Annotated in this window: 49 protein-coding genes and 1 tRNA gene (1 of these 50 running past the window's edge); 24 read left to right on the forward strand and 26 right to left on the reverse strand. The window is 51.0% G+C overall.

What is annotated here, in order from left to right:
- The 3 genes from SH302x_RS25585 to SH302x_RS25595 form a co-directional block, all read right to left on the reverse strand.
- Window positions 1–552: the 5' portion of an alpha-amylase family glycosyl hydrolase gene (locus SH302x_RS25585; protein WP_479365835.1), read on the reverse strand. 1,317 nt of this gene lie to the left of the window's left edge; the window shows 552 of its 1,869 coding nt (coding positions 1–552); the start codon lies at window positions 550–552; its stop codon lies off the left edge, out of view.
- 313 nt (window positions 553–865) lie between these two features.
- Window positions 866–1,234 (reverse strand): Hpt domain-containing protein, encoded by a 369-nt coding sequence (locus SH302x_RS25590; protein WP_479365836.1) that lies wholly within the window; start codon window positions 1,232–1,234, stop codon window positions 866–868.
- Between the two features lie 118 nt (window positions 1,235–1,352).
- Window positions 1,353–3,740 carry a hybrid sensor histidine kinase/response regulator gene (locus SH302x_RS25595; protein ID WP_479365837.1) on the reverse strand — a complete coding sequence of 796 codons (2,388 nt, stop codon included), beginning with the start codon at window positions 3,738–3,740 and terminating at the stop codon, window positions 1,353–1,355.
- Between the two features lie 286 nt (window positions 3,741–4,026).
- Between SH302x_RS25595 and SH302x_RS25600 the strand changes: the two genes are divergently transcribed.
- Window positions 4,027–5,646, forward strand: coding sequence for a sigma 54-interacting transcriptional regulator (locus SH302x_RS25600; protein WP_479365838.1), 1,620 nt, complete (start codon window positions 4,027–4,029; stop codon window positions 5,644–5,646).
- Window positions 5,647–5,700: 54 nt separating this feature from the next.
- Here SH302x_RS25600 and SH302x_RS25605 read toward each other — a convergent pair whose 3' ends face one another.
- From SH302x_RS25605 to SH302x_RS25615, 3 genes are all read right to left on the reverse strand, one after another.
- Complete coding sequence (locus SH302x_RS25605; protein WP_479365839.1) at window positions 5,701–6,297, reverse strand: ANTAR domain-containing response regulator; 597 nt, start codon at window positions 6,295–6,297, stop codon at window positions 5,701–5,703.
- Window positions 6,298–6,342: 45 nt separating this feature from the next.
- Window positions 6,343–8,226: an AI-2E family transporter gene (locus SH302x_RS25610; RefSeq protein ID WP_479365840.1), complete on the reverse strand. Its 1,884-nt coding sequence runs from the start codon at window positions 8,224–8,226 to the stop codon at window positions 6,343–6,345.
- A 160-nt stretch (window positions 8,227–8,386) separates the two neighbouring features.
- Window positions 8,387–8,560: a DUF1328 domain-containing protein gene (locus SH302x_RS25615; RefSeq protein WP_479365841.1), complete on the reverse strand. Its 174-nt coding sequence runs from the start codon at window positions 8,558–8,560 to the stop codon at window positions 8,387–8,389.
- A gap of 225 nt (window positions 8,561–8,785) precedes the next feature.
- On the opposite strand from SH302x_RS25615, the gene SH302x_RS25620 reads away from it, so the two are divergent.
- On the forward strand, window positions 8,786–9,262 hold the full coding sequence (locus tag SH302x_RS25620) for a PA2169 family four-helix-bundle protein (protein WP_479365842.1): 477 nt from the start codon (window positions 8,786–8,788) through the stop codon (window positions 9,260–9,262).
- Between the two features lie 91 nt (window positions 9,263–9,353).
- On the opposite strand, the gene SH302x_RS25625 is transcribed toward SH302x_RS25620, so the two are convergent.
- Both SH302x_RS25625 and SH302x_RS25630 read right to left on the reverse strand, forming a co-directional pair.
- Window positions 9,354–10,829 (reverse strand): alpha-amylase, encoded by a 1,476-nt coding sequence (locus SH302x_RS25625; RefSeq protein ID WP_479365843.1) that lies wholly within the window; start codon window positions 10,827–10,829, stop codon window positions 9,354–9,356.
- A 35-nt stretch (window positions 10,830–10,864) separates the two neighbouring features.
- Window positions 10,865–11,413 (reverse strand): TIGR03067 domain-containing protein, encoded by a 549-nt coding sequence (locus tag SH302x_RS25630; protein WP_479365844.1) that lies wholly within the window; start codon window positions 11,411–11,413, stop codon window positions 10,865–10,867.
- A gap of 266 nt (window positions 11,414–11,679) precedes the next feature.
- Between SH302x_RS25630 and SH302x_RS25635 the strand changes: the two genes are divergently transcribed.
- Window positions 11,680–12,177, forward strand: a complete 498-nt coding sequence (locus SH302x_RS25635) for a YciE/YciF ferroxidase family protein (protein ID WP_479365845.1) — start codon at window positions 11,680–11,682, stop codon at window positions 12,175–12,177.
- 90 nt (window positions 12,178–12,267) lie between these two features.
- On the opposite strand, the gene SH302x_RS25640 is transcribed toward SH302x_RS25635, so the two are convergent.
- The 4 genes from SH302x_RS25640 to SH302x_RS25655 form a co-directional block, all read right to left on the reverse strand.
- The gene (locus tag SH302x_RS25640; RefSeq protein ID WP_479365846.1) at window positions 12,268–12,822 is read right to left on the reverse strand and encodes a class I SAM-dependent methyltransferase; all 555 of its coding nucleotides are present in this window, start codon (window positions 12,820–12,822) and stop codon (window positions 12,268–12,270) included.
- Window positions 12,823–13,042: 220 nt separating this feature from the next.
- Window positions 13,043–13,876 (reverse strand): alpha/beta fold hydrolase, encoded by an 834-nt coding sequence (locus SH302x_RS25645; RefSeq protein ID WP_479365847.1) that lies wholly within the window; start codon window positions 13,874–13,876, stop codon window positions 13,043–13,045.
- Between the two features lie 242 nt (window positions 13,877–14,118).
- Complete coding sequence (locus SH302x_RS25650; RefSeq protein ID WP_479365849.1) at window positions 14,119–14,448, reverse strand: hypothetical protein; 330 nt, start codon at window positions 14,446–14,448, stop codon at window positions 14,119–14,121.
- A gap of 276 nt (window positions 14,449–14,724) precedes the next feature.
- Window positions 14,725–15,636 carry a YihY/virulence factor BrkB family protein gene (locus tag SH302x_RS25655; RefSeq protein ID WP_479365850.1) on the reverse strand — a complete coding sequence of 304 codons (912 nt, stop codon included), beginning with the start codon at window positions 15,634–15,636 and terminating at the stop codon, window positions 14,725–14,727.
- Between the two features lie 128 nt (window positions 15,637–15,764).
- On the opposite strand from SH302x_RS25655, the gene SH302x_RS25660 reads away from it, so the two are divergent.
- Both SH302x_RS25660 and SH302x_RS25665 read left to right on the forward strand, forming a co-directional pair.
- On the forward strand, window positions 15,765–19,838 hold the full coding sequence (locus SH302x_RS25660) for a CheR family methyltransferase (protein WP_479365852.1): 4,074 nt from the start codon (window positions 15,765–15,767) through the stop codon (window positions 19,836–19,838).
- A gap of 3 nt (window positions 19,839–19,841) precedes the next feature.
- Window positions 19,842–20,393 (forward strand): hypothetical protein, encoded by a 552-nt coding sequence (locus SH302x_RS25665; RefSeq protein ID WP_479365853.1) that lies wholly within the window; start codon window positions 19,842–19,844, stop codon window positions 20,391–20,393.
- Here SH302x_RS25665 and SH302x_RS25670 read toward each other — a convergent pair.
- Window positions 20,386–20,601: a carbon storage regulator gene (locus SH302x_RS25670; RefSeq protein WP_479365855.1), complete on the reverse strand. Its 216-nt coding sequence runs from the start codon at window positions 20,599–20,601 to the stop codon at window positions 20,386–20,388. The two genes, SH302x_RS25665 and SH302x_RS25670, sit on opposite strands and share 8 nt — an antisense overlap.
- Window positions 20,602–20,918: 317 nt before the next feature.
- Between SH302x_RS25670 and SH302x_RS25675 the strand changes: the two genes are divergently transcribed.
- From SH302x_RS25675 to SH302x_RS25685, 3 genes are read left to right on the forward strand one after another with little or no spacing between them, the layout of a single operon-like run.
- Window positions 20,919–24,230, forward strand: a complete 3,312-nt coding sequence (locus SH302x_RS25675) for a mechanosensitive ion channel domain-containing protein (RefSeq protein ID WP_479365857.1) — start codon at window positions 20,919–20,921, stop codon at window positions 24,228–24,230.
- Between the two features lie 40 nt (window positions 24,231–24,270).
- A complete protein-coding gene (locus SH302x_RS25680) occupies window positions 24,271–25,518 on the forward strand; it encodes an efflux RND transporter periplasmic adaptor subunit (protein ID WP_479365859.1) in 1,248 nt (415 codons plus the stop codon).
- Window positions 25,515–28,658, forward strand: coding sequence for an efflux RND transporter permease subunit (locus SH302x_RS25685; RefSeq protein WP_479365861.1), 3,144 nt, complete (start codon window positions 25,515–25,517; stop codon window positions 28,656–28,658). The genes SH302x_RS25680 and SH302x_RS25685 overlap by 4 nt, the downstream gene beginning before the upstream one ends.
- Here the strand turns inward: SH302x_RS25685 and SH302x_RS25690 are convergent.
- Entirely contained in the window at window positions 28,646–29,452 is an 807-nt protein-coding gene (locus tag SH302x_RS25690; protein ID WP_479365862.1) for a PRC-barrel domain-containing protein, read from the reverse strand. The two genes, SH302x_RS25685 and SH302x_RS25690, sit on opposite strands and share 13 nt — an antisense overlap.
- A 458-nt stretch (window positions 29,453–29,910) precedes the next feature.
- Between SH302x_RS25690 and SH302x_RS25695 the strand changes: the two genes are divergently transcribed.
- Together SH302x_RS25695 and SH302x_RS25700 are read left to right on the forward strand one after the other, a co-directional pair.
- Window positions 29,911–30,405, forward strand: a complete 495-nt coding sequence (locus SH302x_RS25695) for a hypothetical protein (RefSeq protein WP_479365864.1) — start codon at window positions 29,911–29,913, stop codon at window positions 30,403–30,405.
- Window positions 30,406–30,438: 33 nt separating this feature from the next.
- The gene (locus SH302x_RS25700) at window positions 30,439–30,921 is read left to right on the forward strand and encodes a pyridoxamine 5'-phosphate oxidase family protein (RefSeq protein ID WP_479365866.1); all 483 of its coding nucleotides are present in this window, start codon (window positions 30,439–30,441) and stop codon (window positions 30,919–30,921) included.
- A gap of 26 nt (window positions 30,922–30,947) precedes the next feature.
- On the opposite strand, the gene SH302x_RS25705 is transcribed toward SH302x_RS25700, so the two are convergent.
- Entirely contained in the window at window positions 30,948–31,643 is a 696-nt protein-coding gene (locus tag SH302x_RS25705) for a LuxR C-terminal-related transcriptional regulator (protein WP_479365868.1), read from the reverse strand.
- 349 nt (window positions 31,644–31,992) lie between these two features.
- A complete protein-coding gene (locus tag SH302x_RS25710; protein ID WP_479365869.1) occupies window positions 31,993–32,358 on the reverse strand; it encodes a response regulator in 366 nt (121 codons plus the stop codon).
- Window positions 32,359–32,817: 459 nt separating this feature from the next.
- On the opposite strand from SH302x_RS25710, the gene SH302x_RS25715 reads away from it, so the two are divergent.
- Entirely contained in the window at window positions 32,818–35,115 is a 2,298-nt protein-coding gene (locus SH302x_RS25715) for an ATP-binding protein (RefSeq protein WP_479365871.1), read from the forward strand.
- A gap of 65 nt (window positions 35,116–35,180) precedes the next feature.
- Here the strand turns inward: SH302x_RS25715 and SH302x_RS25720 are convergent, their stop codons facing one another.
- On the reverse strand, window positions 35,181–35,582 hold the full coding sequence (locus SH302x_RS25720; RefSeq protein WP_479365873.1) for a response regulator: 402 nt from the start codon (window positions 35,580–35,582) through the stop codon (window positions 35,181–35,183).
- A 554-nt stretch (window positions 35,583–36,136) separates the two neighbouring features.
- On the opposite strand from SH302x_RS25720, the gene SH302x_RS25725 reads away from it, so the two are divergent.
- A complete protein-coding gene (locus SH302x_RS25725) occupies window positions 36,137–37,132 on the forward strand; it encodes a PDZ domain-containing protein (RefSeq protein ID WP_479365875.1) in 996 nt (331 codons plus the stop codon).
- A gap of 133 nt (window positions 37,133–37,265) precedes the next feature.
- On the opposite strand, the gene SH302x_RS25730 is transcribed toward SH302x_RS25725, so the two are convergent.
- Together SH302x_RS25730 and SH302x_RS25735 are read right to left on the reverse strand one after the other, a co-directional pair.
- Complete coding sequence (locus SH302x_RS25730; protein WP_479365877.1) at window positions 37,266–37,460, reverse strand: hypothetical protein; 195 nt, start codon at window positions 37,458–37,460, stop codon at window positions 37,266–37,268.
- Window positions 37,461–37,526: 66 nt separating this feature from the next.
- A complete protein-coding gene (locus SH302x_RS25735; RefSeq protein WP_479365879.1) occupies window positions 37,527–38,477 on the reverse strand; it encodes a diacylglycerol/lipid kinase family protein in 951 nt (316 codons plus the stop codon).
- Window positions 38,478–38,754: 277 nt separating this feature from the next.
- Between SH302x_RS25735 and SH302x_RS25740 the strand changes: the two genes are divergently transcribed.
- The 6 genes from SH302x_RS25740 (at window position 38,755) to SH302x_RS25765 (ending at window position 40,937) form a co-directional block, all read left to right on the forward strand.
- Entirely contained in the window at window positions 38,755–39,189 is a 435-nt protein-coding gene (locus tag SH302x_RS25740) for a CsbD family protein (RefSeq protein WP_479365880.1), read from the forward strand.
- 4 nt (window positions 39,190–39,193) lie between these two features.
- The gene (locus tag SH302x_RS25745) at window positions 39,194–39,580 is read left to right on the forward strand and encodes a hypothetical protein (protein ID WP_479365882.1); all 387 of its coding nucleotides are present in this window, start codon (window positions 39,194–39,196) and stop codon (window positions 39,578–39,580) included.
- On the forward strand, window positions 39,580–39,819 hold the full coding sequence (locus SH302x_RS25750; protein ID WP_479365884.1) for a hypothetical protein: 240 nt from the start codon (window positions 39,580–39,582) through the stop codon (window positions 39,817–39,819). Before SH302x_RS25745 ends, SH302x_RS25750 begins: the two co-directional genes overlap by 1 nt.
- Entirely contained in the window at window positions 39,816–40,298 is a 483-nt protein-coding gene (locus tag SH302x_RS25755; RefSeq protein WP_479365886.1) for a phage holin family protein, read from the forward strand. The genes SH302x_RS25750 and SH302x_RS25755 overlap by 4 nt, the downstream gene beginning before the upstream one ends.
- Before the next feature lie 17 nt (window positions 40,299–40,315).
- The gene (locus SH302x_RS25760) at window positions 40,316–40,543 is read left to right on the forward strand and encodes a hypothetical protein (RefSeq protein WP_479365887.1); all 228 of its coding nucleotides are present in this window, start codon (window positions 40,316–40,318) and stop codon (window positions 40,541–40,543) included.
- A gap of 175 nt (window positions 40,544–40,718) precedes the next feature.
- Window positions 40,719–40,937, forward strand: coding sequence for a hypothetical protein (locus SH302x_RS25765; RefSeq protein ID WP_479365889.1), 219 nt, complete (start codon window positions 40,719–40,721; stop codon window positions 40,935–40,937).
- Between the two features lie 178 nt (window positions 40,938–41,115).
- On the opposite strand, the gene SH302x_RS25770 is transcribed toward SH302x_RS25765, so the two are convergent.
- From SH302x_RS25770 to csrA, 5 genes are all read right to left on the reverse strand, one after another.
- Window positions 41,116–42,327, reverse strand: coding sequence for a carboxypeptidase-like regulatory domain-containing protein (locus SH302x_RS25770; protein ID WP_479365891.1), 1,212 nt, complete (start codon window positions 42,325–42,327; stop codon window positions 41,116–41,118).
- Between the two features lie 150 nt (window positions 42,328–42,477).
- On the reverse strand, window positions 42,478–43,434 hold the full coding sequence (locus SH302x_RS25775) for a polysaccharide biosynthesis/export family protein (protein ID WP_479365893.1): 957 nt from the start codon (window positions 43,432–43,434) through the stop codon (window positions 42,478–42,480).
- 207 nt (window positions 43,435–43,641) lie between these two features.
- Entirely contained in the window at window positions 43,642–47,142 is a 3,501-nt protein-coding gene (locus SH302x_RS25780; RefSeq protein ID WP_479365895.1) for an AsmA family protein, read from the reverse strand.
- 225 nt (window positions 47,143–47,367) lie between these two features.
- Window positions 47,368–47,440 (reverse strand) — tRNA-Glu (locus SH302x_RS25785).
- An 81-nt stretch (window positions 47,441–47,521) separates the two neighbouring features.
- Window positions 47,522–47,728 carry a carbon storage regulator CsrA gene (csrA, locus tag SH302x_RS25790; RefSeq protein WP_479365897.1) on the reverse strand — a complete coding sequence of 69 codons (207 nt, stop codon included), beginning with the start codon at window positions 47,726–47,728 and terminating at the stop codon, window positions 47,522–47,524.
- A 441-nt stretch (window positions 47,729–48,169) separates the two neighbouring features.
- Between csrA and SH302x_RS25795 the strand changes: the two genes are divergently transcribed.
- On the forward strand, window positions 48,170–50,209 hold the full coding sequence (locus SH302x_RS25795) for an esterase/lipase family protein (protein WP_479365899.1): 2,040 nt from the start codon (window positions 48,170–48,172) through the stop codon (window positions 50,207–50,209).
- On the opposite strand, the gene SH302x_RS25800 is transcribed toward SH302x_RS25795, so the two are convergent.
- Window positions 50,206–50,655: a tRNA (cytidine(34)-2'-O)-methyltransferase gene (locus tag SH302x_RS25800; protein WP_479365901.1), complete on the reverse strand. Its 450-nt coding sequence runs from the start codon at window positions 50,653–50,655 to the stop codon at window positions 50,206–50,208. The genes SH302x_RS25795 and SH302x_RS25800 overlap by 4 nt on opposite strands.
- A 215-nt stretch (window positions 50,656–50,870) precedes the next feature.
- Here SH302x_RS25800 and SH302x_RS25805 point away from each other — a divergent pair, with 215 nt between their 5' ends.
- The gene (locus SH302x_RS25805; RefSeq protein ID WP_479365902.1) at window positions 50,871–51,698 is read left to right on the forward strand and encodes a hypothetical protein; all 828 of its coding nucleotides are present in this window, start codon (window positions 50,871–50,873) and stop codon (window positions 51,696–51,698) included.
- A gap of 27 nt (window positions 51,699–51,725) precedes the next feature.
- Window positions 51,726–52,880 carry a phosphotransferase gene (locus SH302x_RS25810; protein WP_479365904.1) on the forward strand — a complete coding sequence of 385 codons (1,155 nt, stop codon included), beginning with the start codon at window positions 51,726–51,728 and terminating at the stop codon, window positions 52,878–52,880.
- Between the two features lie 34 nt (window positions 52,881–52,914).
- On the opposite strand, the gene SH302x_RS25815 is transcribed toward SH302x_RS25810, so the two are convergent.
- Window positions 52,915–53,469, reverse strand: a complete 555-nt coding sequence (locus SH302x_RS25815; RefSeq protein ID WP_479365905.1) for a hypothetical protein — start codon at window positions 53,467–53,469, stop codon at window positions 52,915–52,917.
- Window positions 53,470–54,493: 1,024 nt separating this feature from the next.
- On the opposite strand from SH302x_RS25815, the gene SH302x_RS25820 reads away from it, so the two are divergent.
- The 3 genes from SH302x_RS25820 to SH302x_RS25830 all read left to right on the forward strand — a co-directional run bounded on the left by SH302x_RS25820 (window position 54,494) and on the right by SH302x_RS25830 (window position 57,347).
- Window positions 54,494–56,062 carry a sigma-70 family RNA polymerase sigma factor gene (locus tag SH302x_RS25820; protein ID WP_479365907.1) on the forward strand — a complete coding sequence of 523 codons (1,569 nt, stop codon included), beginning with the start codon at window positions 54,494–54,496 and terminating at the stop codon, window positions 56,060–56,062.
- A 777-nt stretch (window positions 56,063–56,839) separates the two neighbouring features.
- Window positions 56,840–57,040 (forward strand): hypothetical protein, encoded by a 201-nt coding sequence (locus SH302x_RS25825; protein ID WP_479365908.1) that lies wholly within the window; start codon window positions 56,840–56,842, stop codon window positions 57,038–57,040.
- Window positions 57,018–57,347 (forward strand): type II toxin-antitoxin system PemK/MazF family toxin, encoded by a 330-nt coding sequence (locus SH302x_RS25830; protein WP_479365909.1) that lies wholly within the window; start codon window positions 57,018–57,020, stop codon window positions 57,345–57,347. Before SH302x_RS25825 ends, SH302x_RS25830 begins: the two co-directional genes overlap by 23 nt.
- Window positions 57,348–57,671: the final 324 nt, after the last annotated feature.

The following is a 57,671-nucleotide window of genomic DNA, read 5'->3' on the forward strand; positions in this document are numbered from 1 at the left end:
TGGCCCTCCGTAAGCCTGTTCGACGGCAAACAGATGCGCTGGGTTATAGCCCCACGAAAAGTCCCCCGCAAACTCCGCGCACGGCATGAGCTCCACTACATTCACGCCTAAGCTTTGCAAATGGTCCAAGCGATCGATCGCATCGGCGAAGGTACCGGGCTTTCCTTCTTCTTTGGTAGAAAATGTCCCAATATGCAGCTCGTAAATTACGAGCTCGTTACGTGGAGGCAAATGATATTGGTCTTCGCCCCAGTCAAAACTGAGATCGGTCAGGATGCCATTACCCACAGAATTGGTCACTTCTTTGGCATACGGATCAATCCGCGAAAGCTCCTGAGTATTTCTATGAATGATAAAGCGATACCCGTCACCGTACTTTGCTTTTTCGACGTTTCCATACCAGTTGCCATGCTCGTCTCGATCCAACATGTTCTGACTAGAATCCCAGCCATTAAAGTCGCCTACCACGGATACTCGATCAGCGTGTGGAGCCCAGACACGAAAATCAAATCCATTATGAACAGCCCAAGCACCGAACTGGTAATTCTGCATACGATACCTCTTGCGAACAGGATGAAAGGAGTGATCTATAATCAAGCACCGACACACGGAGAAATCCGCCGCGTGGCCGAGAACCACTCGAAGATTCGTGTTTAAAGCTGCAAACACGGCGAAATCGGTGGCTGGACCACTAAAAGCAGGAGATGTGCCAACTGCTGGCAATGCGTAACAACCACAAGGAATTGCCACGCGCCATGCACTAGAAGATTAAGCTATTGGGAAATCGCGTGATTGTGCAACAAAGAATTACTAAGCGAACACAACGGGTCGTGGAATCGCCTCAGTCCAGCTAAAGAGGAGCTTCCTAGATACGGAAACCTGTCGCGAGCGTTTGCAATCGGTGAACAGTCTCCTGTTCAATACCACGCATTTCCGCCACAAGCCCAGCGAGTTCCGAGGCAGATTTCATTGCTTTGGCCCCAAGCTCCAGTTCTTGAGCGAACTTGCGCATAGGCTCCGCAGAAAAGGTTGCGCAGAGGCCTTTCAAAGTATGGGCGTGCAGTTGCAACTGTTCCCAATTTTCGGCTGCCAGACAATCGCTGATCTCCGCGATCTCTACCGGCACATCTTCGACGAACATGCTGGCCAGAACCTGCAGTAGATCGCGATCACCGCCTAGGTTGGCCAGAGCCATTTCAAAGTCGAAGGTTAACTGTTGGTCAATCGTACTCATCGCTCCACTAGCCTACCATGTACTTGCAAGGAATGAACGGGCATCCATGATCGCTCAGCCATCCACGGGGGCAAGAAAATAAGTGTCCTGCCACGATGGAACCTATGCTGCACTACCCCTAGCTTCCTGTCGAGTACTTTCCGAGAATCTCGAGAAGTTTATTCAGCTCAACAGGCTTCGACACGTAATCATTGCAACCAGACGCGAGGCATTTCTCACGGTCACCCGCTAAGGCGCCCGCAGTCAAAGCCACAATGGGTGTCTGGATTCCTAGCAAACGCAACTGCCGTGCCGCCTCGAATCCATTCATCACGGGCATCTGCATATCCATTAAAATTACATCAAAATCTGCCAAAGACTCGGCAAGCTCGATTGCTTGAGCGCCGTTTTCGACCACCGTAATGTGCTGCGAGCAGCCTTCTAGCATTTTTTTGAGCATGAATTGAATGCTGCGCGTGTCCTCAACGATCAATATTCGACTAAACGATGGATGCACACGGTGGGTATCAGCAGGCTCCGCTCCCCCACCCCCGAGCACGTCGCGGCCTGCCGCATCGCTTAAAACCGCTAGCGGACCAGCCTCAATCTCCAGCGTAAAGCAACTCCCAACGCCGCGTTCACTTGAAACCCAAATCCGTCCGTTTAACAAGTGTGCAAGACGCTGAGCTATGGTCAGCCCCAGCCCGGTACCATTAATGTGGTGCTGCTTGGTCTCTCTTGCTTGCGAAAATGCATCGAAGATACTCTCCAAGTGCTCTGCGGAAATACCTAACCCAGTATCCGCCACTGCAACCGAAACGAAAACTCGCTCCTCGTGAGTCCGATAGCTACATTGAACGCGAACCTGCCCCACGTTGGTAAACTTGACCGCATTGCTCACTAAATTCAGAATGATTTGATGAATGCGAATGGGATCGGAATCGAAGATGAATTGAAAGTCAGGTTGATTCTGAAATAACAACTCGACATTTTTCTCTGAGGCCATGGGCCGCATCAATGCAACCACATCGCTGGCAATCTTCGGGAGTGAACATTTTTCACAAGCGATATCCAGTTTCCCGGCTTCGATTTTGGAGAAATCCAGTACATCATTTAATACGCCCAGAAGCAGCCTGCTTTGACCTCGTATCACCTGCAGCAATTCGCGCTGATCATCCGTGTTTAGCATAGCGAGCATGGAATCAGCACAACCAAGGATTGCCGTCAACGGAGTGCGGATTTCATGGCTCATGCTAGCCAAGAACAGACTCTTGGCTTCGCTTGCGGCCTCTGCTGTACGCTTGGCTTCTTGCAATTGCTGCTCATGGCGAACTCGTTCTGAAATATCATTAAAGATGACTACCATTTGGCCCACATTACCTTCGTCATCGGCGACCGCGGAAAGCGTCATCTCGACCCAGATCTGCGATTCATCGTCGCAGTCAAGCCTGACGGTCAAAGCGCTTTCGGTGCGCTGGCGAAGGGCGCTGCGAACTCCATCCATTGCGACCTGGTCGGCAAGTTCGCCCAATAACGACTCGAACGAAGCAGTCGAATTTTTGGCCACGCAGTCACCGGTCAATCTATCAAAGGCTTGATTGGTCCATATGATTCGCTCTGTAGGTTGGGTAACGTCTAGAATAGCGACTCCGTTGGTTGTCGAAGCCAAGGCTCGCTCGGCAGTAGCCATGCGTTCCTGGATTTTTCGATGTGAAGTCACGTCATAGTTTACGCCAGCCATGACGTGCGGTCGACCGCTTGCATACTGGACCACTTTGCCTCGTCCCGCGATCCATCGCAGTTGATTGTTCGAGTCACGCATTCTGAATTCTTCATTGTAGATACCGTCCTGGTCGATGGCTTTTCTAAGCGCCGCGACAAGTCGTGTTCGATCGGGCTCCTCGACTCGAGCGAGGAAATCCGCAGATGATGCGTCAGCCTTGATCCCCAACAGGTCCGACAGTTCCGAGCTAAGCTCAAGTTCGTCGGTGATCAGATTCCACGTCCATGGCATTAGACCGGCAGCTTCGTTAGCTATATGCAATCGCTCCGACTGAACCGCCAAACTCGCTTGGATCTCGGCTTTGGCTTGGTTGGCTTTTTCGATATCTTTCTCTCGCTGTAACAGCAGATGCTCGAGAAAGGAATGGGACCTGAGATTGATCGCTGACGGCAAAACCTTAATCGCTGTGATCACGGTCAAAGTCGACGCAATGGCAGTGGCCAGCTTTGCCAGCGCACCCAACTTGTAGATCGGCCAATAGAAGATCACTGCATCGATAAGATGCGTTGTACCACATGCTAAAATAAAAGTTGCAAAGAGCCAGAACAGCTTACTGAACGGCAAGTCACTTTTCTTCCTAACGATGTATACCAAGATGGCTGGGATGGCGGTGTATGCCGCATAAATCGTTAAGTCTGAGTAGATATGCAGCCAGCCCCATACAGGCTCGGCTTTCCACATCGGCCCGCAGTTCCATCGCGGTGGAAAGCCGGAGGTGCTCCATATTTCCGATAGCCAGTTCATAAGGGCACTGTCTTCCGATTAATGAGTCGCATATTGACCTCAACGCGAGTAAGCATATCCGGTCCCTTTCATGGGTTTAACTTCTTGAAACGGAATGTTCTGTTATAATCACGCCTTCAGCGAATCAGTAAACGCACTGACTTAGAACTGTTCGTAGCCGTACAGAATAAGTTAGTCTAGATTGCATTTTGCCAATAGTCGCACGGCCGGCAGCGCTATGCGTCACTCCTCGTTTCTGTTGCATCTAACGCGAAGCAACCTATCAGCTACCACGATAATCCAAGCTATGACGAAGATCCTTGTTATTGATGATGACCGCACAGTACGAACCATGGTGCAGCGAGGTATCGAGCTGGCCGGGATCGAAGTGATTGAGGCGGCCACAGGCATGGAAGGGATTCAATGTATGGAACGATACCAACCGGATGTCGCGCTGGTAGACATCTTTCTGCCGGAAATCAATGGCTTGGAACTCTTCCGCAAACTTCGAGCCATTGACCGGAAGTTACCAATTATCTTTATCACGGCAGATACTAGCAGCGAGACGACGATCCAAGCAATGCAGCTAGGAGCGTTTGACTATATCTCCAAACCATTGAACCTTCCGCAACTTCGCAGCTTGGTATTGAGTGCTGCTGAAGCTCGGCGTTTGATGGACCTTCCCGTCGCCTTGCCATTGGATGGCAAAGATGATTTAGGCGAGAAATTCATCGGCCGCAGTCCTGCCATGGTCGAAGTATTCAAGGCTATCGGCCGCGTGGCGGCCAAGAATGTCACCGTGCTCATCCGTGGCGAAAGCGGTTGCGGAAAGGAACTAGTGGCTCGCGCTATTGTTCAGCACAGCGCTCGCCGCGAGCAACCGTTTGTCGCTGTGAACTGTGCGGCTATCCCTGACCAGTTGTTGGAGAGCGAACTGTTTGGGCACGAGAAAGGTGCTTTCACAGGGGCAGAACGACGACGCATCGGCAAGTTCGAGCAGTGCGACGGAGGGACCATTTTTCTGGACGAAGTCGGCGATATGACGCCGCTGATTCAAGGCAAGGTCTTGCGTCTATTGCAAGAGCAGCGATTTCAACGTGTGGGCGGTAACGAAGAGATGCACACCAACGTCCGCATCGTCGCAGCTACCAATCGCAATTTAGAAGAGATGGTGGCCAACGGAGAGTTTCGCGAAGATCTTTTCTATCGGCTTAATGGATTCACCATTAACTTGCCTCCGCTGCGCGAGCGACGCGAAGACATTCGACCTCTCCTTGAGTACTTCCTGCGAAGAGCCAGGAGTGAAATGGAAAAGTTCGACATTCAAGGAATTGCTCCGTCAGTCTTAGGAACGTTATGCTCGTACGATTGGCCAGGCAATGTTCGCCAACTGCAGTCGGTGGTGCGCCAAGCGATCCTTAACACCGTCGGCACCGTAGTCGGTCCTGAAAGCCTCCCCAACTTCATCACGGCGGCCGAGCTCGTTGATGTCGACAGCTCCATCACGAACGATCCTGCGATCCCCACTCAAGAGCTTGAGCTACCTGCCTTTGACCCCAATCGTTACGCGTCACAACCCCAGCCCTTGATGGCCGAGAGCGGACTTGGGGCAAATGAACTGTCACCTACTGCAGGTTCGTCGGACGTCGGTGCCGTGGCGCTAGAACAAGAGCCACAACCCACTACCGGTATTGCCCATCTCGCTGAGTATATCGAGCGACGTTTGCACGACTCCACCAATCTTTACTCGGAAGTCGTCGACCAGTTGGAGTGTTATCTAATCACACGCGTGCTAGAAGCGACTGGCGGCAACCAATCGCGAGCGGCAGAGATTCTAGGCATCACGCGAGGGAAGATTCGCGACCGCGTTAGCTCGTTCAATATCCAAGTGGACCGCAGTTCAAAGAATGGTTCCGACGATTCTTGATTGCATCGACAACTCATTTCGTGCTGGCTTGAATCTACTCACAAGCGTCTCGATTTATCTACCGTAGACAGCTTCCAGGTTCAAGACTTTTTCAGCAGCCACAACCATCTTGATTCGATCATCCATGGCCATTTTCCGTAGCCGCTGATAGGCAACTTCCTCATCCACATCGTTGCGACGCATGATCACGGCTTTCGCGCGCTCGATAAGTTTTCTCGTCTGCAGAGCTTCTTTCAACTCAACAACCTCATCTTCGAGTTCCTTGAACTGTTCGAACCTTCGTAGCACCAAATATATCGTTGGCCTAATCTCCGATTCGCGGATCGGCTCGATCAGATAAGCCATCACATGGTCCTCGAGCGCTTCTTCCACAGATGCAAGCGTTGCTTCTGTTGTGACGATTATTGCGGGCAATGTCCGATGCTCCGCAACCTGCAGCAGACAATCTACCGCGTCACGAGTCCCTAAACGCATACCACAAATGATAAGCTGAATGGATGCATCGTTGGCAACTGCAGCCACCAAATCGTCTCCGTCTTCTCCCTCAGCTTGTACACGATAGCCTAGGCTAGCTATGGCTTTTGCAATCGTGTTCCGTTCCGCAGCATTGTCATGCCAAATTGCAATTCGAACATCACTGTAATTATTCATACGTTACCTCGACATCATATATCCTACACTTGACAGAGCAGCTCCTTATGACGATTCGCATGTCGTTGCGACCAGCTCATTTTCACCCGCAATCGCTTTCTGTTCCGTGGTGACAGGCTCGTCTGGTTGCTCATCGTGCTGAAGCGCATCAAGATGCACTAGCAATCGGGATACCGTCCATATGCGATGGCTGTAATAATTTGCGCCAGCAGAGCGAAGCAGGTCTTTGCTTTGCTTTGAAAGAGGCCTCTTGCGCCAGTAACCAACCACGATCTTACCGTTGAAGCCCAATAGACGTAGGCGACGACAAGTCTTGATAACAGGAGTCAAACCTGTCGGAGGTGCACCCGCAATTAGTATTATGCTAGGAGATTTTTGTAATGCCTCTCGTAGTGCAGCTAGACTTTGTTCCTCCAGCACTCCCCATGTGATTGCTTCAGTGCCCGCAGTTGCAACACGTGCTCCAATTGCTGCCGCCTGGCTGCAACAGGCGATTACCGTACCACGATAGAAATAACAAACGTTGTGCTGCTGCGGATCGTTGCTGCCTTTGACTGCCTCCTGGGCCTTGGATTGTTTCCGGCCGTTACGGGTTGTGATTTCTTCAATGAGCTTTCTTGCGTTTGCCTCAATCAACTCACCGTTCTGAACCGTGATTCGCTGTGCGCGCAGTTCGGTTCTGGTCATTGCAAGCGTTCTCAAAACAACATCTTCCACTGCATGACTTAACGAGGTCTCCGCGACATGCTCATCAATGATTCTCCTGGACTCGTCTAGGTCGTCCGACAAAAGTCGCTGATACAAGACGGAATGCGTGGGCAACGGATCCGAGTTCCCTGCCAGCTTATCTAGAGCACCAAAACAGGGTAGGTGCCTCCCGAGCGTGACGATAATCAAGCTAAGGGGAACCGCCATCGCAAGCCCCACCGTGCCCCATGCCCATGCCCAGAACATAAGCGAGATCAACAGAGCTACGGGATTCATGCCAACCGAGTTTCCGAACAAGTTTGGCTCGATAAAATTACCCGTAGTAAACTCCAACAATGCATACAACGTGACGACACCAATTGCGGCAAACCAACTTTGCTGCGACACGATCGACGCGATAAGCGGCAAAAGCATCGATATCGTACTACCAAGATAGGGTACGAATCGAAAGAAGAAGCTCACAACGCCCCACACAATCGCATAGGGCACTCCGAGAAAGAACAGACCAATCGTCAGAACAACGGAGAAGCCCAAGTTGACTGAAAAGAGGCCAAATAAATAGTTGCTTAATCGCTCGGATGTATCGTTCATAACCCGCGTCGTATTCAACAACTGCGACTCGCCTAAGGCGCCGATGAAACGATTGCGGATATCCTCGCGAAAGATCAGCATGAAAATCGTCAGTACCAAAACGGCCACGGCCGTAGCAACAGGCTCAAACACAGATCCGAGCCAGGAAGGAATAATTGTCAACCAATCAACCCCTTGGCTTACGTTCGCTTGCGTCTGGCCTGAGGCATTGTCCGTCCCACCCGCCAACATCTCTGCCGTGGGATCAATAGACAGTTTTACCTGCTGCCAAGTTTTCGCGAAGAAGCCATCCTCGCCAACATAGTTGTCCACATAGGACCTCGTGTCTTTCCAGTACTCTGGAAGACTTGCCAGCAGGTCATTTAATTGCACGACCGCCATCGTAACCAAGGCCGCCAAGCATGCTGTCCCAGTGGCTACCAAAACGCAGACCGACGTGACGCGACCTAAACCAAGTCGCTCTAGGGACCGGACCACTGGCGTCAATATGAAAGAAAACAAGATTGCCAAACCGATTGGCATCAGGATCGGTTGACCAAAAATGATCACCGCCACAAACAACACGAACATTGCAAACAGCGCAAGTCCGTTTATTAACTGCGGATTCACCGTCTTGGGAACTAAAGCCATAGCAACCATCCCTAATTACGTAAAATTACGCTTCGCTACGTAACCTTCGCTTCGCCGCACATTGGATTGATTGAAGACGGCCAACCCCCTTCATCATCAAGACTTGCTTTAGTCAAGCAAGGTGATTATTTAGTCTCGAGGCTGTCGAGCCAAAGTTGCTCTACAGCGTAGTGCGACCGCGAAAGCCGCCTGTTATCAAGCTAACGATAAACAGCACTAGAAAGAGAAAGAACAAGATCTTGGCGATACTGGTTGCTCCGGCAGCGATCCCGCCGAATCCAAATACAGCCGCAACGATCGCCAGTACAAAAAAGGTTAAAGCCCACGATAACATAATATGTTTCTCCGAATACACGTTCAACGCTTTGCCATGCAAACGTGCGCACAGCTTTCACGGGGGAGATATCGCAACCCACGTGCCAACACCTAGCAGCAGGTTCAAGTTGCACTTCTTGCTCGATTATCGATCACCACTGCGCAGGCACGCAATTCGCGTTGGCTAGATACTGCAGGCGAGGAAATCGATTCCCCCAACATCAACCTTTAGTGGAGAGACATTATGGCTTTGGAAACGAAGACAACTTTAAGTGAAGAAACCATCAGCCACCTTCAAACCCTAGCTCGATTAAACATCGACAGCCGAGATGGGTTCCGCTATGCATCCAGCAAGCTGCCACCGGAGTCAGCAGCCATCAAGGAACTCTTCGATGATGCAGCCATTCAACGGGATGCATTAGCCGATGAACTCAATGGCTACGTCAATGTCAATGATTGCAGTGAAGTCCAGGCGGGCTCCGTAGCTGCATCGCTACACCGCTCCTTAATAGCTCTGCGAGACATGTTTTCCTCGGAACACGATCCATATGCCGTGCTGGCCGAAGCCGAACGTGGTGAAGATGTTATCAAGCATGCCTATGAAAATGCATTGAAAGAGACTGCGGGTTCCGCTGTGAACAACGTTCTGCAGCAACAGTACGCAAAAGTAAAATCGATGCATGACAAAGTCCGCGAGCTTCGCGACAGCTACGCTGAATGAACTAGGCGACAACAATTCGATTGAAGAACTTTACGAACAAGCGCCCGTTGAAAGGCAATACAAAGCGTTTCAGCGGGCGTTTCTTTTTCGCTTAGTCGACTGGTATCCAGGCCGAAACGGATCTCTCGCAGCATAAGAAGTCTGCCCACCCCTCGTCGTCGGTCTCGATTATCTCGGATATATGGCCAGTCACGTCGCGGTACTTAACGTTCGAGTGCAACTTCATCCTTTTTCGTCCAGGGGCGCTGTTGCCCAAGACGATAGCCAAACCGCCAGGATGATCGTTGTCTCCCGTTCGCACCCAGCCGATCGTGTTTGGATGATCGAAATAGTCTATCTGCTGGCCGTAGGCCGCAGTTCTTCGCAACATCAAAAAAATATCAATTAAGAACTTATGGCTAGGAATTGCGACCGGATATTGACGGCCATCGGTCCCAACGTCAGTGTATTGTGCACCGAAATAATCGGGATAGAAGACACAAGGATAGCCGTCGCGTCGCAACAGAACCAATGCGTAAGCCAAAGGCGTGAACCACGCTTCCACCACCGACTCCAAGGACTGCAAGGGCTGCGTATCGTGATTGGAAACCAGCGTCACTGCCAAAGTGGGCTCATTCTGCACAAGCGTTTGATCAAAGATCGTTGTTAGATCATAAGCGTCGCCAGCGCGACTTGCGTCAGCAAAGTTCCGATGAAGGGGAGCGTCAAAAAGCGCGATCAGTCCGAGTGTTTGCTCGATAAATGCATGCAGTGCTTCCACATCGTAGGACCAGTACTCGCCCACCGCAAAGATCGGCTTTGAGGCATAGCCTCGCAATTGCTCAAGCCACTTGGGGAAAAAGTCGGCATGGACATGCTTGACCGCATCAAACCTGACACCATCAAATTGCAACTCATCAAAGCACCATCTGCCCCACAGCGCGAGTTCTTCAGCCACCTCGGGATGCTGCACATTCAAATCACAACCCATGAGGTAATCGAAATTCCCTCTTTCTTGATCCACATGCGGCGAGAAAGATTTCCCCTCAAACAAATAAATTGCCCTATCGTCCGGACAGTGGAGGTCGTGGTCTGTTGCAGTAAAATGCCACCAGTGCCACTGGAATGGCGAGTGCTTGCCGCCGCGGCCAGGAAATACAAACTTTGTATACGAGCTTATGATGCGAGCTTCACCCAGTGGCGAGTTTCGATCGTCTGGGTTGAACGGTGTTGCAAGGACCTCTTCGACTTCATCTCCACCGACCATGTGATTGAATACGACATCCAAATAAGCGTGGACTCCGACTGCTTGCAACGCTTGGATTGCGTCCAGTAACTCTTGCTTGGTTCCGTACTTCGTCCGAACCGTACCCCTCTGGTCAAACTCGCCTAGATCGAAAAGATCGTAAACGGCGTACCCAACTTCTCGATTGCCCAGAATTCCCTTATAAGGTGGGGGCAACCAAATCGCTGTAAAGCCCGCGTCAGCCAACTCCTGCGCCTGACTTTCTAGCTGTTCCCACCAAGCTCCGTCGTCGGGCGAGTACCAGTGAAAACCCTGCAGCATAACTCCGTTAAACTCTTGCATGGACATACCGATCAGTGAGGTCGTGAAGCGACAATTTATCGGGAGCCATCATTTTGCTTAGGCGTCGGCGCCTTTTCCAACGTGAACTTCATCTCATGATCGCTCGCTTCGACGTCGAAACCTGTCGGTCGCTCGCCACGCAGTCCATAGCAAAGCACCCATCCGTTCTCCGTGAACTGAAATATCCCTAAAGCCTTATTGCGTGGTGCGTTTGGCATACTGGAAATCATGTCAATATGGTGAGGCTGACGACTTGCATCAATCGTGAACTCAGCCTTGTAGAGTTCAGCTTCTTTCGCGTCAATCACAGCGATAATCGACTTGCCGACAATCACATGGGAACCTCGGATACGATCTGGTGGAATTGCCTCGCCTTGATTCTTTCCACCGACAATGATCCAGTTACCATGCAGTCGTTCGCGAACTTTCTCATCATGTGCTGCAGTCTTTTCGGCGGTTTCTCTGCCGACTGCCTCACCCTGTGCGGTCGACTGTGACGCCTGACTGTTTTGCTCATCGGCCAGGGCCGACAAACTCAGCGAACCACAGAGCAGCCAAGCCGAAATGGTCATTGTCCAACGCATGGTTAAATCTCCTCGATTTCATAAACAACGTGATGCTTCGCATCCGTGATATGGATGCTGATTGAATTGCATTCAGCCACTTGGCGTTGCGAAACACGCAAACGCTGCGCCACAGCGCAGCCACCGTTGGAGCAAGGCAGTACCCGCTGTGTGCGATTTCAAGCCGCGCTGCACCATGGCGCAGCAGTTGCTTTTCCTCCCGCGACATTGTTTTGTATGTCAAGCGGATTCATTCCGCACATTCCACTTTGATAAAGGTTAGTACCATGTCGATGAAAAGCTTAGAAGATGCCTTCTATGATGAACTGCGTGATGTGTTGAGTGCGGAGAAGCAGTTGCTTAAGGCTCTTCCAAAAATGGCCAAGAAAGCAACCGATGAAAATCTGAAGGCCGCGATTGAATCTCACTTGGCAGAAACCAAAGAACAAGTAACGCGCGTAGAAGCAGCTTTTGAAGACACTGGCAAAGCTGCTCGTGCGAAGACTTGCGAAGCTATGAAAGGTCTCATTGAGGAAGCAGAGTCCGTGCTGGAAGAAGACGCTGATCCCGCCGTACTCGACGCACTGATCATCGCGTGCGCTCAGAAGGTCGAACACTATGAGATTGCAACTTATGGCACACTCTGCACCTGGGCCAAGTGCTTGGGTTACGACAAGGCACTTTCCAATCTTAAACAGAACATCGACGAAGAAGAGGCTGCTGATGCAAAGCTGTCAGCGATCGCTGAAGAAGTAAATGCGGCAGCCATGACGGGTGGCCATTGATCCAACCCGCAATTTGCCGTGGCGATTCTATTGAAGTAGGAATAGACCCCGGCTTATATTCCGAGCGGTGAACGTCATCACCGCTCTGTCTTATTTGGCATACTCATACACCATCAAAGGTGGCAAGTTCCACCAAATGCGACGGCGAGCCCTCGCGGTGAAGAAAACCTTGGCGTACTGCTCGACTGCCTTGGAAAATTGATATGCAACAAACCGTCCCGACGGCCTTAACACTTCATATATCACACGCATTAACTGCGAGGAGGAACCTTCAGGCAAAACGGAAAACGGTACGCCCGAAACAATTACATCCACCGAGTCGACCGAATGCAATTCCAACAATGGCGCCAACTCCAGTGCATCGGCGTGTGCAACGATGAGACGCTCGTCTTCGATTGCTGAAAGTGCAGGTATAAATTCGTCGGTGAGCTCCACCGCAATCAATCGACTATCTTTGGGCATCGCTTCCAAGAGAGCTCGTGTCGTGTTGCCTACTCCTGCCCCCAGTTCCACTACCATGGAAGCGTTATGCACACACTTCCGGTCAGCGACACAGTGAGTTAAAGAACCTGAACTAGGGACGACAGTTGCGACTTGCAGTGGATTTCGCAAGTACGCTGTAAAGGTTGCTGCTGTGGAATTCAATTTACGACCTCTTACCTCTGAATGAATATGGACGTTCCATTTCGTGCTGTTTCCAACAATGAAATGGATTCACGCGTTCCTACTTTTCGCCAGTTCGCTTGCCTGTCTTGCAACAGGCTAAACGGCCGACGGTTCAAATCTACTCATGCAAAAGCTAGGCCGTAAGACGTAGATTCGATACTTGAGGAAGGAGCATTGCAACGATCCACTGAACACATCCCTAATTAACCGAATGTTGCTGCAGAAAGGCGAGCATATCTTCGACAAGTCGCTCTTTGTGAGTGACCGTTAATCCGTGCGGTGCTTCTTGATAGGTAATGTATTGGGAGTTCTGAATGGACTTTGCAGCAACATCACTGCTGATAGCGATCGGAACTGTTTGGTCTTCGCTTCCATGAATAATCAGCGTAGGCGTCTTTACGTCAGCCAGGTCTTTGCGAAAATCCGTCGTTCCAAAAGCCTCGATACAGTCCAGCGTACCTTTCAGGCTCGCTTGCAGTGCCAATCCCCGCGTCCACTCCAGGCACGCTTCGCTTACCGGTCGCGATAAAAGCCCCACTCCGTAGAACGATCGAAAAAAATCTTTGTAGAAAGCTGGAGCATCGTCTTCAACCCCTTGCTTCATCTCAGCGAAAACAGAGTAATCAACCCCGTCAGGGTTATCGTCCGTCTTCAGAAGAAAGGGGACGACCGAGCCAATAAGACCGGTTGCCACCACATGCTTCCCATGATGGCGTGACATATATCGAACCACTTCACCTCCCCCCATCGAGAAACCAAACACCGAGACATCCCGGAGTTCAAGGCCCTCGATCACATCGCGGAGGTCATCCGTTAGTGTATCGTAATCATATCCAGTCCATGGTTGCGAACTACGTCCAAAGCCTCTTCGGTCATAACTGATAACGCGGTAGCCAGCCGCTGCTAGCTTCATCGCATGGTAAGACCAACTGTCAGAGTTTAATGGCCAACCATGAATCAGCACCACAGGACGACCGCGGCCCCAGTCTTTGTAGTACAAATCAGTACCGTCTCGAGTCTTTAGATACCCCATTCCGCAGCTCCTCGTATCGCGATTGTGTGGTGATAAAAAAAATTGGTCGATGATTTGGAAAATCTTCGACCAATTACCTGTCCGATGGACCTTGCTAAGAGATTGACAAGCGGTTTTGATTCGTCCATAGGATCGATCAAAGCTGTCAAAATCAGCTTAGCAAAGTCTCAAATTCAACGTTATTGTACGACAGGCCAATCGCTATTGCCAGGATTAAGCTGCGACTAACGCGACCCTTGAGATCAAGGAACGCGGTTGTAGTTATCCGTTTCCTCGATAGCGTCGGCGCGATTTTCGCCGGCATCCTCGACAGCATCAGCTTTTGCTTCGCCGCGATCTTCTAAACGATCGGCTGCATTTTCTGCAGGCTGGGTTTGTGCTTCGCCGGTCCAAGTCTTACCCGTGTTCTCACGGATATTGTCCGCCGCTTGATTGTGTTCTTGGCGAATCTGATCTGCTTGCTGCTGAGTTTGATCTCGAACAGCGTCTGCTTGATTATCAACGAAAGAATCCTCACAACCAACAAAACTCAATGTACCAAGTAAGGCAGCTACAGATAGTAGTTTGCGCATCGTGTTCACCTCTATGACGAGTGCTATGTCTTAATGCGCTTGACCATTCAAACGCTTTCACCAATACCCCTACGCACTTCCCATTCCAAAGCCGCTGAACAGCCTACGCTCTGGCGGAAAAACGATCAACATGAGGTATTCCGAGCGAGGATCGCCAGCCATGTGGCAAGACACACGAATCGTAAACGATTGGCACTTCTGGGCATAAAGGTGTCGGATCGATAGAAGTTAGTTATTTATGTCTCGAAGGAACGTATGGCACATTGAGTGCACGGCTCAAAAATCAACTTTCGTTTCCTCGAATTTGATCGCTCCTTTTTCGGGAACTAGCCGACGTCCTGAGGCCCGGACCCAGGCTTTGGTAAATTCAGCCCCTAGCAAAAGAATGGTCGAGTTGTAGTAAACCCACACCAACAACACGACTAAGGCCGCCGCTGCGGCTCCCAGTTGCGCTCCTGGATTCGACAGTGACAAGTAATACGTTAGTGCAGTACGGCCGAGGTAGAAAAGAACGGTAGTGAAAACGGCTCCTACCCAAACATCGCGATACCAAATTTTGGCATCTGGCATGAACTTGAAGATTGCAGCAAAAATCAACGTAATAATACAAAAGGAAACCCCGTGGTTGATCCACTCCCCGTACCAAGGATCCAAACTCAATCGACTGCTCAGGCGGTTGGTCAATGAGCTAAGCACTGCCGTAATGATGAATGAAATCAGCAGCACGAATCCTAGTGCCAAAATCATGGTGAGCGACAGGAACCGCTTCAGCAGAAACGTACTCCAGAACGTTGCTTCGGGATCGGGTTTGATTCCCCAAACGATATTCAGGCAACTTTGTAGGGAGGCAACAACACCGGTGGCTCCGATCAAGATCCCAACCACGCTGAGCGCGGCCTTCCAACCTAAGCCCCCTTCGAGATCATTGCTTCGCATGATGCGACCGATCTCCTCCTGGGCCGTTTGGTTGCCTACCAGCAGACTCAATTGCTGTTCCAGGACCACAAATGCGCGATCTTCTGCCCCCTCATCTCCAAAGTACCATCGGATCGAAGTCGTGATGAGGATTACTAGGATGAACAGTACGGGTGGCAATGCAAAAATCGTGTAATAGGCAATAGAGGCTGCCAATGTCGTGCAGCGATCGTTACTAAAACCTGTAAATGTTTCCTTCAGTATGGCAATCATGTTTCCCTTATCCCCGCTTCACTTCCGATTGAATTGGCTTGTCAACTTGGCCCGTCACAACTTTACCTTGCCCGTCGCAACTTATGCGCCGACACCGTTGCTCTTAGCATTGCAAGGAAACTGAAACTGTGTCGCGCACGTTGAAGATTGTCGCTATTGGAGCATCTGCCGGAGGATTAGAGTCGCTGGAAAGACTCTTCAGCGGACTTAGTTCGCCTATCGATGCAGCCTTTGTGGTTGTTCAGCACTTGTCGCCAAACTACGAAACGATGATGGACCATCTCCTGGCGAGACATACATTTATGCCGGTCTCCATTGCTAACGATCAGCAACTGCTGGAGAGAAATCATGTCTACGTTATTCCCCCAAGAATGGACATGGTCGTCTCCAATAGTCACTTGATTTTGACCGAGCAAGATAAAGATGAGATGCCCCATCTACCGATCGACCGCTTTTTTAAATCCATGGCGACAGAGTACCAGCAGCACTGCGCTGCAATCGTGCTTTCTGGAACAGGAGCGGACGGGTCGGCTGGCATTCGGTTAGTGCGATCTCATGGCGGAGTGGTGCTGTGCGAGAGCGAATCGACAGCCAAATTCACGGGTATGCCTCGCAATGCTTACGCGACGGGATGCGTTGATTTTTTGCTGCCACCGGAAGCCATCGGGGAGTATTTGGTACGAATCGCTGCCAATGAAACGGACTCGTTGATTGGCGGTACAGCTATTGTCAGTGAGGGATTGCAAGAAATTTTCGAACTGATGCGAAAGGAGTGCATGATCGATTTCCGGCACTACAAGCTTTCTACGGTGTCCAGAAGGATCGACCGGCGGATGCAACTGCGAGGCATCAATGCCTTGGATGGTTACATCCAGCGCCTAAAGTCAGATGCCGATGAACTGCGCTCGCTCTATCAAGACATGCTGATAGGGGTCACCAAGTTCTTTCGCGACCCTCCCTGCTTCCTGCACTTGGAGGATGTGATTATCCCAGGCATTCTGGCAAAGAATCACGACCGCCAGTCGATCCGCGTTTGGGTCGCAGGTTGCGCCAGCGGCGAAGAGGCCTATTCTCTGGCGATTTTATTCAATGAAGCTGTTGCCCGAATGGAACGCAAAATCGATGTGAAGATCTTTGCAACGGATGTCCATCCGCTCAGCCTGAAAAAGGCGAGTCAGGGACGGTACTCGGAAGAATCATTGTCGAATGTATCAGCGGAACGCATCGCCAAGTACTTCGTACGAGACGATAATTGTTTTGTTGTGAACAAGCAAATTCGCAACCTGGTGTTATTTACATCGCACAACGTGTTGCAAGATCCGCCATTCACCGACCTGGATTTGGTGACGTGCCGCAATCTGTTGATCTACTTCGAATCCGTTGCTCAACGCAAAGCGCTGACGCTATTCCACTTTGGGCTAAGAAAGGACGGCGTTCTGTTCTTGGGCCCCAGTGAAACGGTTGGGGATTTAGCCGTCGAGTTCCGGACGGTCGAAGAACGCTGTAAGCTGTTTGCCAAACGTCGTGAAGCTCGATTGCCCAAAGATATCCACCTTCCACTTCCATTGAAGCACAAGTCAAGCCAAGAGATCAGTCCCACACGTTCAAGGCGTCAGGATGAAAAAGCGTTGCGGATGGAGACATACGATCGACTACTCAATGCACTTATGCCTCCCTTGATTTTGGTTGACGAGAATCGCCTTGTCGTAGAAACATTTGGTGGCGCTGAAAAGTTCCTGCGGTTTCCACCCCGTTTAGTCACTCATGACTTGTTGAGCGTTTGTCCCGCCTCATTACAGATGCACCTGTCTGTCATTTTTCGCAAGGCACAACAAACGCAGCACCCCGTCCGCTTACCGGTTAGCGAGATTCAGCTTGCCGAAGGCGAACCGCTCCAGTCAGCCGATATTATGGTCACGCCACTAGTTGGTAGCGGCAGTGAGCCCACTCTTTACGCAATTCAGTTGAATATCAATCAAGCGAACACCGCTCAGCAGGACTTGGCTGAAACGCAGCGCGAAAACGCGGCTCAACTAGACATGTCAGAAAGCCATATCGAACTGAGCACTCGCGTCGTGGGCTTGGAAGATGAGCTGCGATACAACAAGGAAGCTTTGCAGGCCACAATTGAAGCGTTGGAAGCAAGCAACGAAGAACTGCAAGCGACCAACGAAGAGCTTATCTCTTCCAACGAAGAGCTGCAAAGCACGAATGAGGAACTCAACAGTGTCAACGAAGAACTGCACACCGTAAATATCGAATATCAGAACAAAAACTCGGAACTGCGCGAAATCAATGAAGACATGAACCACTTGCTTGCAAGCACCGACGTTGGAACAATCTTCTTAGACGAATTCCTTGCGATCCGCCGATTCACTCCAGGAATTGCGGGGATTTTTGACCTCCAAGCCCATGATATCGGTAGAAGCTTACAATCGTTCTCTCATACACTTAATATTCCCGATCTACATGCCCAAACGAAGGCAACTTTGCTGACCGGAAATAAGTTTGAGAAAGAGGTCAAGGACAAGTTCAACAACTACTACTTCCTTCGAATCCTACCATACATTGTGGGAGGGCAAGTGTCGGGTGTGATTGTCACCCTCACGGATATTGGCAAATTGGTTGAAACGCGTCAACTCGCGGAAAAGTATCAGAAACGACTTCAAAGATCCATCGATGCAGTCCCCGTGCTCGTGGCTTTTGTCAATCGGGACGAATGCTATGAGTATGCAAATCAAGCGTACACCAAATGGCTCGGTAAAGGAGCAGAACAGATTATCGGCAAGAAGGTGTCTGCCGTTTTGGGAGCCCGTGCCTACTCGATCAGTAAACCGTATATCGAAAAAGTATTGCAAGGGGCACCACAGAACTTTGCAAGTGAACTGGAAACCAACGAAGGGCTAGTTCACTTGCATGCTAGCTACATACCAAGCCGTAATCGCCGTGGTGAAGTCATTGGCTTTTACGTTTCAGCGAATGATGTAACTTCGCTGAAGAAGGCCGAGCAAGATGCTGCCGATGCGCTGCGACTTGCCCAACAAGCCAATAAGGCAAAAAGCGACTTCTTGGCTAAGATGAGCCACGAAATACGCAGTCCTATGACGTCAATCATTGGCTTTGCCGATATCCTTGATGAACAATTGACGCAAGCCGATGACAGAGACTGTGTCGATGTAATCAGGAAGAATGCCTACCATCTCCTCGAACTAATCAACGAAATTCTCGACCTTTCGAAGATTGAGTCCGGGCACTTGGAGCTTGATTTGTCGTCGTTCATGCCAGCAGACCTCATGCGCGAGTGCTATAACTCCATTTTGCCAAGAGCTGACAAGAACAACGTTGCGATCAATCTAGATATTTCTGAAGCGGTCGGCCAATCTTTCCTCGGCGATCGTCGACGCTTGCGCCAAGTCATCTTAAACCTCCTCTCCAACGCCGTTAAATTCTCTCCCAATGGGAAAATCGAACTGATCGCGGACCGTGTTGCCGATCGATTAATGATCGTTGTTGAAGACAACGGTTGCGGTATCGCCGCTAAGGATCTTCCGAAAGTTTTTGACCCATTCTCGCAAGGCGACAACACCGACACACGTCGTTACGAAGGCAGCGGTCTGGGATTGACTATTTCAAAACAACTCGTGGAACGCATGCATGGAAATCTGGATGTGGTAAGCGAACTAGGAAAAGGCAGTCAATTCTCGATCTCCATCCCTTGGATTGATGGCGAACCAACCCATGCAGATCAGCCTTCTGCAGTTGCGATACAAATGAAGACGCCGCGGTTAGACGGGTTGTCGATTCTGGTCATTGATGACCGACGCGACATTCGTTTCATCGCCGAACACATCCTCTCGGAGGCCGGGGCGATTGTTACCGCAGCAGAAAGCGGAAGACAAGGCATAGATGCCTACAAACAAAGAATGCAAGAAGGTCAAAGCTTCGATTGCATCGTGACGGATATCCAGATGCCCGACATGGACGGTTTTGAAACAACTCGTCGCCTGCGCGCATCTGGGTACCACAACCCTATCCTCGCCTTGACAGCGTCCGCGATGGTGCAGGAACGCGATGCTTGCTTGCTCGCCGGTTGCAACGCGCATCTTGCCAAACCAATCAACCGAGCGAAACTAGTCCAGACGATTGTGCAGTTGATGGATTCAAGCGTCGGGTACAATCCTAGCCACAATGGAAAGAATTAGTAAATGCTGAAAGGTACCCGGACCATTGCTTATGCCATTGATGCCGACGACATCATTGTCACCCTGGGAGAAGGTTGGAACGAATTTGCTTCAGCTAACGAAGGAGAAACTCTTTTATACCCCAAGAGCGTCATTGGTCGCTCCTTATGGGATTTTATCAAGGGTGATTCATTACGCAAAATCTACCAGGAACTGATCCATAGCGTACGAGGCAGACAGCATTCGATCGGTTTCGAGTTCCGATGCGATTCGCCAAAGCTGAAACGCTACATGTATATGCGAATTGCCGGCCAGCAAAATTCGCAAGAAGTAGCATTCTTCAGCGATACGCTTCGCATCGAAACGCAAGAGTTCGTCATTTCAACCGCCGCCGCTCACCGAGGAAACCACCACATCAAGCGCTGCAGCATTTGTAATCGCGTCCAAACATCAAACCTGCAGTGGACCGAACTGTCGCAAGGCTTGAGCCAATCCGCGTTATTGAACTGCGATCGTGAAGTGAAGATACTCTGGAGTGTCTGCGGCGATTGCACAGCCACGCTCAAATCTAGCTAGCAGCCGAATTGGGCATCGGCAAGATGTTCGGCTCGCTATTAACCACGTCCAACTCGGAAAACGGAGTCAATTCATCGCGAAGGATAGTCACGTGGCGGGGAGCTTCGATCGCTATGCGAACTCGATTTCCACTTATCCGATTGATGGTCACTACGATATCATCCCCTAAACGTAGCTTTTCGCCCTCTCGCCTGCTTAAAACTAACATGAACACACCTATTGGTCGATTTTAATCCAAAGCCGTTCCCATTGAAGTCTTATCGAGCAGTCGCAAAGAGTGTTCCGTAACTCGTTAGAACCCCATAAATGCGTCCGACTTCCCCTTATGGTTTCCCGCTAAAAAGTCGCAGCAGGATAGGCGTGTCATCAGCGATGTGGAATACCAATTGCATGCTGGTCTGCTGACCACAAATTTTTCGCAACCCATCTTTCCGAATGAGCAACCTTCCAATGCGTCCCTTCAGGGTTTACGCAACACTCCTGTTGTCTATTGCCTCTTTCACGCTCCCGCCCCAGAAATGCAGTTTGTCCCAAGAAGTTCGCCGAGCGACTAGCGACACAAGCTCCCATCACGAAATGATTGCGGAACTGGAGCAAGAAGTAAAGCGAGGCTTGGCCGCGGAAGATTCAGGCACAGATGAGTCCAAGTCGATCGTTTCTCGCTACGAACAGGCTCAACAGCATCTTGCTGAAGCTGCAAAGCATTTAGCCAAAATAACCGAGTATCAAGCGCAAGCCCAATCGTCAGAGGTCGTACCGTCAGAAGGGGTGCTATCGCTGGAACTGGAAGACGACCTCAATCCCCTCGCGAATGACGTTGCGAGCATGCGCCCGGAAGTAGTGCGCCAGCGGATCGTTGAAGTCCAATCTGCGTTAAACTCACATACGAAACTATTGGCTGAACTAAAAACCGAACCAGCAAGGAGACATATCCGACTGCAAGAGATTCCTAGCAAGGTCTCCGAACTAAACGCGGAACTGCGACGGAGCGCTGAACTTCCACAGGACCATTTGGCTATCTCGAAGATGGAACCGGAAGCGAAATCGAGAAGTTTATTGCAACGCGCAAAGCGACTCACAATGGAGCTGGAAATCGAATCCCTTCAGGCCGAGCAAAATAGTTACTTGGCTGATTCCGATGCGCTGCCTCAACAATCAGAGTTAATTCAGTTGCAAATCGAACGACTGCGTGCAACTCTCGAAATGCTGAACCGAGTTGCCAGTGAGAATAATGCCATCGCGGCTGAGGAGTCCCTAAACCGTCTGCAGTCAAACTATAGCAACTTGGCCCCGCAACTGCGACCGTTGGCCGATAAGAATCTAGAACTAGTGCGATTGAATCGGGAGCTCGCTCAAGCCAGCGCAGACTCCAGCAGTCAACTCAATAGAACTCAACAATTACTTGAAGAGGTCGAAGCTACGATTGCGGTTTCGCGGGAACGACTGAGGGCCGTTGGTTTAACGGATGCTATCGGGCTACTGCTACGGAATCAGCAGCATGATCTCAATGATGTTCGGCGCGAAGTGAGTTCGACGTCATCGCCATCTGCCAACATACACAAGTACCAGGCAGCCATCTTCGGAATCGAGGACGAACTGCGGAAACTGGAAAGAAGAATCGCGACCCTGACGAACCAGCGAGCTCAAACAAAACCTGAGCCCGCTTTTAACGTTGCAGAAACGCCTACCGAGCTCAGTCTTTTGCGAGAGCAGCAAAAGCTGTACAGGGAGGCGTTGACGACCTATAACTCGACTCTGCAGTCGTTGGTCCTGCACGACACCCAGCGTCGCCAGTTGCTGCAATCGATCGGTGAATACGAATCGCTTGTGAATGAAACGGTTTTTTGGATTCGCAGCAACTCGACCTTCAGCGTCGGGGAATTGCCTCGAGTGTCCGAAGGTATGCGTTGGTTCCTTGATTCAGACAATTGGCAATCTGCTACTAGTCGAATCGTTGCCACGATGTCCGCTCGCCCATTGACTACCGTCTTTGGGATACTATCGATCGCTGTGCTAGCCCTCGTTCGCCCGAAACTCAAACGCGATATTGCAGCCGAATCGCAAATGGCGACGCGAATTGACGCAAGCATTCGATCTACCTGGAGAGTTTTTCTCTTCACAATCGGTTTGGCGGCTATATGGCCAATGCTTTTTGCGTTTGCCGGTTGGCTGATGCGCAGCGATTGGCACACGTCGGCATTCTCACGAGGCATTAGCAATGCGTGCTTTGTTGTCGCGACGTACATCGGTTCCCGGTTGCTGCTCAGTGAAATTTGCCGGCCTAGTGGCTTGGCTGAGATGCATTTTGGTTGGAACAACTCACTGCGTCGCTTGCTGCGTCGTAACTTGTTATGGTACACCACCGTTGGGGCTGTACTAGTTTTCTTGATGACGGTAATCCATCAGCATCCAACGGTAGTGGTGCGTGCAACCGTGGAACGTTCTGCTGTAATCCTATTGTTTTCCGTCACCGCATTGTTCCACCACATCCTATTGAGACCTAGCAGTCCGATCTATAGTCAATTTCGACAGGCTTCAGAAGCATCACGCGTGTACCGATACCGGCGTTGGATTTGGCTGGCTTCCGTTGGCCTGCCGATCGGTTTTGCACTACTAGCTTTGATCGGATATGTTGATACAGCGTTTGTATTAGGCCAATCGCTGCAATCATCGTTGCTCTGGCTCATTTCCGTACTGCTTTTGTCATTGATTCTTTTGCGGTGGCTGTCTTTACATCGACGGGATATTGCAAGGAAGGAGGCAGCAGAAGCATTTCAAAAGAAGCTTGCGGCATTGAAAAGCGAGTCTGCTGAATCACAAGCGGCCGAATTGGGTATCAAACTAAGAGATGACGAACTGGCCGATCTCCCCTCCCTGGATCGCCAAACGCGAAACACGGTCTTGACCGTTACGTGGACCCTTGGCGGGATAGGATTGATCTACATTTGGCGTGATATACTGCCAGCGATTCAAATCTTAGACCGTGTATCACTGTGGTCCGTCGGCGTCGGAGATCAGACGGTTGTGGTTTCCCTACAAGACGTATTCTATTCTGTATTAGGCATTGCGACGACGGCCTTTGCAGTCCGAAATCTTCCAGCTCTATTGGAACTTATTGTTCTGCGTAGGGCTGCGATTGACAATGGCGCGAAGTACGCATGGACAATGCTTGTAAAGTACGCCATCACCATTGTCGGCATCTTGGTTGTATTCCACTTTTTAGCGGTCCCTTGGTCTCAACTCAGTTGGCTACTGGCGGCAGCTTCCGTTGGATTAGGCTTTGGACTGCAAGAGATCGTAGCTAACTTTGTCTCGGGTGTGATTCTGCTTTTGGAGCGGCCTGTTCGAGTGGGTGATGTTGTTAGTATCGGCTCCACTACGGGCGTAGTCTCGCGAATTCAAATGCGTGCCACGACGGTGACAAGTTGGGACAGAAAAGAATTGGTTGTGCCCAACAAGGATCTGATTACGGAAAAGCTTTTGAACTGGTCGCTGTCGGATGTCATCAATCGTGTTGAGCTAACGGTGGGCGTTGACTACCAGTCCGATCCTGACGAAGTAAAGCAAATCTTAGAGCGAGTTGTGAAGTCCCATCCGGATATAATGACTGATCCCCAGCCATTAGTGAATCTTGACAACTTTGGTGACAACGCACTGTTGTTTACCGTCCGCTTTTTTCTGGCAAATCTGGATCGCCGGGTTGGCATCTTGCACGAAATCAATGTCGCGATTGTGCGGGCACTGCGAAATGCCAATATCTCCATTCCGTTCCCGCAGCGGGAGCTACATGTCAAGATTTCGCCAGAACTCGAGAGTCTGCCGACACACTCGGTTTGACTACTCGCTTTTTCCTTTGCCCCTTTATGGGAGTTTCCCGATGACGTTCAATAGACAGGTGTATTTTGCTATAGCGACATGCCTCTTGGGGTTCTTTCTGCTTGGTTGCAATCGCGAAAGCACCGCTTCGCGTTCTAATGCAGCTAGTGAAATGCCACCCGCCCAAGTGAGGGTTCGACCCGCCATTATTCAGCAGGTGCAGGACTTTCGTGAGTTCACCGGCCGAACGGCAGCGGCAAATTCGGTCGAAGTGCGTGCGCGTGTCAGCGGCTACCTTCGACAAAGCCCACGACGAAACAGTTCACCTAGTACGTCCGCAGAACTTCCGTCGCCTCAAACTCAAGCTCTTAGCGAGCCCGCTGACGCTCAAGCATCGCGAAACGTGGTTGTGAAGGAAGGTGATTTTGTCTCGCGTGGAACTTTGCTCTTTCAGATTGATCCAGCTCCATACGAGATCGCACTAGCTCAAGCAAAAGGTAGCTTGGCGGCAACGCAAGCTCAGTTGGACCGGTTCCGACTTGACCTCGATCGCGCGCGGGAGTTACTTACTAGTCGATCCATCAGCCAAGCAGACTACGATCTAGCCGTCGCGAATGTCAGTGAAGCGACAGGCCAAATTGATAACCTCCGCGCAGCCATCGACCGGGCCCAGCTAGATCTGGAGTTCACTCAGGTCACCTCGCCGATCGATGGTTATCTTGGAAGATCGCTGGTTACTGATGGGAACCTGATCCAGGCAGATGCAACGGTGTTAACTACCGTGGTCGCTTCCGACCCAATCTTCGTCTATTTCAATGTCGATGAACGCTCTTTGTTGGACTATCGACAACAAGCGAGGATTGGAAAAGTCAAAAGCGCGCGAGAAGCAGAGATCAAGATACGTTTAGGCTTGATCAATGAAGAAGGGCATCCACATGAAGGAACCATCGATTTTGTCGACAATACGACGTCTGCAGATACGGGCAACACTCAAATTCGAGGACGTTTTGATAACTCCGATGGTGCTTTATCGCCAGGATTATTTGCTCGCGTGCTAAGCCCCTTTACCGAATCGTATGAAGCAGTATTGGTTCCCACCGAAGCACTAGGAATGGATCAGCAAGGACGTTATGTGATGCTGATGATTGACGGAGTGGCCAAGCGTCAATCGGTTGAGCTTGGCGAAATTCACGGCGAGTACACGGTCATCAAGCTTGGCTTACGCGGCAATGAGAAAGTAATCACCAGCGGACTACAGCGTATTCGCAACGGCGCACCCGTACAAGAAATTCAAGGAACCGGCAGTTGATCTCTAACTTTTTCATCAATCGTCCCGTAGCGGCAAATGTCATTGCGTTTGTGATGGTGATTCTCGGCATCGTCGGTTTAATGTCGCTGCCAGTTGAACGCTATCCCAATATCACTCCGCCTACCATTCAAGTCACCGCGACCTATCCTGGTGCGAACGCGCAAGTGATGGCGGACACCGTTGCAGCTCCACTCGAACAGCAAATCAATGGCGTGGAACGCATGCTGTACATGTCATCAACCAGTTCCTCTAACGGCAGCTACTCGTTGACGGTTACCTTCGAAGTCGGAACGGATCTAGATCAGGCCCAAGTGTTGGTACAAAACCGGGTTGCTTTAGCCGAACCACTTCTGCCCAGTGAAGTGCGACAACAAGGCATCTCCGTCAAAAAGCAGTCAACCAACATCCTAGTTGTGGTATCGCTGACCTCACCTGATCAAACTTTCGATAGTCTCTTTCTCGCGAATTACGCCAACCTCAGATTGCGTGACGAACTGAGTCGAGTGGATGGGGTTGGGGAAGTGACAGTGAGTGGTAGCGGTAACTACAGCATGCGAATTTGGGTAGACCCGACCAAGCTGGACGCGCGAGAGTTAACCTTCCAAGACCTGCTCGCACAGCTCCGTCAGCAAAATGTTCAGGTCGCGGCAGGCCAAATCGCTCAGCCACCGCTGGATAATCCTCAAGCGTTTCAGTACACCGTAACGGCATTAGGAAGACTTTCGGAGCCAGAGCAGTTTGAAGATATCATCGTTAAAGTAGGCTCCGATGGCAGTTTGACATACCTGCGCGATGTCGCAAGAGTAGAACTGGGGGCGCAAACGTATGACACCTTTGCACAACGCGGTGGCATAGATTCAGCGAGCGTCTTGGTCTATCAGCTACCTGGTGCCAATGCACTAGACGTAGTCGAACGAGTGAAAGTTGCCACAGCAAGGTTGGCCAGTTCATTTCCGCAGGGAATGGAGTATGACATTCCATTTGATACAACTATCTTTGTCTCTTCTGCCATTAGCGAAGTTTACAAAACGCTGCTCGAAGCCGGTGTGTTGGTACTCATTGTTATCTTGGTGTTTCTTCAGGATTGGCGGGCTGTTTTAATCCCAGCCACGACGGTCCCAGTAACGATCATTGGTGCCTTTGCCATTATGCCGCTGCTGGGGTTTTCGGTAAACCTGCTGACTCTCTTCGGTCTGGTACTTGCCATCGGGATCGTTGTCGATGATGCAATTGTGATCGTGGAAAATGCAGCCCATCATATCGAGCAGGGCAAACCGCCCAAAGAAGCGACGGTTATTGCGATGCGACAAGTCACCGGACCCATTATTGGAATCACGGTGGTACTGATGGCAGTTTTTATTCCAACGACATTTCTAGGTGGTATCACGGGGCAACTCTATTCCCAGTTCGCTCTGACGATCGCTGCGACAGCCCTTCTCAGCGCGATCAATGCTCTAACTTTAAAACCAGCTCAATGTGCTACATGGCTACGCCGCCCCAGCGGTAAAAAGAACTTTCTCGCTCGATGGTTCAATACCGCTTTCCGGTGGGTTGAGGACAAGTACGTTGTCGCTGTGCGTTGGTTGGTCCGGGCTTGGCCTGCTGTTTTGGTGGTGTTTTGCTTGTTGGTTGGATTCACATTTTGGTGGTACCAACGTGTTCCGACTGGCTTTTTGCCGTCCGAGGACCAAGGCTATTTGATCACCTCAATTCAGTTGCCTGACGCGGCCTCACAGGATCGAACACGCCAAGTAATCGACGACATCAATCAAATCTTGACAGAAACAGATGGTATTGAGACTTGGTTCACGCTAGGCGGATTGTCGTTGCTGGAAGGCAGCCAATCGTCCAACGCAGCGACCATGTTTATTCGTCTGCGTGACTGGGATGAGCGCCGAACGAAGGTACTTCAACAGGAAAGTATTATCGAGGATCTCACCAAGAAGTTCAGCTCGGTACAAGACGCCTTCATTTTGGTTCTTGCTCCACCGGCAATTCAAGGCTTAGGTGCCAGCGGAGGATTCGAAATGCAAGTCGAAGATCGAGCCGGCGCAGGACTCGAGGAACTGCAACAAGCGGTCTCGCGATTGGTCGCTGCGGCCTCTAACGAGCCAGGGTTAACCCGCGTCAACTCAACTTTCCGTTCAGGGGTACCACAACTGTTTGCCGATGTAAATCGCGCTCAAGCAATGAGCCTTCAGGTCCCATTGGGTGAAGTCTTCACGACTCTCCAAGCCGCGCTTGGCTCCGCATATGTCAATGACTTCAACAAATTTGGACGGACTTATCGCGTAAGCTTACAAGCAGACTCTGCATTCCGAGACAATCCGAACGATATTCGCCTCTTGAAAGTTCGCAATGCCACTGGTGAAATGGTATCGCTGGGCAGCTTGATCCATATCGATGAATCCTTTGGACCACAGATCATTCGTCGATTTAACCTGTACCCATCGGCGACGATCACGGGTTCAGCCGCCGCTGGCCAAAGCTCAGGGCAAGCTCTGCGAACGATGGAGTCTATCGCTGCACAGGAATTGCCTGACACCATTGGCTTTGATTGGAGCGGTGTTTCGCTGCAAGAAAGTGAAACCGAAGGGGAAGCCATCTACATCTTCATGCTTGCGATCTTATTAGTCTACCTAGTCCTTGCGTTTCTCTATGAAAGTTGGATTCTGCCGCTGGCCGTGATACTGGTCGTTCCCTTGGGACTGATCGGTACAGTAGCCGCCATCTCCTGGATGGGCATGGACAATAATACGTACGTTCAAATCGGCATCGTGTTGATCATTGCTTTGGCTAGCAAGAATGCAATCCTGATCGTGGAGTTTGCTCGTGAGCTGCGGATGGAAGGCCACTCGATTCTGGATGCTACTTTAAAAGCCTCCCAGCTCCGCTTCCGCCCGATCTTGATGACATCCTTCTCATTTATCCTTGGAGTCCTGCCGCTGGTCTTTGCCCAAGGAGCGGCCGCAGCAAGCCGTCGTTCTCTCGGCACCACCGTTTGTGGCGGAATGCTCAGTGGTACGATCCTGGCCATCTTCTTCACGCCCGTATTCTATTTCGTCCTGCAGCATGTTAGCGAGCGATTCACCAAACAAGTTCCTCAGCCCGAAACCACTGACTCAATTCAGTCGGCCTGAGGTTCCACTTTTTGCACGCCACCACGTCCATAACGTACAGAGATATACTCTTCCCACCCGCGATCGACCATTTGTGGGACATCTGACTCTTTATCGAAAGGCACGAAGTTGCTTATCAAGTCAGCTTGCAAATCAATCCTCCAATCGCCTTCCAATCCTTGATTGACGAAAGCGGCCAGGGGGATCGCCCGTCGCGTCATGTCGGTGGTGGATTGAACCACGAAATAAATAATGCGACCATTCTCTTTGGATAGGCCGACATCAATGATCGAACCAAACGCTTGGCCGGACTTGTCCTGAATTTCCTTGCCCTGAAGGTTCGAGTAGAGAATCAATTGAAACTTTTCTCGATCAAACGTCTGTTGCTGACCGGTCGCAAGCCCAGACAAATAATTCGACCAATAGACATCTTGCTGAAACTCTTGATAGATCTTTGCCGCGACTTGCCTGTTGATGTCAATAGGCTCAGTCGCTGAGAGCTGTCGCCATAGATTCCTCGCTTCCGATGGTTCGATCTTTGGTTGGTAGGGAACTACGGCTATCACCTTTTTGCTCTGATCGGTATGCGTCCAGCTAACGATCTCCAATGCCACGTTGGCTGTCTCCAAATCTAGCAGGACATCTTCCACTTGAATAAGCGAACTCGATTTCTCTTCGATCAACGCAGAGGCAAGAATCACTGGGAGCGATTGATTCTTTTGACGTTCGGTTAACGTCGTCTCTTCAGCGTGCACTGCATTGGCCCATCCGAATGAACTCACACAGACAAGGGTTATTAGTCGCAAGCGATTCATGATAATTTCTGCCTTCAGCATGGTAATGTCATTGGTTGCCTAGTGTCATTGGTTGCCTAATTGAGTTCAAGCCACTCTGGAAGCTCGCGAAACTGAACAAGCAGTCCCAAAACGAAGCTGCGCAGAGTCGCCGACGCAGTAGAACGCATCGAGAGGCATCTGACACGGAAATCAATTTGGATAGATGTGGACAGCAACTGTGCAATACCTATACCACTTCCGCTCGCTGTGGCCTTGAACCGCCATCTTCGCGCCTTGGTATCTACACAATTTTACGTTTCATTCGCAGACGAAACGCAGAGTCGCCGTTGAACCGCGCGAACAGGCAGCAAGCTATCGAAGCGAGATGTCACCAAAGAATTAAGCTTTAACTTCGACATTGGTCCAGTCATGGTATCCAGATTGCTAGGTAGTCTATTCGTTACTTTAGATTTCTGGATAGAACAAGGAAAAGAATCATGTTGTTAAAACATTGCCTGCGTGCAAGTTGTTTCGTCGCGGTCTGCTTGGGAGGAGTCGCTCTGGATTCGTCGCAGAGCGATGCGCAAGTCGTGGGACGTCGCGTTGTTAGAGCGCCTTCGGTATATGGCCGATCGTCCGTGTACATCTCGCCTCAATCTTCTCCCTATCGACCCTCCGTTCGGTATGCGCCTCAATCGAGATACAACAACTACAGCCGGGGCTACCCTTACAACGCTCCATCCCGGACCTATTCCAGCGGCTATCGAGGTTATAGCCAGCCTTACTATGGATATCCTCAAGGTCCGGTGTATGGCGGTCAACCCTATTATCCGAACTATGGCTATGGTTCAGCCTATGGTTACGGAAACACTTACTACGGTTCTGCATCCCAATTTCGAGGCGTTTCCATAGGCAGTTCGATTGGCGGAGCGATTGGTGGACGCCAAGGAGCTAATGTGGGTGCCGCCATAGGTGCCGCTGCGGGACAATAACCACACTGTCGACTTCCAGAGAGAAAACTCACTATGAATACGAACGAAAAGTTGATTGAAATGATGCAGGACTTTGACACTGCAATGTTTGTCACGCACTGCGTGAATGAGGTCATCACAGCGCGTCCCATGGCAATCGCCCGGATCGATGATGATGGGGGAACTTGGTTCGTCACTGACCGAGATTCGGGCAAAATTGGGGACCTTCAGGAGTCTAGTAGTGTAGCGGTTACCATGCAGAGCAAGTCGCGCTTTGTTGTGGTGACTGGAGAAGCTCGTTTGGTTACTGACCGAGAGCCTATCAAAGAACTCTGGAAAGAGTCTTGGGATGTATGGTTTCCTAAAGGCAAGGATGATCCGGCAATTGTGCTGATTCATGTCATACCCACGCATGGCGAGTATTGGGATAACTCAGGGCTTACGGGATTGAGCTATTTATTCAAAGCGGGGATGGCATACTTGCAGGGCGAGCGTCCGGATTCGGACAAAGATGCGAATGCGTCTATGCAATTGTAGAAAAAGCCTCCAGGACAACTTGGCGATTACAGCAGACGTTCCACAAACGGCTTCGCCAATTCCTCGGGCTCTATAGAATGAAATCGGTTGTAATTCGTCAGCATTTGCAGAGCACGAAACTCCCCGATTTTGACGGTAACTTCGGGAGTTGAAACAACCCGAAACTGGCGTAAGATGGCCGAGCGCTCTTGCTCAATGAGCCGTACGGAAACATCTAGTGCCATCGCGATTTGCTTGGTGGTTTTCCCCTCGGCTACTTTGACCAGCACCGCTCGCTGCCGAGAAGTCAAATCGTCCAAACATTGCTTGGTTTTCAAATATCGTTCGTCGATCAGAGATTGGATTTGATGCTCTTGAAAGGCAATCTCCACGTAATTCAGAATCTTATGGGTCTCAATTGGCCGAAATTGAATCGTGATGACTCCGCTCTCCATCAAGCTTATGGCCAACTGGACATCGCATTGAGTAGCGACCAAGATCAAGGGAAGTTTCGCACGCTTGCGGCCATTATGCTCGTTCCAGATCCAATCTCGAGCAGTCGTTTCTTCCAAGTCTCCGATAAGTACACGCGGAGTTTTCAAATCATTTGATATCTGCAACAGTTGCTCAAATGATCGCTGGTCAACCGTGTAACCGCGTGCCTGCAAGGCCTGTACAACATCCTGGTACTGACGAAGTTCCTCACCAACAATGTAGACAGTACCAGATACATCGGAATTCATCACGCTATTTCAATCACAAGCAGCTTATTCGTAGCAAACTCAGGGAACATGTTCTTCTATCGGCGATGCAAATCGGGTCCTACGCACCTTTTCCACAACTGGAAGCGTTGGCCAAGGCCTTCGCTTTTAGCATATGTCGATCTATGCTAGGTCATGTCTTTGCCAAATAAAGACCTAACAAAAACTTTGCGGAATCCCACAGAAGCCGAATTGCAACGTGAACTCAATCTGCAAACTGCGGACATGGCTACTTTGGAATTTTGCTGTGTCCCTCTCTCTTGCATTTATATTTTGACATTCCGGTGCCTAGGAGAAAAGAAGACTACAATGGTTCACTACTGAAAGTCGGTCACGAACGCACGATTAAAAACCCCTCAATTTGCTCTCGAAGGCGTTCGAAGTTAAACGGCTTGATGTGGACCGCGTTGCAACCAGCTTGCAGGGCTCGAGCTTGATCGCCGGGTAAACCATATGCGGTAGTCGCGATAATTGGTGTCCAGTTGCCTCCGTTACGGAGATAAGAGCATGCTTGCCAGCCGTCCATCCCTGGCATATTCATGTCCAACAGAACCAAGTCTGGAAGATACAGTTCGACAAACTCCACAGCTTGCATGCCGTCGGTAGCCTCAAGAACATCAAAACCCAAGTGGTTAAGCCTGATACTTAACAGCTCACGAATATCGTCGCAGTCGTCTGCAATAAGAATCTTTGACATATACCTTCAGGACGTTTCTACCGCTTGCCTCGTGTGGATCACCGCTCACGCCTACGGGGATATAAAAACGACTTGAGGCCGTAGCCTCTAGCCAGCAAGCCGCATACCTTCGTCAGAAGCTGGTTGAGAAATGCACAGCCAGCCACAATCCCGCAGAACTTAGCCTAAAGAAATCTTGTGACTCGTTGGCTGTAAATCGCAGCCCGATGTGTTTTTGGGATTTGCCGTCCGTTCAATGACGAGATATACTTTGCTTGTGCAATCGCTCTTACTTGAGTACCGAGTCACCCATGACGGCTGATTCTGCCGACGGCCTGTCGTGGTTGGTAAGAGCTGCAGTGATTCAAGAGAATGACACGCAACCTTTGATTCGCGCACTTTGCTATTCACGTGCTGTTACTGATCGTTTGAACTCGACAATGTAGTCTTGGCCAAACCAGTCACATAGGAGAATAGTCAGTGCTTTCTGATTCACTCTCTCATCCAGAGTCCACTCCCACTGCCGCCCACCAGAACTTGACCGTGGTTGGTATTGTGTTTTCGACTTCCGAACTGGACTTACTCATTGAACTCTTGCAGATCTTGGAGCAGGAAACGTCCATTGCGGTTGTCCTTGTCGCATGCGACAAGTCCCACTATCCTCGCAGCTTTCATCAGAGGTTGGCACGAAGCCTTTCTAAACCGCTGATAAGCATCCACGACCTCACCGCTTTGCACGCTGGTCGTATCTATCTTGCCAAGCCAAGCCAACAACCTATTGTCTCGCAAGGATTTGTAGATTTCCAACGTGTTCCCATTAAGAACAACGCTTGTACCAATGATCGATTCTTCCGATCACTGGCAGGTGCTTATGGTTTTGATTCCGTGGGTGTCGTTTTGGCTGGCGCTGATCTCCCCAGTGGGTTTGGCCTGCAGTTCCTTTATCGGGCGGGTGGCACTGTAGCAATTCACAAGGGAAGCAATGAAGATGCACTTAGCAACCTTCTGCCAACCGCGATGCAATCTGCTGCCAGTTCTGTGGCTACGATCGACCAACTCGCTGCGACTATCGCAAAGCGAGACCTCCAAACACCTAAGGCCCCCAGTGATTCGGTACAGCTATATCCCGCCAACCCAACGCCAGTGTCCGATGCTGTCTTTCAAGTCTGGCGGGTTCCGCGAACCAATCTGTGCTCATTTTTAAGTTCGGAGTCACTGGCACAATGGCTCGAATCCTCCCAAGACGCTGTCATCCTCTGGCGAATGCATGATCGACAAATACTTTATTGGAACCAAGGCGCTGAATCTCTGTATGGCCAGCCCCACCGCGAGTTGGCATTCTTTCGCATCGATGACTTTGCTACCAGCGAAGATTCGCCACCATGGTCACAAATCGAACAACAACTCCAAACGACACGATACTGGTCAGGAAAAATTCGACAAACAACCATCGATCTACGCACGGTTGTTGTCAGCAGTCGAATGAACTTCATCCACAGTAAAACAGGCGAAACATTGGTGCTCGCTGTGAATCGGGATATCACCGCCGAAAGCGAACTACAGGAGCAATTGCAAAAGTCGATCGAAGAAGCCCAATTGGCCAGCGAGAGCAAAAGCGACTTCCTTGCAAGTATGTCGCATGAGCTACGCACGCCGATGACTGCCGTGCTTGGTTTTGCCGAGATTCTGCGGGAGGAAAGCAATGATGCTGCGCAACGCGAGAAACTGAATATTATCTCGCGCAATGGCAGCTATCTATTAAACCTCCTCAATGACATACTCGATCTTTCGCGAATCGAAGCTGGTAAGTTTGACGTCCGATCGGAACTGATCGAGATAAGATCCATGCTTAGGGAGATTCAAGCACTGATGAATGTTCGGTCAATCGAGGAGAATGTGCCTCTGCGAATCGAATGCCGACCGATTGTTCCAGCATTCGTGATTGGCGATATCACTCGAGTCCGTCAAATCCTGGTGAATCTGATTGGAAACGCTCTGAAGTTTACCGAGCAGGGTGAAGTTTGCGTGCTAGTCGACTACCAATGGAACGAGCAACAGCAACGTCACTGGCTGGAGTTTGAAGTTCGCGATACGGGAATTGGTCTCAGCGAAGATCACTTGAGTCAATTGTTTTCGCCCTTCTATCAAGCTTCCCAAGGATCGGGTGCCAAATATGGAGGCACCGGTTTAGGGCTGAGCATCAGCAAACGTTTGGCGGAAATCATGGGCGGAGTCATCAGCGTAAAAAGCCGACCTTTGCAAGGAAGCTCCTTCATCCTGCGCTTGCCCGCAGCAGCTACCATCCCAGGCGAGCATCATGATGAGGAAAGCTCTCTGCGGATACCACATGAGCACGACTCCAACACCACCATCCCTCATCTCCATGCGAATATTCTATTGGCCGACGATCGCAGAGATATCTGGCGCGTCGCGAAGCACTTTATTGAGAAATCCGGTGCCAAGGTTATCATCGCCGAGAATGGACGACTAGCCATCGATGCTGCGCTCTGCGCTAGAAACAACGGCCATCCGTTTGACATTATCATCATGGATATGCAAATGCCTGTTATGAACGGCCGCGAAGCAGTAGCAGAACTTCGGCGACTTGGCTTTACATGCCCCATCGTTGCTTTAACCGCCAATGCGATGGAAGGCGAACGTGAAGCTTGTTTGGCAATGGGATGTAGCGAATATCTAGCCAAACCAATCAACGGCTTGCACCTAGTCCAACTCCTCGACCGCCTTCTCAGAAACCTACGCTCAACTCCTATGCCCTGAGCGACACATCGAACAAACGACGTCAGTAAGGAGCAATTGCCCAAATCAAGTCGGCGATGATAAAGTTACTTGGCAAAAATGCGTTCGATCAGATCAACCAACAACCTAACATCAATTGGCTTCTCAATGAAGTAGCTGGCTCCTGCGTCGAACGACTCGCGGATCGCTAGCCAATCATCCGTAGCACTACAAACGATAATCGGCGCATTCTCCACCCTAGGATTGGGGGTGTTCCGCACAGCTTCTATCAGTTGCCAGCCTCCCCAACACGGCATGTCGAGATCCGTAATGATCAAGTCTGGCTCGTACTTTTCAATGAGTTGCCAGCCTGCATATCCATCGGCAGCGGATCTTGTTTCAAAGCCAGCAGCATGCAAGACATGGGTAACCAAAATCTGAACTGCTTTCGTATCATCGATGGAGACTGCTCGGCGGGGAGGGCGACCAGGAGGATTGGATGAAATCATGATCTCAGCCATACCTCATCTAGCAAGAGCAGTGGTTTTATCGATGAAAAGTAACATGGAACGTCATCCGTCCAAATCGAAGGAGTAGCTGGTTCCTAGTGAACAACGACTAGCTTTTCAAGGCAAACAACATGCCACTGCAAAATTGAATCACTCACCAAAACTTGATAAGTGCAAGGTTGTGGTAAGCCTCCATTCGCAAAGCACCTCAGGCCACGGCAACTCACTCCTTCCGAACAACTTTAAGATCATGCATCCATGCTTGAGCATGCTCGTACATGCTGCTACGACGCATCACCGATGGGAATGTTTATCCGGTGCAGGCGCACAGTTCATCGACTTCACGAACTTATGCGACTTTCGTTACTTTTCCTACCACATGGCAAACTGCGTAGCAGGCTTTGTTTCCAAACGGTCAACCCCCTTTTAAAAACAAAGACCAAAAGCAGTCCCCTGAGGGATACAAGAGAAGAACTGGCATCACTGTTGCTTAGTGCATCTTATATCAAGTGGTCGATTCGCGACCGTTATTTCGCCCTACAAGGAGACCTCTCATGTCTAAACTTAAAATCGCTAGCCTTGCATTAGCAAGCGTCGCTAGCTTTACTTCGGTCAGCTCAGCTCAAAGTGCACTTAGCGACACCCTTCGTGGTGCAGTTGACGGTGCGAGACAAGGCGCATCCGATGCAATCAATCAATCTGTTAATGATGCATTAGGTGTCCCCAATACTCGCACGCAACAGAATTACCAGGGGCAACTCAACACCAACAACAATTTCCAGCAGGAGCTGCGGTCGTCCATCGCACCCAACCAAAGTGGTTATCAAATTTCTCCACAACTGACAGAACAGATGCGTCGGTCCGGACTGCAACCTGGAGACGTAGTGCTTGACCAGTACGGACAGCCCATCCGTTCCGCCGATGGACTTAATCAAATGCTCAACAACTCCGGTGGACAACTCCAAGTCCAAAGGAATGGGCAGATTATTCAAATGGGCGCCAGCAATCGAACGAGTTCCGCGAACGCTGGTCAGTCAAGCAACTTCAACCAGTCTGCTAACATCAACGCCAACAATCAAAGACGTTTAGGCATCCGCATGCAGCCCTCGTCCCAAGCAGTTATTGTCTCTGCCGTCGACGGAAATTCAGTCGCGGCTCGCGCTGGACTGCAACCAGGCGATAGGATTTTGGCGATCAACGGCCAAACTGTCTCCAATCCAAACAACGTCTCACAACGAATTCAAATGTTGGACCGCAACCAAGCGGTCTTTTTAGTTGAGCGAAACGGGCGTCAACAGGAAGTCAATGTACAGTTCGCCGCCTTCAACCAAAGTAACAATCGAAGCCAAGTGGTCCAGTCGTCCTACACTCCTGGATCACAAAATTCGGATTCCATGACGCAAAAGCTCCAGGAACTTGAACAAAGAGTCGAACAACTGACGGCGCAAGTAAATGACCTGCAGCAGCAGCACGAGCAGATTCTCTCTGAGCATCAAGATCTCAACCAAGCCAACCGCCAAGACAGTGCTGAGGAACGATCCGCCGAGTAATCTGAGACGCAGATGCTCAAAAAAAACGCTTACCAAGTAACGTGAGGGACAGCAATCTGCTTTCCCTCACTGTTTGGTTTGCTGCTAGGTTTTGGTTCCATACGCTACCACGGGCCAAAGGAAGACGTGGAATTTAAGGTGTGGCGACTGGCTCTTTTCCATCGCGGCCCAACGCATCTTTCGCACTGTCAATCAGTCGCCCTGTGTCTGCTTCGACCTTCTTGGTATCAATCTTTATGTTGACCGATTCGCTCGTTCGGTCCATGGCTATCCAGCCAATTCCCACGGCGATCGCTATCAGAAGAACAAGTATCAGCAAAAATCGCATAGTAAAAATCCTCTCCAGTTGGAAACAAACAAAGATCTATTCGAACCGAAATCTCAAATCTTGGAATCACCTGCTGCACGCGAATGCTTGGCCAACGTTATAGAATTCATCCGCATTGGACAAAATCAATGGCTGGCTATTTGGCGCCACACTAACTGCCACACTGGTCGCTTCTGTGCATTCACCGTCCAGCGTTAAGGTCTGTTCGCTTTGAAACTCAAGCCGCACTTGCTTCGCGCGAATATACTGTACGTATTCGTTTGACAAATGGTGCTCCGAGACGAAGCTTGTCGCTAACTTAAGCTTTTCCCAAATCGATACCTCTTTCACAATCACGACATCCAAGTACCCGTCTGTAGGATCCGCAAGTGGGACAACCGAGTAGCCACCTCCGCAGGTTCGCCCATTGGCGATGAAAATGGCCGAACAATCGAACTTGGAGGTTTCCACGCCATCAGCACTCACCTCCGCACTGAAACTGCCAGCAGTTGTCAACGAGTGATAAAGTTGCTTCAAGTAGGCGGCCGACCCGACCATCCGTTTTAGCTCGGTAGATAAGGTGCGCGAGTTTTCAGCGCCACAGCCGATCACCATCATGTTGATAAAGTACTGACGCACAAACTGATCATCTCGCTGAACTACGGCAATATCACTCATTATCCAATTTGGCAGAACATCGATCTGTTGGCCAATTCCATGCTTTGCTTCAGCTAACTCGATTAGCGTCCGAGAGAAGTCGTTGGCAGTCCCACTGGGGATCAGAAAAATGGGTGTTCGACGACCCAACGTTTGCAAGACGTTGACTGTCATGCTCAATGTTCCATCGCCTCCCGCCACAATAATCCAATCAACATGCTCGCTGTTTAGCAGCTCGATTAGCTTAAGGATTGGCGAAAACCCATCGCCACCTAAGTCGCTGAACAAAGTCAGCTTGCATCCAATAGCTTCAATTGCATGCAGCAACGCTGGCTTCACATCTTCTGAGCTTCGAGCAATCAACAAACAATTTATTGGCATTTCATCCCACTCCATTGACAAGGAACTAATTTTTTCCGAAGCATTCCGCAGGCCAACTTGAAAACAAAAATTCAAGCGACTGAGCAGACGCTTGCACTGTAAGCCGGTCCGCCAATGCCCTTTGTGTACATAGCGGTACACTCCGCCCACGGCTGCGTGAGCGTAAGACCGCCATTTCCTCACTCCATTTCTGGGCGGCATGGCTTTTGCGAATCAGTCACTCTTAAGACGCGACCAATTTGGTGAGCGATTTTCAATCAATACTGGAGGTAGTTCAATGAATACACAGCAAGCAAAAGGTGCATGGAACCAATTGTCGGGTGCCGTCCGCGAGAAATACGGACAAATTACGAACGACGATATCACCGCGGCCAATGGAAACATTCAGGCCTTGGTTGGGACCATCCAACGCAAAACTGGTGAAGCAAAAGAGAAGATTGAAGCATTCATTCGAGATGCAAATGACAATGCATCCGATTATGCAAACCGGATCTACGACCAAGCCAGCGACTACGCGTCGCGTGCTTCGGATGAGCTCCATCATCAATACGATCGAGCTTCTGCTGCTCTGTCTGACGGCATGGATTACACCAAAGACACGGTTCAACGTCGACCGCTTGAGTCTGTCCTCACAGCCTTCGGCATAGGCTTGGCCGCTGGACTTTTGGCAGCACTGTCGATGTCATCCTCCTCTTCGCGACGCCGCTGGTAAGACCATGATTGCTCCTGCGGAATCTGAAGAGCAGCTAGCCCAACGTATGCAAGAGGTACGCAGACGCGGGCATGCGAATGCCTACCACTTGCGGCAAGGGGTTGATCGTGTCAGCGACTGGAAGGAACATGTGAAAGCATACCCTCTCCAAGCGACTGTGGTATCAATCATTGTTGGTTACTGGACAACGACTAAGCTTCTTGGCAGTCGCCAGAAATCAGCCGTGCAAGTACCTAGGGCTAACACTGAGCATCAAGAACAAGTTACCAAAGCGACTGCAACTGCCGGAGTTGCGGCATTTGCAGGTTCCGTTGCAACCAATTTGATCAGGCACTACGCAAAGGGCTACATCGACAACTACATTCATCGATTGACCCATAAGGATTCATAATGTCGACCCAAAAAGAGGTTGCTAATGGGTTTCGGCATGCGCCAGAACCCGTCCTAGCTCACAAGAAACCGACTTCGAAATCGTCAGGCATGTTGCCTGACTTCAAAGCCGTGATTCCTGCGCTCAATCCCATAGTCCAGCAGCTTGAGGATGAGATTCGAAAACATCCTAAAGCAGCGATCCTTTCCGGGCTCGGGCTGGGCGCAGTCGTCGCAATATTGATAAGGAGACTTCGATGAGCAAATCGCGTTTTGGCTCGTCCGCTTCATCTTCTCCAATGCACGATGTATCGTCGAGCGCCTCGTTGCTCTTCGACAATGCATTTGAACTGGCAGAACTGCAGTTGCGGTTAATTCGATGTGACTGGTCTACCTTTGGGCGGCGTGCTATGCATGTCGCATGGATGTTGCCCATAGCAGTCGGGCTCTTGCTAGCGGGCCTGCCTGTACTTGGATTCGCAATGGCGGGCACACTGGTTGCAACAACAGACCTTTCTCTGACCGCCGCCCAGTGGATTGTCGGAGGCGTGTTTGTCGTCAGCGCTTTATTGCTGGCTGGCCTAGGAGCCTATATTGCCATGCGTGCAAGCCGCGCTTTCCGGCGCAGCCAACGCGAACTGGAAAAGAACGTCCGCTGGTTACGACAAATGGTGTCAGGGCCGGAACCATCAGACTACATAAACGAAACCAACGAAACCTATCAACCTACTCATACTTAATTTCACGGAGATTTTTCATGTCCACTACATCAATGAAGAACGATTCCAATAAGTCGCAGTCGACAACACCAGCTCGCTCCAGTTCTTCTGAGCGAAATCAAATGACGTCGGGCTCAGATTTTGAGAATTTACTCGATGAAGTCACGTCCGCCGTAGTAACCTATAGCAAGCGGCAGCCGAAGGCTATTGCTTGTGGCATTTTCACATTGGGCTTCTTGATTGGGTGGAAGATCAAGCCTTGGTAAGTCGCCTGTCGGCAACAACAATCCTATCCAACCAAAAACTGCTTGTGCGTTATACACACAAGCAGTTTTTTTATTGCCCGATTGGTATCTCATATGCTTCCTTGTTTCTAGAGCGATTCTTCTACTTTGATTTGAATTCGCGATAAGTACTTCTCTCTGCTTAAGGAAAATGAATATGGCTTCCAGCGAGTATCCAGCACATCATGTTACGAACCAGAACAAGAAGAATGATCCCCCAAATGGTGACTCCATTTCGGATGCATTAACGGGCCAAGACCAACCCATGGGAGAAACGCATCCCACCGCGCCTGCGGCCCTCGTCTTCGCTTCCTATCCGGTCATACTAGCCATCGCGGTTGTCGCAATGCTCATCGCATACTGGCTGTTTTCATAAGCAGACGGAGCTTAGAACTTGTTTTCGACGGGCATGTGACCCGCTGAAGGCGAAGTTGATTTTCATTGGGTTCTTGCCTCGCGGGAGAGACGGTCAGACGGCATTTGAAGCACGTTCCTGGAGCCCCCCGAAAAGGGGGCTATCCCTTTTCGGCAACTGCTGTTCGACAGCTTCCGGATTAACGTAGCTCTAATTCAACGATAGTGCTGGGCTGATCGATATCAACTACTGCTATCGCTGTTCGAGTGTAGTTTTGGACAGGCCCACTTGCGCGAATATAGTACCGGCCGACTGGAACTTGCCTAATAATGAATTGACCGTCTTTGTCTGTCGTGGCGTTCCGCAAGCCACTGCCAAGTATTTCAACCTCAATGTTCTCAGGGGTCAAATCCCCTCGCCGCACGATTCCCACCACGTCCACCGTTGCATCGCCATCCACGGACAAAGGAAGTTGCGCAGGCGGTTCTGGCATGGCTGCTTTCAGGTTTCTCGCTACTACGACTTGTTCGCTAACTGCATCAATGTCGTACATCACCTCGCCTTGCGAGGTTTCGGTTAGTGTATAGGAAGGCAATGCAACTAATGAAACTTTATCGAATGCCTGCCCAGTTGCGACGGCAGGTGATGCTGGTCTCGCCAAAGGTTCATCAAGCCCTGCGGCAGTCCTTATGATCGCGGCATAGGCTTGTCCACGATCCCACAACTCATAGTCCCAATAACCACTGACGTACGTATAGCCTTTCGCGGTACGAACATAACAGGCGTCATTCCAACTCCAGCCTGCTCGCTTTTGTGCGGTGTAGCCGGGCTTCCACTTCAATTCGCCCGCCTGATCCTGCCAATGTCCCCGCACCCAAAAGCGGTCCGCTCCCAATTGCGTGCTGGTAGCCTCGCGCTCGTATCGTGGTTCCGGGAGTTTAGCAAGATACTCCGCTTGTAGGTTTTCTTTTGGCTTTGAAGACCAATAGCCATTTAACCAGACGCTGGCACCATCCAACTCTGCCCACTGGCCTGGAATCCAGACATGTTCCGGAGGAGCCTTTCGCCACACACCGGCGACCCACATAAACTGCTCTGTAGCTGGTTCAAAGGCCCAGTATCCTGGCAGCCACACCGCCTCTCGACTCAGATCCTCACTGACGTCGGGCATAGGCTCGTGGATCGGTGCAGGTATTTGTACCGAGATCGCCAACGTTTCAGAATCGGTCCTGCTTGTGAGTGACCCGAACGCTTCGTGCACCGGCCCGCGTTTGAGTATCGCAAGTGGTTGCGGAAGTTCTTCGGCCGCTATCCTGGGAGTCGTTTGGCCATGCAGATTCTGAAGTCCACTTAGAATCAACAGGACTGCTCCGACCAAGGAGCACTGAATGTATCGCATTATCATCATCATTAACCCTCAACTCATGAAGTAGTGTGTTTAACCGCTACTTACGTGTTGAGCAAAGTTAGTGCCGAACCTTTGATAATGCGGAAGCTAAGCCTAATCCTCGTCTAGCTGTCTAGCCCTTAGTCATTCAACGTTAATACCAACGTTAATACTCTAGTCATCGAGCTTATCGAGTGGAAGTTTCTCCAATTCGAAGGAGCGGTTACTAGGCGCAGCCTCTTCAATGCTTTCTACCCCTGGCGTGTTCAAGGAATTATCAGCTTTCCCTTTAATGAAGGGTAGTGGCGGCATCGGTGGCAGCAAACAGATCGGGTTGCGGTAGTCAGCAACTTTGGGGCTGCTGGCCGCACATCGGGAGTTGCAGCATCGCTCACAAGCCTGGTTCTGCTTCCAGAACATGAGCTCTTCTTTCAGTGAGCGTGAACCAACATAGATACGGTCACCCGGTTGCAGTTGATAGTTGGTCATCGTATCGCCCATCTGTGTGATCTGACGATAACAGATTGGCAAAACGACTCGACAATCGCAAGGCGGCGTTGGTCGGTTGAGCACGATATCGCATGGGGATGCGTTGCTGGTCAAACCACCAGCTCGCAAAATAGCATCCAGCACTGTTTCGTTGCCGACCAGTTGATAGCTGCCCGGGCTGCTCACGGCCCCAAGCACATAGACAACGGCCGCATTGGGTTCTAACAGGCGAACGTTAATCGCATGGCGTTGATCCAATACTTCGTACAGCCGCTGGGTAATCAATGATTCAATTTGCTCGACCGTCAGACCAGCTACGATGACTCGTCCAAACTCGCCCAGATCTACCGTTCCATCGATCGCAACGCGCTGATCCGCTGGCAAAGAAATCTGCGCTGCAAAGTCGACGGGCTCAATAAGCAACGCATCGCCTGGCTCAACGAAATAGTTAGGCAGGACCGTCTTACACCCTTCAATGGGCAACTCACTGGGTAGTCTGGCTGCAGCGGCATACTCTTTCGCTTGCGGCAACAGCGGAAACGTGGGACTCCAAAGTCCTAAACCTCCCGTAGAACTACACCCTAAAGCAGCGAGCGCACTCAAAAGAAATGCCAATCGAGTACACAGTGATAACGATGTCATTGAACAGCCATCCTTGGTGTTTGTGACAATGAATGAATGCTGCGCGCTGGATTCGAAAAGGGGAATGGCAAACGCAACCGCTCTAGAACCCATATCGAGATCTGATCGCCAAAACTCCCATGGGTTGCAGGCATGCTCCAACTGCTTTCGGCAACACACAAGGCGCAAGCCGCACAAGCCGCACAGACTAACACGCCGATGCAAGCATTAGTTGCTGGTTGAAGCCGCTGCGCCGGCAGCAGGCAAGATTGTATTGCGAGCAAATTGACGCACAAAGGACTCCGCCACATACCGAGCGACCGTCCGTCCAGTCTGCAAACGGACGATCGGCGCATTGGCAGTTCCATTTACATTGAGGAAGACAGTGCGATTGGATACCGCTTGCGTAAACGCCGTGATAGCCTGAACTGTCGGATCTGGAATCAAGGTCAAATTGCGAAGCGCCGCATCGATCAATGGCGAATCTCCCATGGCCCCGGTAAATACGGTCACTTCGAGATTGAGGCTATTGTTGGCTAACCCGACTGTTCCCGCCGTCGACATCCAAAGGGTTGGGTTGTAGAGCAAGGAACGCTGGATGCGAAGTTGACCGTTATTGATGATCGCATCCAGACTGCCCTCGTCAAACTGTGTCCGTGGTAATCCCAACGTCGGAGTTGCCCGCGCAATGGGATTCATTAATGGTACCGAACGCGCGTCGGTCTGACCAAACTCGACCGCCAAAGTGCCCGAGAGATCGTTAATGGAACGATAAGATCTCGCGGCTAAATTGACCTTGGCATCGAACACTCCATGCCCCACGTAACTGCCGGTGTTACTCCAAGCAGTAAACCGCTCAAGGTCTCCACGCTTTACAATTAAGTTACTTTCGAAGCCCAGCGTTCGTTGAGCGTGCAAGCTCGCTTCTCCACTCAATTGTCCTCCCATAGAACGACCTCGGATGTTGCTCAAATGCAATAGAACATTTCCGTTATCGAAGCGAATCCTGCTGGCTAGCGTTGCTCGCGATTCTTCTACTGGCAGGGTTAGAATTTGCAAAGCCCGTCCATCGACTGAACCTGAAATCTCCATACCGACTTGATCGACGCGAGGCGATAAACGCCCCGAAATGATTCCGCGATAGCTTGGGGCTAGATCGGCATCCACAAGCGTTACTATTTGAGCGAGATCGACATTACGAAACACCAAGTTAGAGCGGACACCAAATAACGGGCTAATATTCGCCACCCCACTGCCACGAATCGAGCCATTGCCAAAAGGGAAATCAAACTCTTCGATCAACAACCGTTGATGGTTGAATGTACTGCGTAACGTAACGCGATTGGTAAATAGGACTGACTGATAACCTAACCGTTCCACGTCCAGCGTGACGTTCCCTTTGATTTCCTGCTGCGCGTTGAGACCAAACTCGACCGTTCCATTCGCTAGGCCGGCAAACTGCGATGAAGCGCCCGCGTCTTGCCACAAATTGACTAATTGATTAACTGCTACGGCACGGATGTCAATTTTACCAAGCAACGGATAATCTGCCTCCCGATCCGAATTCTCCCAACGCAAGACACCGTCTGCTTGCCCCCCCCATACTTCGCCATCGATTTTCGCACGCACGCGCTGTGCGTTTGACTGGATGTTGACATTTACGTTCCCAACACTTGCTCCATTCCAGGAAAGGTCGGTCACTGCAAGACTACCGTCCGCAAGCCACGGGGAAGATAGCTCTGCAGCGTCTTTGCTCACAGCCAACTGCGCAGCAACCGTTCCATCGACTTGCTGCAATACCAAGGGAGTATCTATCAAGGCAGATATATCTTGTAGCTGCCAAGCTGAAACCGTGACATTCGCTTGATGGACACCTTCACCATCGAGGCGAAACGTCCCATCTACGATAGCGGTCCGATCGTTAAGAAACACCGTGGCTTGGTCAACTACCACGCGTTCCCCGTTCATGTCCCCTTTCAGCTTGAACAAGCCCAGAGGTTGCCCTCGGTACTGGGCCAGCAGGTACTCTAATTGAAGCGTTGCATCTCGCAGCGGACGTTGCGGATAACTTCCGCTCACTCGCCCAGTCCCCTCGACGATCACGCGACTGCTAAGCGGATCGGGCAACTGAGTTGTATCGATCAAATCGCGAAGGTTCACCACAGCTTGCTGGGCCTCAAAATCCACGATGTATTCGGCTTGGTCCCAAGCCAGCCATTCACCTTGCCCAACCACAGACACCTTTGAGTCACCATTGGCGAGGTCGGCCCGCACCTGAACCGACGAACTATCTGTTTCTTTACGAGCATCTAGTTTCGCCGAAGGATAACCTCTGATAACTGATGAACGGAGATCCCCGGCGATTGTCCCTCCGATCGATGCAGGGGATTGCGGCTCCAAACCTAACCAAGCCACATTGACATCACCGCTGAAGTCAACTGTCATCGAATCAGTATCCTGCATGTTGGGGATCAAATCGGTAAGGCGGACGTCGACCAAGTTTGCCTGGAGTTGAGTTCGGACAGTATCTAGCGGGTAGTCCAACAACGTATAAGAGCCGGTAATACGACCATTGGCGATTGCTGCGTCAAGTCGGAGTGGACCGACCATGCTTTCATCAATTTGTCCCTGCAACTGGGAATTGAAAAGTTGTGTGTCCCCCAATTGAATTCGCTGTGATGCATTGATAAAGTTTGCGGTCCAATGAAAGGGCACCAACTCACCACGCACGGACGCTTCCCAACGCGGGTTGTCGAACTTGATTTGGGCCAGCAATTCGTGCGTCAGGAATGCTGCTGGATCGATTCCTTGCAGCGGGACTTCGAAGTCAAATGCTCCTTGCTCGTTGAGTTCGATCGTTCCGCTGACCGCAATGGTTTCACCCACGCGATTGGTTACTCGGGAGCCATCGAAACGCACTTGATTCTCTTGCAGTTGCAAAATGGCTTCGGCTTGCAAGGTATCGATCATCTCATGACGGACATCCTCCAATCGGATCGCTCCACTACCATTCCATTGGGTTAGATCGTTCAAATGGCGACGAGGCACTAAGATGCGAAATGCCATCTCACCCGTGGCGGACAACTCCAATGATTCATAACCCAAGCGTTCTAATAATCGCGAAAGCAGTAAGTTCTCACCGGTCACAATCACGCTAGCGGGCTGATCTTCATTGGCTGGCAAGATGCCGCTGGAGGAGAACGAGACAATGACGTCGGTCGCGGCTGCGTTGGGGTCAGGCAATAGCTCACCGACCAACGAATGCAGAATCCAATCCCCAGCGGCGTACCCCAGCCGAAGCTTGGCATTGCGAATAGGGATCTGGTCTATCAGCAGTAGTTCTGACTGCACTTCCAATTCAGCGACGTAATCGGATGCGGAGAAAAGACTGCCTTGGTTCTGAGCCCAAACCCAGCCTGAGAGCCGCCCGGAGAGATTTACTGGCAATTGAATGCCTGCGTATCTCAAATACTGCTCAAGAGTGGCCAGCCGAACGTCGGTGAACTCGTAGGCTAGCGACCGCTGCCGCGGAAGTTGGTTGAGTGGCCGAGCTCGATTTTGGGCATTTCGGACTAATTCAGCAAACTGGGAAACAATCTGCTGGCTTGGCGATGAGTCAGCGTTTTGCGCTTGAACGGCCGCCGAACAGACCCCTAGGAAGCAAAACAGGAGAGAACCGGCCCCGGCTAAACTTGCCAGCGTCGAGTGTTTTTTGAGCAGCCGCAGCATGGAATCGCTTGAAAGGGTCGCACAAGATCGCAAGGAAGACCAATGCGTACTTGCTGCAAACTGTATTCCAATGGCTAGCGTAGTGCTGGCTTAGAACCCTAGCGAACGAGTTTGGTTCCCCCATCACAAAGCATTCAGAAGCCCGCAAGGGAACTCAGGGCACAAAAAAACCCAGCGATTTGCTGGGCTCTGATGCCATAATGGGTGTCGTGACACCCTACCTAGTGACCCCGACGGGAGTCGAACCCGTGTTACCGCCGTGAAAGGGCGATGTCCTAGGCCTCTAGACGACGGGGCCATTTGTGCTTCTTCCTGGGCAAGCCCGGAAGGACAAGTGTTGTACCGCTACAGTAGAAGATGGTCAACTGCAGATATCAACTTATTCGTTGACGTTCAACTGATTGTCATCCGCGTCATGAGACTGACTGCGAATGATCGCATCGTAAACTTCCTGACGATGTACGGGCACGTCGCGCGGAGCTTCCACTCCAAGACGCACCTTGTCGCCGCGAATCTCAACAACGACGATTTTAATCTCGTTGTTGATGACGATGCTTTCGTTCTTCTTTCGTGATAGGACGAGCATGTTCTCTTCCTTAAGTAGGGCCTTCCCTAAGTTCCTTGATGATTTTGGCCAACGTCATACGACAACGCAGGCGTTTCTAAAGTATTGACGCAATTCCTTCGATTCTCAAATCTAGACAACAGTGGGGCACAGTCAAGTTTTTTGCATACCAATTCCCGAAGATTTTCGAACTTTTTTTAAATAGTTGGGACGGATTTCCCTCCGAATCGATGTTGTCGCCCCTTTCGCTTCTCTGGTAATGTCCGCTTCTCACATCTTGCGAAGGAAGAGTTTGCAGTGAATGGAGTGGCTTTCACTTATTTTTTTCGATTGCTCCAGCCAGTGAGGACACCTTCCTCTCTGTGGACCGCGGCTTTGCGCTGCGCCAAACTTCCAGCTTGTTTCCTTTACGCAGCAATCATTCTTTCCGCTTACGGCTGCGCAACCCCGAATTTCGCCTCCATGCGGACCATACCGGTCAACCCTTTAGCTAGCCAACTCAATTTGGCTGGCAAAAAGGGCCCTCAGGTCAGCGACCGAACGCGGACGCTCCTACGCCATTACGCCCTCGAAGATCTCTATCAGAAGAAACCTTTTGACTGCTTAAACGAGCTCATGGAGCTTTCGATGGCAGAGAAAGGTGCCGAGAAGATCTATGCCGTCGCGGAATTAGCTTACATTTTGGGCGTAAGAGCAGAACGCGAAAAGAATGAAGCCCTGGCCATGGACACGCTTTCCATCGCGGTCAGCAATGCCTACATGTACTTGTTCAGTCCGGAACTGGACGTGATTCGCAACCCGTATGACCCGCAATTCCGCTCGGCCTGCGATGTTTACAACGGTGCGTTGGAGTTGACCTTGCGACTGGTAAATCGAAAGGAAGGTATTCGCCCTGGGAAAACCTACACGATCGCCTCCAGCACTCGCTCGCATGAAGTCCCCGTGACAGCGGTCGGCAATTGGCACGAAGACGATTTCGATCATCTTGATTTTTGCAGTGACTGGAAGGTTGAAGGCCTGGATACTTCCAACGTGAACTACGGGATCGGCGTGCCGTTGATAGCCGTAAGGCAGAAGCACGAAGGCGCTGACCCCGCCGAATCGAATTATCCCGAGGGTTTATCGTTCCCGGTCACGGCACTGCTGCGAGTCAGCAACCCAACTTTGCAAGCGATGGATCGCTCGAAACATCGCTACCCTTGCGTGCTAGAGTTGCACGACCCACTGGTTAGCAACGATATCTTTTTAGCTGGCAGGCGTGTTCCTTTACAAACAGATCTGAGCACACCGCTGGCGTATTTTTTGGACAATCCAAAATTTCGGGAGCAAACCAAGGAAACCGTTGGACTACTTAACCCAGCCAAGACCGTAGAGATGCGAGGCATCTACATGCTTGAGCCGTTTGATCCAAAACGTATTCCGGTCTTGATGGTGCATGGCTTGTGGTCCAGCCCGCTGACTTGGATGCCCATGTTTAACGACCTCCGCAGTTTCCCGGAACTGCGACGTAACTACCAGTTCTGGTTTTACCAATACCCGACCGGTCAACCGTTTTGGATCTCAGCGACTCAGTTACGTCAAGAGCTTCAGGAGTTGCGTAGGAGGATCGACCCCTATGGCAATGAACCGATGCTGGATCGCATGGTTTTGGTCGGCCACAGCATGGGCGGCCTTGTATCGCGGATGCAGACCCTTGAAAGTCAGAATATTTTTTGGGAAGCGATCGGGAACAAACCCTTTGAAGAACTGCGAGGCTCGCAAGAGGAAGTCGAACAGTTGGCCGAAGTGCTATTCTTCCATCCCAACCCGTCCATTCGACGCGTGATCACGATTGGCACGCCACACGAAGGAAGTGACTTTGCAAACGATACCACGCGGTGGATTAGCCGTAAGCTAATCAAACTGCCTCAGTCGATCACCAACCTAGGCAACTCGTTGGTACGTCAAAACCCCGGCTTGTTCCATGATACGAACTTGTTGACGGTCGACACCAGCATTGACTCGCTCAGCCCGCAGAATCCTATCTTCCCAGCGATGATTCGAGCTCCCCGGGCCCCTTGGGTCACTTATCACAATATCTATGGAGTTGTCCCAGAAGATGGCAACTTGATCGATCGCTTTAGCAAAGGTTCCGATGGAATTGTATCGGTGGACAGCGCCATTGCGAAAGACGCGATCGACAACACGATGGTGGTATCGCGGCATCAGGACATCCATCGTACCCCACGCGCAATCCTGGAAGTGCGCCGTATCTTGAAGCTTCATCTTGATGAGACCTATGACGCTCATCAATTGGCCGAAGGCCCGAACATTCGCATGCTGGGTGCCAGCCAGCGTGAGGCTCCCGTAGCGAGAACGGCCAGCGCTAATATGTCTGGTGAATTGGGGTCGAGCGCAGACTCGATCTCGCGGCCTTTACCTCCAGTGGTTCCCCCACCGAACTTACCGGCTGCCAATGTCCTAGGCCCCAGCCTCGTTCCTTCATCAAGCTTGATGCGTTAGCGCGTCAATTGCCTGTAAGCTTCATAAGCGACAATTCCCACTGACGTTGCTAAATTCAGCGACCGCGTATTGTCCGACATCGGAATGCGCAGAGCGGTCTGCTGCAGCGACTCATGAATGCTGGGAGGCACTCCGCTGCTCTCGCTGCCAAAAACCAAAACGTCCTCATCTGCAAAGCTGGCCTCGTATACCGACTGCTTCGCAAACTTGGTCACGAGCCAGAGGCGTCTGGGCGTAATTCGCTCCAGCAACGCTTGCCAATTCCTCACCTGCTCCCACTGCAGGTCATCCCAATAGTCCATGCCTGCTCGCTTGAGCTTTGTCGCATCGATGCGAAACCCCAACGGTTCGATCAACCAAAGCTTGGCGTTTAAAGCAACACAAGTGCGGCCAATGTTTCCCGTGTTTTGAGGAATCTCTGGCTGAAACAACGCAATATGCAACATGGGATCGTAAAGTGTGGCCAATAGGGGAATAGGAACGCGAGTCTTGTAAAAGCGACCAGCCAACTGCCAGCCGGAAGTCGACGACTTCTGGACTCAGGGGCTGTCGGCCTGCAGCTTAACAAATAAACTATGATCTGTGCAAAGTTGCCTCAAGCAAATCAAGCACACCGATTGTCACATGCCGCCTTAAGACCTCTTCGAGAAACAGACAAAGAATGCCGATCCAAGTTACCTGCCCCGGTTGCATGTCAAGATTCGCTGTCAGCGAGAAATACGCAGGCAAGAAAGGGCCTTGTCCCAAGTGCAAAAAAGAGATTTTAATTCCGTCGGTCGAAGAGCAGGTCGTGATCCATGCACCGGAGAACGATGGTCCCAAGGATTCCAAGGGCGTGGCGGTCCTCAAGCCCATCACGCGGGAAGAATTCAAGGTTGGCAGAATGACGTGGATTCTGTGTGGCGTGGCCATCACCGCAATTCTCGCAATCGCGATCGGCGTGCGAGTTTCAGGTTCGCCCCCCTCGACGTTGCTATTGGCACTGGGAGCTATTGCGCTCGCTCCGCCAATTGTCATGTTGGGCTACACCTTCTTTCGCGATGATGACTTGGAAGGTTATGACGGCCAGGAGTACTGGATTCGCACCGCAATCTGCGCTGCGATCTTTGCGGCCACGTGGCTGATCTACGTTGGACTTGCTTACTATTTTGGATTCAGGTCGCTAGCTGAAATCGATACGACCACAATGGCGATCTATGTGGTCATCATGTTTGGCATCGGTCTGACGGCCTCGCTTGCCACTTTTGAATTGGAAGTTGCCCAAGCCGCGTTGCATTACTTAGCGTACTTTGCCATCTGTTTCATTTTGGCGATGATCATGGGCGTTGAACTGGCCGAACCGTTGGCAAAACCGAAAGCCAAAACGCCCCCCCGCACGACAGCCGCAGTAATCGACGCTCGACCGTCAAACGTCATTTCATTTGCCAACGCTGGCCAACATGACGATTGGCTTTTCCATTGCCCATTGCCCGCAATGAACGATTGCTAGATCAGCTCTGTTGCTGCCGGATAAGAATTGCTACCACAAGCTATCCACGACCGCTTAAACCGTTTCGCCAGCGCTCGATGTACAACTTGGACACTGGATGTGGAAGTGATGCAGGGCATGAGCGGGGCTCGCATCCATCGCGTTCGAGTTGGCTCCCAAACCTTTGCGCTTCGAAACTGGAATTGGCCCCTTGAGCGGCAATCGGAACTGCAGGCCAAGCTGCTTTTCCAGCAGCAACTCCATTACCGGTGGCAACTCGGATCGAGCGCCGACGCAACTGGCTTGATCCCCGCGCCGCAGCAGTGGCGGCTGGTTGCTGACAATCAATCGCTGCCAGCCAAACATCACAACCCCATTCCTCAAGTCGTGACGGACCGGGCAGACGGGCAGCTTACGATGCCTGCGGAAAACCTCCTGTGGAGCTTATGCGATTGGCTGCCCGGAAGCCCGCTGGGGGAGGAAGGCTCGCTATCGCCAGCCCAATGGCAGTCGATCCGCTCTGCTTTATCTCACATGCATAGCTTGGCGCTACAGGCCCACTGCCTTTGGCGACCCTCTGTCGGCTGGGCGGAACGAGCGGAACGATTAAGCAAGCTAGGACAGGCAAGCACCGAGGAACGTTTTGCGAACTGCGAGCTCTGCATCCAAACCGCCCGTGCGATGCGACCACTGTTGGCAGTTGGCATGATTCAACAAGCGGAACGATTTGCTCGCGAGATGTCTAACTGCAAACTGCCTAATTGCTGGATCGCCCGAGACCTTCATGCAGGCAATTGGCTGTTTGAAGGCTATGCCGTCAGTGGCATTGTTGACTTTGGTTCGGCCCGTATCGACTGGCCAGGCTGGGATTTAGTGCGGCTTCTGAATTCTTCGATGACCACATCCCAGCAGCGGCGCGATTTCCTGGAAAGTTATTTGGCGGAGCTTCGACAGGGAAGCGTCGCTGCCTCAATCTCCGACGTAAGCGATTCGATCAGGCCGATGCTGGATGAAGCATGGTGGCTCAAAGTAGACGCTATCCAAACAATCCTTTCGATTGGCCACTGGTGGCAGCGAGCCCAAATCCGAAACCTCGCACTGACGACCGCGCAGGAAAACCGCTGGCGAAATCTGCTGACGCTATTACAGCAACAAAGCCCTTTGTGGCTCGAACACTTTCACCAAAGTGTCTTTAGAAGATGACGGTGCAAAAATAAATTTCTTGCCGGACAGGCCGCTAAGCTTGCTTTTTACGGCGTCCCAAAAGCGTCACGCCGACAATGCCCAGAAGAGCGCAAGCTCCGATTCCGAACATTTGCCACATTCGTCGCTTCTTGCCATCGAACTCGCTTTTCTTGACAAAGTGTTCCGGTGGACTTTTGCCACTGAGTCCCATGGTTTTGTACTCGTCCCAAATGTCCCAAAGGTCAGCGTTGGAATAAGCGTCCACCATTTCGTCACCGTACTCCAGCTCTTTTTCGACAGTCCATTGATCAAGTTCCGCTAGTTGCGATCGCAAACTGAACCGCTCGAGCGCCAACAGCCCGCCCAACCCCCAGGTAAAGGCGAGGACTAGAAAACAAACGCCCGCGAAGATCCCGAGCGGAAGGTTCCACTTGGATGAAATCAACCGTGGAGCCTCGCTGGACTCGCTGAGCGATTCTTCCATGGGCAGCTTAGCCAAGCTCCGAATGGTCGGAACTTCGATCCTCGCTCCGCAGGCAGGGCAGTTGACCGATGTCCCCGCCTGCGACTTGGTGACAGGAACAGCTTTCCCACAACTACAATTCAACAAATACCGCATAACTGCCAGACTTTCGCTGTCAATATTATTCAGACGTCAATTGACGTTACGTAAAAATCTTATGAAAAATCGGGGGTCGTTTCACTGGACCGTCGCACCTTGGCAGCTAGAATTGTGACCGCAGCACCACTCGTGTCAAAAGCCCGAAGAAGCAACCCCAAATCCGACCGCTCAAAGAGATATTTAAACGTCTCCCTCCGCCTTTCGGTTTGGCTGTTTTGCCGAATCGGTCCTTTGCTCCCGTGTTTCGAATCCGAACGTTTTGTACTTGGCCTTAAAGATAGACCGAATTCAGTAATTTGCGAATCGGTGGGATTTCTTTCAAATCGCAAGCAAGTACCCGGCGGAAACTACGAACACACGCAAGCAAGACCGTTAAATTGGACTTGTCGCCATCGAACGATGAGAGATTCAACGCAACTGCTCAGCTCGCGGCCGGGCAGAAACAGCGATGAAGATCCTATCGGACTAAGGGCGTCCCGACAACTGGGAGGCTGCACTGTTGAGAAAGGTCTACCAGATTGCTAGGGCTGCTGCGGCATGTTGTAGCAATCTGACCAAGTGACGAATGATTCCCACCACAACGAAACGTACAGACATCGCCGCGTGATTGAAGACTAGCCGCCCGTCGACCGAGGCAGCTCTGGAAGAAGCTATCGACGCAAGCAAGGAATTTTCTTGTTTGTTGAACAGATTCCGCTTCGCCGAGCTTTCCGGAATTATGATGGGGGCCCGGTTCTGTCGCCCAGCGATGCCGACCTGCTGCTTCGCGATAAAACCACCGATCCAACCAATTGAACACTGGGATAACCGCACCCCGAAAGTATTTGTTTTACGATTCGAAACTTCCCACTAAACCACTTGTTGCCGTAACAGAGATAACGAGCTATTGCTTTAGTAAGAACAATCGATCCACAGCCTGCGTAACTCCGCACATACCTTCGTTTTGCTCGCTACCCAATACACACCAATACTGCTGAACTAATTTTATTTGACTTGAGGAGAGTTTGCCTTGTTTGACGCTCTGTTAGATGACTTCGACGACGATTCACCACGAGGCTCGTCCGCGCTGGATGGTTTGGACAAGCTGTCGATGGAAGAAGATGGCGAGGACCTCGCTGACTCCGTCGCTACCGAACTAGAAGGCAACAACGACGTAGCTCCCATCGAGAGCGATGATGACCTTTTGGCGAGCATTGAAGAAGCCGAAACGTGGTCCGACGACCCTGTGCGTATGTACCTGACGCAAATGGGCGAGATCCCTTTGCTGACCCGGCACGAAGAAATTCGTTTGGCCAAGACGATTGAGGTTACCCGCCGCCGCTTCCGCACCAAACTGCTGGAGTGTGACTACGTTACCCAAATCGCTTACAAGATTTTGCGACGTGTCGCCACGGGCGAATTGCCTTTTGATCGAACTGTCCAAGTGTCCGTGACTGACAAATTGGAAAAGGATCAGATCCTCGGCCGCCTGCCGCACAACCTGAAGACCATCGATATTTTGCTGAAACGCAATCGCCGAGATTATCGCGACGCGCTGTGCAAGACCAACAGCAAGGCCAAGCGTGCCGATGCGTGGCGCTCGCTCGCTCGACGCCGCCGCAAAGTTGTGCGATTGATCGAGGAACTGGGTTTGCGCACGCAGCGCATTGAAAAAGAGATCGCGACGCTCGAGCGATTCAGCCGACGCTTGGACGAGATCACTCGTACGCTGGCTCAGTACAGCAGCACGCAAGTTGCGCCTTCGCAGATCATCCAACTGCAACACGAATATCGCAGTATCCTGGTCGCGACACAAGAAACGCCAACCAGCTTACGCAATCGCGTGTTCATGGTGAAACGTGTCTACACGCAATACCAACGTGCCAAGAAGCAACTTAGTGAAGGCAATCTTCGTTTGGTGGTCTCGATCGCCAAGAAGTATCGCAACCGAGGCTTGAGCTTCCTGGACCTAATCCAAGAGGGCAATGCTGGCTTGATGCGAGCGGTCGATAAGTTCGAATACCGCCGTGGGTTCAAATTTTGTACGTATGCGACTTGGTGGATTCGCCAAGCGATCACGCGTGCTGTGGCAGACCAAAGCCGAACCATTCGTATTCCCGTGCACATGGTCGAAACCATGTCCCGCGTCCGAAACGTTTCGCGGCAATTGCTGCAAGAGCTTGGCCGTGAACCCACGCTGGAAGAAACCGCTCGTCGCGCGGAAACCACGATCGAAGAAGCTCGTCGCGTGCTTGCCATGAGTCGCTATCCAATCTCGTTGGATCGACCGGTTGGCAACAGCGAAGACAGCCAGTTCGGCGACTTGTTGCCTGACGGCACAGCAGAAAGCCCAGCGGTCAACGCCGCCAACGAGATGTTACGCGGTAAGATTGATCGCGTACTCAAGTCGCTCAGCTATCGTGAACGCGAGATTATTAAACTGCGTTATGGTCTAGGTGATGGGTACAGCTACACGCTGGAAGAAGTGGGTCACATTTTCAAAGTGACTCGCGAGCGTATTCGTCAGATTGAAGCCAAAGCAGTCCGCAAGCTTCAGCAGCCATCGCGATCACAAGAGCTTGTAGGCTTCTTGGACTAAGCCAATCTCGCTAAGCGAAACGGCTCATCCTGCCACTTTTCATAAGGGCCAGTGCTAAAACCACTGGCCTTTTTCGTTGCGCAGATATGTGCGCCCGGCACTTTTCGCCCAACCTTGATGCATTCATAGGTTCCACTTAAATAATAGCCGAAAGCCACGATTCGCGAACTCTACAATACTGCTCCTCTCAGCGCTGATCTCGATCTCGCATCAAAGACTTCATCCGAAACGAATCGCTCAACCAGATAGGGCGTTTTCCATTTAGTGGGCCCCTTGGCGGGCTCGCCCAACTGGCAACGACCTTTTCCATCTAGCAGGCCCCCTGCTGGCTTGCCAGCAGGAGCCAGAGTTTTGTGGTTAGCACAGCGATTCGCCCCCCGTTTCCAACCTCCCCGGTTGGCTTGCCCAACCGGGAGGGAAGTTTACATCGCTGCGTCAGGTCGAAATCGCAGTAGTGCTGAGGTGTGAATAGAGTGCTTATGAAAATTGGCAGCGAAGATGTAGCCTATAGTATTGCTTTACCGAGGCTTGGTGCGACAATGGAGAAGTTTAGAAAATCCGTTGGTTTTGGGGTTCGAAGAATGTGGTAGTGGCTTTTTCGTGCGATCCAAAATCACGACTTCGAATCGGGAGTTTTGAATCGCATGGCAACCATATCCCGAACCTTCGATATGCTTTATTCGGTAAAAGATTTGCTATTGCTATCGGGTGAACCCAGCGATTGCAACCTCCTAGCCTTTGCGTCGATTATCGGTACAGTAGTGGTGGAGAGAAACAATGTCTGAGACCGCGAATAAAATCTTTGAATCTTTTGACCAACTTGATCCTAGTGAGAAGCATTTTGTTGTCGTCTCGCTTCTTAGTCGCGCTGGCGAACTACCAGCGACGCCTCTGGCAGATGATGAGCTTAGCGGAATAGCAGACGATCTATTGTTGTCGCTGGATAACGAAGAATATGGCAGCACACACTCCGAATAGAGGAGAAGTTTGGCTTGTCGATCTTGGAATGGTAGCCAAAGTTCGGCCATGTCTGGTGGTAAGCATTCCATCCACGGACGCGAATGATCGCGTACTGGCGACCGTGATTCCACATACTACCAGCACGCGTAATTCAAGATTTGAGATCGCAATTGCATCGCGGTTCCTGAAAACTGGCGCATTTGACGTTCAGAATGTTATTACTATACCAACCGTCAAAATGATTCGAATGCTCGGGCAACTAACGCCAGCAGAAATGCTCAAGATCGAAGCAGGGCTCAAAATGTGGCTTGGCATGACGGAATAAGTAGGCAAGACAAGGCCATCGAGAAGGGGGCCAATTTCCCGGCGCAGCGGCAGCGCTCGCATTGGAAGTGCGTTTGGAATTGATTGCGATTCCTTGAACGATGTTGGGTTGGAAGATTGCGATATGAAACTTCGCTTCCTGCCGGGCGAGCCGGCTAGTGGAGCGGTTCTCAAGGTTTATTAAATTCGTTAGCTAACCTCAAAACTAACGCTCATGTCGGGCGAGCCGACATGGGGCGACTCCGCTCCTGGCAGGTCGCTGAATCGGAATGGGCGTTTTGCATTTGGCAGGCCCCCTGCTGGCTTGCCAGCAGGAGCCAGAGTT

Source organism: Njordella calcicola, assembly GCF_056494125.1.

What these genes read in the sequence shown, in the direction of transcription:
- SH302x_RS25590 (WP_479365836.1), bottom strand. Translation starts at nt 1,234, where the DNA reads ATGAGTACGATTGACCAACAGTTAACCTTCGACTTTGAAATGGCTCTG.
- SH302x_RS25595 (WP_479365837.1), bottom strand. Translation starts at nt 3,740, where the DNA reads ATGAACTGGCTATCGGAAATATGGAGCACCTCCGGCTTTCCACCGCGA.
- SH302x_RS25600 (WP_479365838.1), top strand. Translation starts at nt 4,027, where the DNA reads ATGACGAAGATCCTTGTTATTGATGATGACCGCACAGTACGAACCATG.
- SH302x_RS25605 (WP_479365839.1), bottom strand. Translation starts at nt 6,297, where the DNA reads ATGAATAATTACAGTGATGTTCGAATTGCAATTTGGCATGACAATGCT.
- SH302x_RS25610 (WP_479365840.1), bottom strand. Translation starts at nt 8,226, where the DNA reads ATGGCTTTAGTTCCCAAGACGGTGAATCCGCAGTTAATAAACGGACTT.
- SH302x_RS25615 (WP_479365841.1), bottom strand. Translation starts at nt 8,560, where the DNA reads ATGTTATCGTGGGCTTTAACCTTTTTTGTACTGGCGATCGTTGCGGCT.
- SH302x_RS25620 (WP_479365842.1), top strand. Translation starts at nt 8,786, where the DNA reads ATGGCTTTGGAAACGAAGACAACTTTAAGTGAAGAAACCATCAGCCAC.
- SH302x_RS25625 (WP_479365843.1), bottom strand. Translation starts at nt 10,829, where the DNA reads ATGCAAGAGTTTAACGGAGTTATGCTGCAGGGTTTTCACTGGTACTCG.
- SH302x_RS25630 (WP_479365844.1), bottom strand. Translation starts at nt 11,413, where the DNA reads ATGCGTTGGACAATGACCATTTCGGCTTGGCTGCTCTGTGGTTCGCTG.
- SH302x_RS25635 (WP_479365845.1), top strand. Translation starts at nt 11,680, where the DNA reads ATGTCGATGAAAAGCTTAGAAGATGCCTTCTATGATGAACTGCGTGAT.
- SH302x_RS25645 (WP_479365847.1), bottom strand. Translation starts at nt 13,876, where the DNA reads ATGGGGTATCTAAAGACTCGAGACGGTACTGATTTGTACTACAAAGAC.
- SH302x_RS25650 (WP_479365849.1), bottom strand. Translation starts at nt 14,448, where the DNA reads ATGCGCAAACTACTATCTGTAGCTGCCTTACTTGGTACATTGAGTTTT.
- SH302x_RS25655 (WP_479365850.1), bottom strand. Translation starts at nt 15,636, where the DNA reads ATGATTGCCATACTGAAGGAAACATTTACAGGTTTTAGTAACGATCGC.
- SH302x_RS25665 (WP_479365853.1), top strand. Translation starts at nt 19,842, where the DNA reads ATGCTGAAAGGTACCCGGACCATTGCTTATGCCATTGATGCCGACGAC.
- SH302x_RS25670 (WP_479365855.1), bottom strand. Translation starts at nt 20,601, where the DNA reads ATGTTAGTTTTAAGCAGGCGAGAGGGCGAAAAGCTACGTTTAGGGGAT.
- SH302x_RS25680 (WP_479365859.1), top strand. Translation starts at nt 24,271, where the DNA reads ATGACGTTCAATAGACAGGTGTATTTTGCTATAGCGACATGCCTCTTG.
- SH302x_RS25690 (WP_479365862.1), bottom strand. Translation starts at nt 29,452, where the DNA reads ATGAATCGCTTGCGACTAATAACCCTTGTCTGTGTGAGTTCATTCGGA.
- SH302x_RS25695 (WP_479365864.1), top strand. Translation starts at nt 29,911, where the DNA reads ATGTTGTTAAAACATTGCCTGCGTGCAAGTTGTTTCGTCGCGGTCTGC.
- SH302x_RS25700 (WP_479365866.1), top strand. Translation starts at nt 30,439, where the DNA reads ATGAATACGAACGAAAAGTTGATTGAAATGATGCAGGACTTTGACACT.
- SH302x_RS25705 (WP_479365868.1), bottom strand. Translation starts at nt 31,643, where the DNA reads ATGAATTCCGATGTATCTGGTACTGTCTACATTGTTGGTGAGGAACTT.
- SH302x_RS25710 (WP_479365869.1), bottom strand. Translation starts at nt 32,358, where the DNA reads ATGTCAAAGATTCTTATTGCAGACGACTGCGACGATATTCGTGAGCTG.
- SH302x_RS25720 (WP_479365873.1), bottom strand. Translation starts at nt 35,582, where the DNA reads ATGATTTCATCCAATCCTCCTGGTCGCCCTCCCCGCCGAGCAGTCTCC.
- SH302x_RS25725 (WP_479365875.1), top strand. Translation starts at nt 36,137, where the DNA reads ATGTCTAAACTTAAAATCGCTAGCCTTGCATTAGCAAGCGTCGCTAGC.
- SH302x_RS25730 (WP_479365877.1), bottom strand. Translation starts at nt 37,460, where the DNA reads ATGCGATTTTTGCTGATACTTGTTCTTCTGATAGCGATCGCCGTGGGA.
- SH302x_RS25735 (WP_479365879.1), bottom strand. Translation starts at nt 38,477, where the DNA reads ATGCCAATAAATTGTTTGTTGATTGCTCGAAGCTCAGAAGATGTGAAG.
- SH302x_RS25740 (WP_479365880.1), top strand. Translation starts at nt 38,755, where the DNA reads ATGAATACACAGCAAGCAAAAGGTGCATGGAACCAATTGTCGGGTGCC.
- SH302x_RS25745 (WP_479365882.1), top strand. Translation starts at nt 39,194, where the DNA reads ATGATTGCTCCTGCGGAATCTGAAGAGCAGCTAGCCCAACGTATGCAA.
- SH302x_RS25750 (WP_479365884.1), top strand. Translation starts at nt 39,580, where the DNA reads ATGTCGACCCAAAAAGAGGTTGCTAATGGGTTTCGGCATGCGCCAGAA.
- SH302x_RS25755 (WP_479365886.1), top strand. Translation starts at nt 39,816, where the DNA reads ATGAGCAAATCGCGTTTTGGCTCGTCCGCTTCATCTTCTCCAATGCAC.
- SH302x_RS25760 (WP_479365887.1), top strand. Translation starts at nt 40,316, where the DNA reads ATGTCCACTACATCAATGAAGAACGATTCCAATAAGTCGCAGTCGACA.
- SH302x_RS25765 (WP_479365889.1), top strand. Translation starts at nt 40,719, where the DNA reads ATGGCTTCCAGCGAGTATCCAGCACATCATGTTACGAACCAGAACAAG.
- SH302x_RS25770 (WP_479365891.1), bottom strand. Translation starts at nt 42,327, where the DNA reads ATGATGATGATAATGCGATACATTCAGTGCTCCTTGGTCGGAGCAGTC.
- SH302x_RS25775 (WP_479365893.1), bottom strand. Translation starts at nt 43,434, where the DNA reads ATGACATCGTTATCACTGTGTACTCGATTGGCATTTCTTTTGAGTGCG.
- SH302x_RS25780 (WP_479365895.1), bottom strand. Translation starts at nt 47,142, where the DNA reads ATGCTGCGGCTGCTCAAAAAACACTCGACGCTGGCAAGTTTAGCCGGG.
- csrA (WP_479365897.1), bottom strand. Translation starts at nt 47,728, where the DNA reads ATGCTCGTCCTATCACGAAAGAAGAACGAAAGCATCGTCATCAACAAC.
- SH302x_RS25795 (WP_479365899.1), top strand. Translation starts at nt 48,170, where the DNA reads ATGCGGACCATACCGGTCAACCCTTTAGCTAGCCAACTCAATTTGGCT.
- SH302x_RS25800 (WP_479365901.1), bottom strand. Translation starts at nt 50,655, where the DNA reads ATGTTGCATATTGCGTTGTTTCAGCCAGAGATTCCTCAAAACACGGGA.
- SH302x_RS25805 (WP_479365902.1), top strand. Translation starts at nt 50,871, where the DNA reads ATGCCGATCCAAGTTACCTGCCCCGGTTGCATGTCAAGATTCGCTGTC.
- SH302x_RS25825 (WP_479365908.1), top strand. Translation starts at nt 56,840, where the DNA reads ATGTCTGAGACCGCGAATAAAATCTTTGAATCTTTTGACCAACTTGAT.
- SH302x_RS25830 (WP_479365909.1), top strand. Translation starts at nt 57,018, where the DNA reads ATGGCAGCACACACTCCGAATAGAGGAGAAGTTTGGCTTGTCGATCTT.